Origin of the sequence: Actinomyces israelii DSM 43320, assembly GCF_000711965.1 — a bacterium.
GTDB classification, from domain to species: Bacteria; Actinomycetota; Actinomycetes; order Actinomycetales; family Actinomycetaceae; genus Actinomyces; species Actinomyces israelii.
In genome coordinates this window covers 57,672-114,615 of sequence record NZ_JONS01000010.1, presented here as the reverse complement: position 1 = coordinate 114,615, position 56,944 = coordinate 57,672, and the positions used below count along the sequence as shown (strand labels likewise).

Below are 56,944 nucleotides of genomic sequence, written 5' to 3'. Positions count from 1 at the left end.
ACCAAGGCATACACTCGCCGCGGCCGCGGGCCAGGCGCTGGTCAACGTCGTACCGGCGGCAGTCGCCCTGTGCTTCGGAATCGTGCTGGGCATCGCCCTGCGCGGGTTCGAGCAGCGGCGGGAGGCCGACCGAAGAATCATCAACCGCCTGCAGCACGCCTCCGAGGTTGAGAAGGAGCTCCTCCTGTCGGACGAACGTTCACGCAGCGCCCGCGAGCTGCACGACGGGCTCGGTCACCGGCTGACACTCGTCTCGATGAGTCTTGAGCTGGCCGAACGCGTGCGATCAACCGATGAGGATCAGGCCTGGGAGGAGATCCGCACCGCGAAGAACACGGCAGACGAGGTGCTTGCCGAGATGAGGACCTGGGTCAGGGCCCTGAGCCCCGTCCGAGACGCCGCAGCGCGCGGGCTCGCCGCATTCGAGCTCATCGCGGAATCGTTCCGGGGCACCGGACTGACCGTTGACGTCAGCGGGGATGAGACGGCGGATCACGAGCTCGCCAACGATAATGGAACCGCTCTCCTGATGTATCGCGCTGTCCAGGAAGGGCTGACGAATGCGCTCCGGCACGGCCGGGCGCGAAGCGTCCACATCGAGCTCACCAGCCGCGATCGCCGAATCGATCTGAGTATCACCAACGACTTCGGCCGCGACGCCGGCGCGGACGCGCCCGACGGAGTACCGGACTTCGGTTTCGGGCTCAGAGGACTCTCCGATCGCGCAGCACAGCGCGGAGGACGACTTCGGGCGCACCGAGTAGGAGAGCTCTTCCGGCTCGAGATCAGCGTACCGTTGAGCAACCAGGCAGCGGGCGAGCGGCAGGACATCACATTATGAATGACGCGGAGTCCGTGCGTGTCCTACTGGTTGAGGACCAGCAGCTGATTCGACGAGGGCTGGTCATGCTGTTGTCAACCGTCGACGGCATCGAGGTAACCGCTCAGGCGAAGGACGGGTACGCGGCCCTCGACGCACTTGCCGACACAGAGGTCGACGTCATCCTCGCCGATGCGCGCATGCCGCGCATGGACGGAGTCGAGCTCGCCGCCCACTGCGCGCGCACGTATCCCCAGATCCCGGTCCTCATCCTCACGACCTTTGACGACGATGCGCTCGTGCAGGCGTCACTGTCCGCCGGCGCCTCTGGTTTCCTGCTCAAGAACACGTCTGTGGAGGAAGTCGCCATCGCTCTGCGCGCCGTCGTTCGCGGCGGGATGGTCATCGACCCGCGTGTCGCCCGTGCGGCTCTGCACGCCACTACGCCGACGAACAATGCGCTGGTAATCCTCACCCGCACCGAGCGCGTCGTTGCGGAGCTCGTCGCCAAGGGCCTGACGAACACCGAGATCGCGACCAGGCTCGTGCTGGCCGAGGGCACGGTGAAGAATCACGTCTCAGCGCTCCTCCGCAAGCTCGATGCGCGTGATCGTACTGCGCTCGCACTCACCCTCTACAAGGCGCTCAACGGGTAGACGGCGCACTACTCGCCCCGGGGCCCGGCCTTACCGTCGCAGAACCCGGGATAGCCTGCCCCCATGAGCGATCCGGTCCGGCCGCGCACCCGCGGCGAGCTGAGCGAGGCGTGGGCCCGTCACCTGTCGCTGCAGCGGGGCCTGTCCGGGCACACCGTGCGCGCCTACCTCGGCGACCTCGCGGACCTGCTGACCTTCCTCGGCGTCGGGGAAGGCCCCGAGGAGCCGGTCGCCCCGGCCCTGGCCAGCCTCGACCTGGCCGACCTGCGCGCCTGGCTGGCGCAGATGTCGGCCTCCGGCGGCTCCCGGGCCACGATCGCGCGCCGCTCGGCCGCGGCGAGGACCTTCTCCGCCTGGGCGCACCACGGCGGCCTGCTCGCCGCCGACGTCGCCGCCCGGCTGCGCTCGCCCCGGGCCGACGGCCGGCTGCCGGCGGTCCTGACCGAGGAGCAGGCCCGGGCGCTGCTGGCGGCTGCCGCGCGCCGCGCCGAGGAGGCCGCGCTCCCGGCGGAGGGCGCCTCGAAGGAGGGCGGGCAGGGCGCTGCACGGGCCGTGGCGCTGCGCGACGTCGCCCTCCTGGAGCTCCTCTACGCCACCGGGGTGCGCGTCTCGGAGCTGTGCGGCCTCGACGTCGCCGACCTGGACCGCTCCCGCCGCACCATGCGCGTGCTGGGCAAGGGGGACAAGGAGCGCACCGTGCCCTACGGGGCGCCCGCGTCCAGGGCGCTGGAGGACTGGCTGGCGGTGCGCGGGCGTATCGCCCTCAGGGCGGCAGGCGGGGCGCTCTTCGTCGGGGCGCGCGGACGGCGCCTCGACCCGCGCGCGGTGCGCGACGTCGTTCACCGCGCGGCCGCGCTCGCGGGCGTGCCCGACCTCGGGCCGCACGGGCTGCGGCACAGCGCCGCCACCCACGTCCTGAACGGGGGGGCGGACCTGCGCAGCGTCCAGGAGCTGCTCGGCCACGCCTCCCTGGCCACCACCCAGCGCTACACCCACGTGTCGGCCGAGCGCCTGCGGTCGGTGTACGCCCAGGCCTTTCCGCGGGCCTGAGCCGGCTCTTCCTGACGGCTCTGACCGCCTGCCGACGCCCGGCCCGCCGGCCCGGCCGCGCTCACCGCCCGGCCCGCTGGCCCGGCCGCGCTCACCGCCCGGCCTCCAGCGGCTTGAGGCGGATGACGGCGGGCCGCAGAAGGCGCAGCGGGTTGACGTAGCTCTTCGGTCCGGTGCGCGCCCCCCAGTGGAGCGCGTCCACCCCGTCGGAGCGGTGCCCCGCGACGAGCGTGCCGATGACCTGCCCGCGCGCGACAGCGTCCCCGGCCGCCACCGAGGGCTCGACCGGCTCGTAGGTGGTGCGGATCCCGTCGGCGTGGTCGATGGAGACCACCGGGCGGCCCGCGACCGCGCCCGCGAAGGCCACGGTCCCGGCGCCTGCCGCGAGCACCGGCGACCCGGCCGCGAGGGACAGGTCCACGCCCCTGTGCCCCGAGCCCCAGACCACCGCGGGCGGATCGAAGCCCTGAACCACCTCCGCGGGGGCGCCGGTCGGCCACCCGTAGCGGGGGCGCGGTGCGGGAGCCGGCGCCCGCGCGACGACCGCCGCGGGGAGGCCCGGGCTCTGCGCCGGCGCGGTGCCGGGCGGCGGTCCGGTGGCGGACAGCGGCAGCAGGCCGAGGGCCAGGCCCGCCGCGAGACGGCGAACGCGGCGGCCCGGTGGCGGCCGGCGGCGCCGGGCCGACGACGACGGCGCGGAGGCGTGCGCGGTGCTCATGCCCATCAGGCTGCCCCGGGGGTCCCGGACGGCGCACCCGACGGCGTCGAGCCCCGTGGAGGGCGGTGTGCCCCGGGCGCCTGTGGAGCCCGGTGAGGTGATGGGAACGACATCCCCGCGCTCCCGAGATTCTCCCGGATCGGTGCGGAATCGTCATAAGTGCTGTGGTAGTCTCACCGTCGCAGTCGCCTGTGGTCTGCGCGAACCGGTTCTGGATCGGTTCTGGATCGGCCTGGAGCGGCCCTGAACGGGTTCGGCGCCGACCGGGGGCGGCTGACTTCGCGTGCTCGCGCCCGCGCCCACCGGCTCAGTCCGACTCGGGCGCGGGGATTCCTTTCGGGCGTCGCGGCCGAGGTCCTGAACCGTCTGGATGAGCATCCGGGCGGCGAGGGTGGCAGCGCGTCGCGGGCACCAGGCCCCATCCTCCCGGCCTCCGCCGGGACGGAGCCGCGGCCCGCCGCGCGGGCCCTCCGGTCAACGGGGAGGAACCATTAATACCGGGGCGCCGCCGAGACCGGTGGGCAACCGCCCCACGACCCACAGCGCACCCGGCAACCTCCGGACTGCGCGCGAAAGGACCGACATGGCGATCGTCACCATGCGTCAGCTCCTTGAGAGCGGTGTCCACTTCGGCCACCAGACCCGCCGCTGGAACCCCAAGATGAAGCGCTTCATCCTCACCGAGCGCAACGGCATCTACGTCATCGACCTCCAGCAGACCGTCGAGGGCATCAACACCGCCTATGACTTTGTCAAGGAGACCGTCGCCCGCGGTGGCACCATCCTGTTCGTCGGTACCAAGAAGCAGGCTCAGGCCGCCGTGGCCGAGCAGGCCCAGCGCGTCGGCATGCCGTACGTGAGCCAGCGCTGGCTCGGCGGCATGCTCACCAACTTCTCCACCGTGCGCACCCGCCTGGACCGCATGAAGGAGCTCGAGCAGATCGACTTCGACGACGTGGCCGGCTCCGGCCGCACCAAGAAGGAGCTGCTCATGATGCGCCGTGAGAAGGACAAGCTCGTCAAGACCCTCGGCGGTATCCGCGACATGTCCAGGCTGCCGGCCGCGGTGTGGGTGGTGGACACCAAGAAGGAGCACCTGGCGGTCTCGGAGGCCCGGAAGCTGAACATCCCCATCGTCGCTATTCTCGACACCAACTGCGACCCCGATGAGGTCACCTACGGCGTCCCCGGCAACGACGACGCCATTCGCGCCGTCAGCCTGCTGACCCGCGTCATCGCCGACGCCGCCGCCGAGGGCCTCGTCGCCCGTTCCGCCGGCCGCGCCCGCACGGGTGCCGAGGCCGAGGTCCCTGCGCCCGACGCCGAGCCGCTGCCCGAGTGGGAGGCCGCCCTCCTGGCCGGCGCCGAGGCCGGGCAGCCCGAGCAGGCTGAGCAGGCCGCCGCCCCCGAGCAGCCGGTCGCCGAGCCGAGCGGGCAGGCCTGAGCGCCCCGCCTGCCGGCGAGCACAGCCGGTCACAGACACACTCCAGCACAACCAGGAGAATTTAATGGCGAAGTACACCACTGCTGACATCAAGGCGCTGCGCGAGAAGACCGGCGCCGGCATGCTCGACGTCAAGAAGGCCCTCGAGGAGGCCGACGGTGACGCCGAGAAGGCCATTGAGATCATCCGCGTCAAGGGCCTGAAGGGCATCGCCAAGCGCGAGGGCCGCTCCGCCACCGCGGGCCTCATTGCCGCCAAGGTCGTCGAGGCCACTGATGGCACTGGCGGTCAGGTCGGCGTCCTGGTCGAGGTCAATGCCGAGACCGACTTCGTGGCCAAGAACCAGAAGTTCATCGACTTCGCCGCCAAGGTCCTCGACGCGGCCGTCGACTCCGGCGCCGAGACCGTCGAGGAGCTCGCCGGGGTCGCCACAGGCGGCTCCACCGTCAAGGAGCTGACCGACTCCATGCAGGCCGTCATCGGCGAGAAGATCGTCGTGCGCCGCGTGGGCCGCCTGGCGGCCCCCAGGGTCGAGACTTACCTGCACCGCACCAACCCCGACCTGCCGGCGCAGGTCGCGGTCCTCGTCGGCACCGACGAGGCGGCGGCCGAGGTCGCCCACGACGTCGCGATGCACGTCGCCGCCTACTCCCCGCTCTACCTCACCCGCGAGGACGTCCCCGCCGAGACGATCGCCAAGGAGCGCGCCATCGCCGAGGAGACCACCCGCGCCGAGGGCAAGCCCGAGAAGGCCGTCCCCAGGATCGTCGAGGGCCGCCTGAACGGCTACTTCAAGGAGAACTGCCTGGTGGACCAGCCCTACGCCAAGGACCCCAAGACCACGGTCGGCAAGGTCGTCAAGGCCACCGGCGGCTCTCTCACCGGCTTCGTCCGCTTCCGCGTCGGCGCCTGACCCACCCGGAACCCGGCCGCCACGGGCGCCGGACCGCCGTACGCGCCGGGTGCCGGACCGCCGCGCGCGCCGGGCCCCGACCCCTCACAGGGCCGGGGCCCGGCGCGCGCGACGACGGCCCCGAGCGATAGGCCGGCCCGGCGTTGACGGGTCAGGACAGGAGCGCGGCGCGCAGTGAGGCGCGGTCTGTTCCCCTCACCGCGAGCAGCTCGGACACGCGGTCGTCGTCGACCTCGAGCGCCGCCGCCGCGAGGTGGTGGGCGGATACGTCCCCACCGGACGCCAGCGCCGTCGCCCTGACAAGGACCGTCTTGGTCTCGTCGTCGAACCCCACCGGCCTCTTCAGCAGACGGAACAGCCCCTGGCCCTGACGGTCGGACTGGGCGCCGGCGGCCAGGAGGTCGTGCCAGTCCAGGTGGATGCCGTCGGCGACGGCGGCGACAGACGGCGAGCTGCGGATGGCGGCGATGAGGACGTCGAGAGCCGTCGCCTGCGACGCGCCCCGTTGCCTGGCCGCGCTTCTCGAGTCCTTGAGCACCGTCTTCGCACTCTGGGTGAAGCCGCTCATTGCACATCGTTCCTTTCTTCCCTTTTGGTGCCTGTGTCTGCGACGAGGTCATTCGTGAGCGCCGACAGGGCATCGTCGCTCAGAATCGTGTAGCGTTTATCAGTTCCGGCAGAGATGGCGATGTACAGCAAGGCCCACGAGAGGACGAAGGCCACCGCCGCCTGCACGACGAGTACGAGGACTCCGGATGCCGTGGTGTGCGATACCGGGAGATGGGCCGCCGCCTGCCCGACAGCCAGAAGCACCGGCCCGCCCAAGGAGGCCACTGCGGCTGATCCCCCTGACGCGCGTGTCCGGCTTCTGAAGAGTCGAGTGAGGGCGCCGGCACTGGAGCAGCACGCGGCGAAGGACGCCCAGGTGATGGCGCAACCGACTGCGATGAGCCCGAAGCGCGGACTGATCCCCGCTGTGATGGCACTGAGTGACGTCAAGAGGAGGAGCAGCACCACCCTGCTCGCCGGTAGGACGCACGACCACAGACAGGCAGCGAGCGCGCGCCGTCTGTCGTGCACGCCTGCCATAACGAAGACCGGATATCGAACCTCACTCAGCGCGCCGTCAAGGACCGCTTGCGGGACGACGAAAGAGCCGATGGCGAGGAACGCAAGAAACCACCAGGACGGCAGAAAACGGGCCACGAGCCAGCTCTGCGCGCAGGCGCATACGACCTGCGCGGCCAGTGCCCTGCCGATCTTTCTGCGGTGCGCTTCCATAAGTTGTCGTCCGAGGAAGCCCTTGGGGCCGGCGAGAGAACGTGGAATAGATCTGCTCCTGGCTCGCGAGGACTGCGCCAACGCAAGCGCCGCCGCCGCGTCGGCCTCATGAGCAAGATCGATGATCGTGGCGATCTGCCGACCGGTGGATGCCCATATCGGGACTAGGCGCGGAGCGACTCGGATGACGGCTGAGGAGGAGATCGCGAAAAAGAGGAGGCAAATAACGACGGCACAGCCGACATGATCGTCTACGAGGGCGAACAGTCCGGCGCAGGTCAAGAATGCATCCGTTCCCTGGGACGGGAGGCGTAGGAGTATCAGGGCGATACAGCCGGCGGCGGGGATGATCCACACACCCGCCAGCACGAGCCTCCATCGCGGCCACGCCCATGCCGCGCACCCGGAGGCGAGCCGCAGCGACGTCAGCGCGAGCTGGCCTGCTAGGAGAAAAAGAATAGCCCCAGCGCGTGAACGCGTTGTCGGCCAGACCTCAGGGGTGAGGTTCACGAGCACTGATGTTGCAAGCAGCGACACCAAAGCGGCCATCGGGACACGAGCGAGGAGACCGGCGACCAGGGCGGGCCTGATCAGGGCGTGCGCGTCGAGTACACCGAAGTCGCCGAGCGCGAGGACGAAAGGAGGTCGAACGACTGATCGTGTTCCGTACCCGCAGACGATAAGGAGGGTGGTGCTGGCGTACACGGTCGTCGCGATGTTCGTGTTGCCGGTGCCCGAGGCCGATGCGGGTATGCGGGCCAGGCCATGGATGAGCCGCAGAATGATGATAACGGCAACAAGACCTCCGACCCTGCCCGGCCAATGAGACAGGAGCGCCGCTATTCTGTTCCTCACGCCCCTCCAGCGGGCACTGAGCAGGGCGTGAACGGCCCGTGTCATGTGCTCGTTCCGTCCCACTCCGCCATGGGAGCACGGCCGCCAGCCGTGCTCACGGCCGCGAAAGCCGCCTCGAAGGCCGTTTTGCCCGGTGACGGGAGGCCTGCGCGCGCAAACTGTGCTCCTGTGCCGGAGAACACGACCTCGCCGTCGCTAAGGACGAGAAGAGCGTCAGCGATCCGCTCTGCGATATCCAGCCGATGCGTCGAGACGAGGACGCAGCGTCCGGTGTCCCGCAGGTCAACCAATAGTTTCATCAGCGTGTCCTGGCCTGCTGGGTCGAGGCCGTCGAAGGGCTCGTCCAGGATGATGATCGATGCTCCTTGGCGGACGGCGCACGCCAGCATCAGCCTCTTCTTGAGTCCTCTAGACAATTTGCTTGCAAGGTGGTTCGCATGCCTCTCCAATCCGAATCGCTTGAGAAGATCGTTCTCGTTCGACATGTCGAACCTGGACAGCTGGTATACGGCTTCGATCAGTCGTAAGTGCTCGCGAACGGTGAGCAGCGGATACACCAATGACGCGTCCGGGACGTACCCGATCGCGCACGCATGGTGTGGCGAGGTGCGCTGGACTCTTAGCTCGACACTGCCGTCGGTGAGCGTCTCCTGCCCGATGACGACGTGAATGAGGGTGGTCTTTCCGGCGCCGTTCGGCCCGAGGAGGCAGTTGATCTTCCCGTACTGCATTGTGCAGCTGACGTTATGCAGCGCGGTGATGTCGTCGAATACCTTGCATGCTGCTCGGACCGTGATGGCACTTGTTCGTCTCTCGGTGGGCTCACTGGATCGAGGAAGGCGTGTTGCCAGCTGCCTGCGGTGCGCGTCTGTCTTCGCCGGCTCCGAGCCGGACCCGGTCATTTCGATCTTCTCGAGGCGGTCGATCGGCGCGCGCGTCCAACGGATGAAGCAGATGGAGGCCGGTAGTGCGAGCAGGACCAGTAGGATGACGGTCTCAGGTGGCGATGCAATGCGTGCAAGAGGCAGCGCCTCGGTGATGTAGTCGATCGCGAAGTGCGCGACGATCGCAGTGATGACTCCATAACGCAGGCTCAGGACGGAAAGGATTATCCCTAGGGGGACGAGCTCGATGACGCGCGAAGCCGGTGGGATGATCCTGTAGTTTGCATGGATGAGCGCCCAGAGGACGGCTGTGACCGTGATGGCCAGAGCAAGGCTCCTCGTCCTGGAGGCGATGTATCGTAGGGCGAACCAGCGGAAGAGGATCTCCTCCTGGAACGCTGCGACCAGCGAGGACAGTAATGGGGCTGCAAGAGGAAAGGCGCTTGCAGCGGCGAAGTCGTCCGGTTGGCTCAGACTGACCGAAGTCAGCCCGTTCTCGTTGGTCCACGCATAGACGACGGAGCACACCGCCAGCCAAACCGCCGCGGTGACAAGGCCGAGCCCGACCTGTCGACGGGGGAGGCATGTCACCCGGCCGAGCAGGCATCCTCCCGAGGGCGGAGTGAGGGCCGCACCGGCCTCTCCGCATATTTTCACGGTAAGGAAGAGCAGCGCAGCGGCAAAGCCGTTGGAAAGGAACAGCGCCTGGATGTATATGCTCTCCGACACGCCGGGCGGCGGGACGATGGTGGTGCTCGTGAGGCTGTTGGCTGCGGAGCACATAACGAGGGTCGCGAGAACCAGAGTGATGACTGTGAGCGGACGAGAGGAGACTCTGCCGACAGGAGACCGGAGCGAGGACCCGACGGCGAGGATTAGGAGTATCAGGCACGACACGAAGCCGACCGTCGATGTAGCCTCGCCGATGAAGGATGATCGCTCGATCGCGGACTGCTCGGAGGCCGGCGGGACAAGGGAGTCCCGCATGACGACGGTATCGTTCTCACGTGCGAGTGTGTATTCGACGACCGCTTCGCCGTAAGCCGCATCCGACCATACGAGCGTTCGTCCGGACCCCGAACCATTCAGGATGGAATCCACGTCGCTCTCCTCAACGCCCGCAGTCGTGGTGCGGGCGCCCGCCCAGGAGACCAGCGCCTCCGCCGAGATGCTGGACACTGCGTCGGCCGGGCATCTGAAGCCGCCTACCGACCCGTCGAGGAGCACGTCGATGGAGCAATCGCTTGACTCGTCGTTCACGGTCCAGTAGTAAATGGGCAGACCAGCTGCCTCTGAGGCGGAAAGACCATTGAGGGTGAACCACGTCGCGGCCATCGAGTCTGATGATACAGTGACTCGTGTGTTCCCCAGCGCCCCGATCCCGACGGCCTCGGCGAATGCCGACGCGGAAGCGGTCGCTGACGTGGGGCTCACGCCATCAGGAACGCGCGGGTATGCGCTGATCGAGGCGGTAGAGTAGACGGCGATGCCCATGAGGATGGCGACAGCGCCGAAGAGCATCGGCACTGTCGCCCGTACCCGGCTCGTGAGCGAAGATCTGGCCGACGGCTCCGGCGTCATGGTCAGTGCCTCACGCCCAGGAGGTGACGACCCAGGTCAGTTTCGCGCCACCAGCAGTCGTCGCCATCAGACCAGGCTGCGGCAGCCGCATGACAACGGCCGCACATGCTTGCGAGCTCGCAGCCGGCACAATGCGAGCCTCCGGGAGAAGCGGCATCGTCGAGCAATGGGTAGAGCGGACCCGAGAAGGCATCGTCGAGGGCGCTCGTGACGATGTTTCCCAGGCGAACGCGCAGCATGGGGCAGGGGTTGATGTCGCCGTTGGCGCAGATGTGGGCGATGAGATGTCCTGCGCCGCACGAAGGAATGTCATTGTTCGACACGCTGATCTCCTGGTAGTCCTGCGCCTCCTCGGAGCGATTGAGGGAAAAGGTTGGTGAGGAGTATCTGGAGACAATCCCCTCCCAGTCGCGCTGAAGCGTCTCGACCTCGACGGGGTCCAGCGCTAGTCCTGAGAATGCGGCCCTTCCTACGGGAAAGGTGAGACCGAGGCGGAGGGCGGCCGCCCCGGAGTCTACGCACCGTTCGACGACCTGCTCGACCTCGCGCCAATTTAATCGATTGGCAGTCATGGCTACTGTCACGGTCTTCCCCGCGGCTGCGAGGAGCATTACGTTGTGCATAGTTTTTCGAATGCGTGGTTGCCGCCGCGAATGAGATTGTGGGTGTCAGAGAGACCGTCAATGCTGGTCTGGACGGAAACCTTGTCGTTGTCGGTGATCGCGCGGAGCGACGGTTCCGGTAGCGAATACAGATTCGTTGCCACGCGAACGAGTCGCATCAATTCGGACGCCGTGGACAGGATGTGCGAAAACGCGGGGTGCATCGTGGGCTCGCCGCCGGTGAGGAGAACAGAGTACGTTCCGTTGCTCGCTAAGTATTGCAAGGTCGCGATGGCGTGAGACTCCGCGAGATGCTCTCCGCGGCCCAGGCTCGCGGAGGCGTAGCAGTGGGTGCAGGCGAGATTGCATCCTGATGTCAGCTCTAGTGAGACGATCAAGGGGATCCACATATCGTAAGAGCCGGTGACCGATGCTCGATCCTCAATGGTCTCCTGCTCGTTCTGGATAGTGATTGTCTTACGGGCCGCAGACTCTGCGAGAAAGGGGTAGACGAGCGATCGGACGGTGTCTATGCCTTCATTGTACCGCTTGGACATGATCTGGCAGATGTCTTCGGGGGAGTTGTCTCCGGTGCAGAGGTCGAGAATCTCTTCCCCTGTGCGGTTGACGCGCTCCGTGGACGTTTCGGAATCGGGAATGTAATAGTAGCCCGCGTTGGGCTGGCGGTGAAGAATTGCGTGGGCGTTGAGTACAGGATTCATCGCCGCCCACCTCCTTGTCGACGGTTCAGGTAAATTCAGGCAACGGGAGCGAGGCGGCTCGCTCCCGCCCCGGCGTCACCGTGCTGGGGGTCGGGATGGTGTCAGACGGCGGTGGCGGCGCAGGCCGCGAGGAATGCGACGAATGCGACGGTGCTGCAGACCGGCACCACGCTCATGTATGCGAATGCTGTTCCCTGGTACTCCGGGGCGACCGCGGCTACACCTCCTTTCCGGTGTTGTTGTCCAGATGCCGAAGGTGTGACATAAAGCATACTTCTCAGCGCAGTGAGGGTCAAGTCCTGTGGCGCGGTGTTCTTTTAGGCGGCATCGCCCAGGGCCGGCCGGACCCGTGCATACCGGCATCCCGCCCGGCTGGCGCCTGCAGCGCCCCGGCGCCGTCCCGCCCGGTGCCCCGCCAGGCCGCCGGGGAGGAGCGCCCATGGGCGCGCCCGGGAGGCGCGGGCATACTCAATGCGGAAGTCGGGCCCGATGGCGTTTTCGTTATCGAGCAGACCTCGCGCGAGCGGGAGACGGTCCCGTGACACCGGGTAGGCTCGCCCTCGGTACTCCCGCACGCCCCAGCATGATCATCGGACGCACAACCAGGAGACATCACTTATGACCGTTCAGCCGACGCCCTCCGAGTCCCCGGCCGCGCCGCGCCGCGTCCTGCTGAAGCTCTCCGGAGAGGTGTTCGGCGGGGGCGCGGTGGGCCTGGACCCCGACGTCGTCTCCGACGCCGCCCGCCAGATCGCCGAGGCGGTGCTCACCGGTGTCCAGGTGGCGGTCGTCGTCGGCGGGGGCAACTTCTTCCGCGGCGCCGAGCTCTCCCAGAGCGGCATGGCCCGCGACCGCGCCGACTACATGGGCATGCTCGGCACCGTCATGAACGCCCTGGCGCTGCAGGACTTCATTGAGAAGGCCGGGGTGCCCGCGCGCGTCCAGTCGGCGATCGCCATGACCCAGGTCGCCGAGGCCTACGTCCCGCTGCGCGCCATCCGCCACCTGGAGAAGGGGCGGGTCGTCATCTTCGGCGCCGGAGCGGGCCTGCCCTACTTCTCCACCGACACCGTCTCGGCCCAGCGGGCGCTGGAGACCCGCTGCGACGAGCTCCTGGTGGGCAAGAACGGCGTCGACGGCGTCTACACCGCGGACCCGCGCACGAACCCGGCGGCGCGGTTGCTCAGCCACCTGACCTACGAGCGCGCCCTGGCCGAGGGGCTCAAGGTCGTCGACGCCTCCGCCTTCGCCCTGTGCCGCGACAACGGCCTGACCATGCGCGTCTTCGGCATGGGCGAGGGCGGCAATATCACCCGCGCCCTGCTGGGTGAGCACATCGGTACTCTCGTCACACGGGACTGAGGCCGCACCCGCCCCACGAACCGACCACCACCAGCCCACCACCGAAGGAAGAACCATGATCGACGACGTCATGCTCGAGGCCGAGGACAAGATGGACAAGGCTCTCGAGGCCGCCAAGCACGAGCTCGCCTCCATCCGCACCGGTCGCGCCAACCCCGCCATGTTCACCCCGATCCTGGTCGACTACTATGGGGCCCCCACCCCGCTCCAGCAGCTCGCCTCGATCACCATCCCCGAGGCGCGCACCGTCATCGTCAGCCCCTTCGACCGCTCCGCGATGAAGGCCATCACCACCGCTATCCGCGAGTCCGACCTCGGCGTCAACCCGACCGACGACGGCACGATCATCCGCGTGACCCTGCCCGCCCTGACCGAGGAGCGGCGCAGGGACTACGTCAAGCTCGCCCGCAGCCGCGCCGAGGAGTCCCGCGTCCAGGTGCGCGGCGTCCGCGGCAGGTCCAAGAAGGAGCTCGAGGCCATCAAGAGGGCCGGGGAGGCCGGCGAGGACGATGTCATGCGCGCCGAGTCCGAGCTCGACGCCCTGACCAAGCGCTTCGTCGAGGCCATCGACAGCGCGCTGACCGCTAAGGAGGCCGAGCTTCTCGACGTCTGAGCCGCCGCCCGCACCGACCGCTTTTCGGAGATCGACGAGACCATCTTCTGTGACCTTGCTGAGCACGCTGCTGACCCCGCCGCCGACGCGCAACCGCCCCCCTCTGCCCGCCACCGGGCGGGCAGGGCGCAACCTCCCCGCCGCCATCGGGGTGGCGGCCGTCCTGATCGGCGCCGTTCTGGCCTCTCTGCTCTTCTACAAGGTCGTGTTCACCGGGGTCGTGGTCATCGCCGTCTGCGGCGCCTTGTGGGAGCTCGCCGGCGCCTTCGCCCGCAAGGGCATCCGCCTGCCCCTGGCGCCCCTGTGGCTCGGCTCCCTGGGGATGGTCGTGTGCGCCTGGACCATCGGCGCCGAGGCCGCCCTCGGCGCCTACCTCGCCACCGCGGGCGCCTGCGTGCTGTGGTGCTTCATGGACCAGGCGGAGGCCGAGTCGGGGACCGACCTGGAGGCCCCCGACCAGCTGGTCCCGCGCACCGACGAGCACGACGCCGTGCGGCGCTCCCGCTCGGTGGAGGCCTCCGCCTCCGTGTTCGCCGCGACCTACCTGCCGTTCCTCGCCAGCTTCGCCGTCCTGGTCGCCGCCCAGGACCAGGGCGTCGGCAAGGTCCTCACGCTCATCGCCCTGCCCGTGGCCAACGACACCGGCGGATGGCTGGCGGGCATCACCTTCGGCAGGCACCCCATGGCGCCGAGTGTGTCGCCCAAGAAGTCCTGGGAGGGCTTCGCCGGTTCCATGATCGCCGCCGTGTGCGCCGGTGCGCTCTGCCTGTGGGCCCTGGGCGGACCCTGGTGGACGGGCGCCGTCCTGGGCGCCACGATCGTCGTCGTGTCCACCCTGGGGGACCTGGGTGAGTCCCTGCTCAAGCGGGACCTCGGCCTGAAGGACATGGGCACCCTGCTGCCGGGTCACGGCGGGATCATGGACCGCCTCGACTCGATCCTCGTGGCCGCCCCCGTCGTCTACGTCTTCTCCCTGATCGTCCATTGGCCGGCCCGCTAGAGCCCGTCCGCATGATGTGTTCTGAGCCCATCCTGACCCACCCTGCCCATCCGCACCGTCCGTCCTTGAGAGGAGTCCCCAACCCGTGAGCCCCCTACACGACCGCGGCCGCAGGCCCCGGCCCGCACCCGTGGCGATCGGACGCGGGCCGACAGCCCCCGAGGCGGGGCGGGCTCAGGTGCGGCCCACCGACCAGCCGCCGGAGGGCGCCGCCGGCCCCGACGCGCGCCCCCGCCTGTCCTTCGCGGTGCCCCCGGCGCGGGGCAGGGCCCCACGGCACCTGGCCGACCTCGACCTGACGGGCCGCAGGGACGTCCTGAGGCGGGCGGGCCTGCCCGCCTTCCGCGCCGACCAGCTCTCGCGTCACTACTTCACCCGCTTCACGCGCGAGGCCTCCGACATGACCGACCTGCCCGCCGGGCAGCGCGACCAGCTGGCCGCCGAGCTCCTGCCCGACCTCATCCACAGGGTCCGCGCCCTGCGCGCCGACGGCGGACGCACCATCAAGCACCTGTGGGAGCTGCACGACGGGGTGCGCGTGGAGTCCGTCCTCATGCGGTACAGGGACCGCACCACCCTGTGCGTGTCCTCGCAGGCCGGCTGCGGCATGGCCTGCCCCTTCTGCGCCACCGGCCAGATGGGGCTGACACGCAACCTGTCGGCGGCCGAGATCGTCGAGCAGGTGCGCCACGCCGCGCAGGCCTCGGCGGCCGGGACGCTCACCGGCGGCCCCGCACGCCTGTCCAACGTCGTCTTCATGGGCATGGGCGAGCCGATGATCAACTACAGGAACGTCGTCGCCGCCCTGCACCGGCTCATCGACCCCTCACCCGAGGGGTTCGGGCTGTCCGCCCGCGCGATCACCGTCTCCACGGTCGGCCTGGTGCCCCTGATCCGCAGGCTTGCGACCGAGGGGGTGCCCGTGACGCTGGCGGTGTCCCTGCACGCCCCCGACGACGAGCTGCGCGACGAGCTCATCCCCGTCAACTCCAGGTGGAAGGTCGGCGAGCTGCTCGACGCCGCCCACGGCTACTTCCGGGCGACCGGACGGCGCGTATCCATCGAGTACGCCCTCATCAAGGACATGAACGACCACGCCTGGCGCGCCCGCCTCCTGGCCGACGAGCTGAACGCGCGCGGCCGCGGATGGGCGCACGTCAACCCCATTCCGCTCAACCCGACGCCGGGGTCCATCTGGACCTGCTCGGAGGCGGGCGTGCAGGATCTCTTCGTTGACACGCTGCGGCGCTCCGGTATCACGACGACGGTGCGCGATACTCGTGGCAGTGACATTGACGGCGCCTGCGGCCAGCTGGCCACTGAGGTGCTCCACCAGGAAAGGGCCAGGACATGAGCGACATGTTCCCGAGAGTGGGCTTGTTCCGGCAGGGCTACCGCCGCGAGCAGGTTGAGGGGTACTTCGCCACCGCTCACGAGATCTACGACGCCGGCGAGCTCGACGAGATGGACTCCGAGGGCGTGCGCACCGTCGCCTTCGACATTGTGCGCGGCGGCTACAAGCCGGCCGCCGTCGACGCCGCCCTGGACCGGCTCGAGGCCGCCTTCCTGCAGCGCCGCCGGGCCGACTTCGTGGCCGAGCGGGGCCGTAAGGCCTGGATGGAGGAGGTCGCCCAGCTGGCCACCACCCTCTACCCGCGGCTGCTGCGGCCCCACGGGTCGCGCTTCGCCCCCGCCCACAAGCACGGGTACTCCAAGGTCGAGGTCGATCGGCTCATGGACCGCGTCGCCACCTACTTCGACGCGGCCACCGCCCTGTCCTCCACCGAGGTGCGCACGGCCACCTTCTCCGCGGCCAAGCGGGACGCCGCCTACGACGAGAGGAGCGTGGACCGCTACCTCGCCCGCGTCGTCGAGGTCCTGCTGTCCGTCGAGTGAGGCGCCGGGAGACGGGCCGCGAGCCCGCTACGACGCGACGGCCCGCCGCGTCCAGGAAGGAGCATGCATGAGCCACGAACCCGCCCGGGTCGTCGTGCTGGGGTCCACCGGCTCCATCGGGACCCAGGCCCTGGAGGTCGTCACCCGCCTGGGTGCCGCGGGGCCGGCGCCCCGGGTCGCGGGGCTGGCGGCCGGGGGCGCCCGTCTGGCCGAGCTGGCCGAGCAGGCCGTGACCTTCGCGGTGCCGCGCCTCGCTGTCTCCGCCCGCGAGGCGGGCCTGGGCGCGCGCGTGCGCACGGCCCTGTCCGCGACGGCCGACCGCCTGGGCCGGCCCGACCCGGTCACCGAGATCCTCACCGGCCCCGATGCCCCGGTCGAGCTCGTCGCCCGGGCGGGGCTGGGGCCCCACGACACCGTCCTGAACGGGATCACCGGCTCGGTCGGCCTGCGCCCGACCCTGGCCGCGCTGGAGAGCGGCGCGCGCCTGGCCCTGGCCAACAAGGAGTCCCTCGTCGTGGGCGGCGCCCTGGTCAGGAGTGCCGCGCGCCGGCCCGGGCAGGTCGTCCCGGTGGACTCCGAGCACTCCGCCATCGCCCAGGCCCTGGCCTCCGGCCGCCACGAGAGGGGGCTGACCAGCCCCGTGGTCACCGGGCGCAGCGAGGTCCGCCGCCTGGTGCTCACCGCCTCCGGCGGCCCCTTCCGCGGCCGCCCGCGCGCCGACCTCGCCGGCGTCACCGCCGGGCAGGCCCTGGCGCACCCCACCTGGGCGATGGGGCCCGTCGTCACCGTCAACTCCTCCACCCTGGTCAACAAGGGCCTGGAGCTCATTGAGGCCCACCTCCTGTTCGACGTCGCCCCCGCCGACATCGCCGTCGTCGTCCACCCGCAGTCCGTCGTCCACTCCATGGTCGAGTTCATCGACGGCGCCACCATCGCCCAGGCCTCGCCGCCCGACATGCGCCTGCCCATCGCCCTGGGTCTGACCTGGCCGGCGCGCCCCGACCTGTCCGGGCTGGTGGCCCCCAACCGGTGGGACGAGCCGATCGCCTGGACCTTCGAGCCTCTGGACGCCGGGACCTTCCCCGCCGTCGACCTGGCCCGCAGCGCGGTGGCGGCCTCCGCGACCCACCCGGCCGTCCTCAACGCCGCCAACGAGCAGGCCGTGGACGCCTTCCTGGCCGACCGGCTGAGATGGACCGACATTGTCCGGATCGACGCCGCCGTCGTGGAGGAGCACGACGGCGCCCCCGGCGCCCCCCCGGGCCTGGAGGACGTCCTGGCCGCCGAGACCTGGGCGCGCCGGCGCGCCGACGAGCTCATCGCCCTCCGCTCGGACCGCTGAGGCGCTTGCGCCGAGCCGCCGCCCGACACCCACCGACCTCGCCCGTACCTCACACACCAGGAGCCGCCCGTGAGCCAGACCCTCGCCTACATCCTCGGCATTATCGTCCTCATCGCGGGGGTCGCCGTGTCGGTCGCCCTCCACGAGCTGGGGCACATGATCCCCGCCAAACGATTCGGCGTGAAGGTGCCCGAGTACTTCATCGGCTTCGGGCCGCGCGTGTGGTCCATCCGCCGCGGCGAGACCGAGTACGGCGTCAAGGCGATCTGGCTGGGCGGCTACGTCAGGCTGCTGGGCATGCTGCCCCCGGCCCGCCCCGGCCACCCGGACAGGCCCGGCTCCATGGTGGCCGACGCCCGCCAGGAGTCCCTCGAGGAGCTGGGCCCCGACGAGCAGCACCGGGCCTTCTACCGGCTGAGCGTGCCGCGCAAGCTCGTGGTGATGGCGGGCGGCATCCTGACCAACCTGGCCCTGGGGGTCGTCTGCCTCGTGCTGGCCCTGGGCGCGGTCGGGCAGTACACCTACACCTCCACGGTCTCCTCGGTGGCGCCCTGCGTCCCGGCCAGTATCGACGCCGACGCCTCCGGCGGCCCCGAGTGCGCCACGGACGCCGCCTCGCCCGCGGTGGCCGCGGGCCTGGAGGCGGGCGACGAGATCGTCTCCTGGAACGGCGCCCCCACCCCCGCCTGGGAGGACGTCCAGAGGGCCATCCGCTCCGGCGGCACCGGGCCGGCAGACGTCGTCGTGCGCCGGGACGGGGCCACGGTGACCCTGAGCGTGACCCCCGTCGAGGTCGAGCGCACCGTCACCGCCTCCGACGGGAGCACCTCCACCGAGCTGCGGCCCTACGTCGGCATCGGTCCGGCACTGGGCATGGTGCGGGTGCCGCTCAGCCGGGTCCCCGGGGCGGTCGCCCTCGCGGTGGGGCAGACCCTCAAGGCGATCTTCACCCTGCCGGTCGGCCTCTACCACTCCGTGGCCGCTGGCCTGGGGGCGGAGCAGCGCAGCGCCGACGGCCTGGTCTCCCTGGTGGGCGTGGGCCGGATCGCGGGCGAGGTCTCCAGCGCGGGCGTGGGCACCGGCGAGGTCCCCTTCTCGGCGCGCCTGTCCTCCATGCTGAGCCTGCTGGGCTCGCTGAACCTCGCCCTGTTCGCCTTCAACCTGGTGCCGCTGCTGCCCCTGGACGGCGGGCACGTCGCGGGCGCCTGCTGGGAGGGCCTCAGGCGCGCCTGGGCGCGCCGGCGCGGGCGCCCCGACCCCGGCCCGGTGGACACCGCCCGCATGCTGCCGGTGGGGCAGGTCGTGCTGGTCGCCCTCATCATGATGGCGCTGGTGCTCATCTGGGTCGATATCGTCGCGCCGTTCTGAGTCCCGCCGCCGCGGCCGCAGCCCCCTTCGTCGAGATCGGTTCACTTCCGCGCCGAGATCGGTCGAGTTCCGCGTCGAGATCGGTCCGGGGCGCCCGCCGGCCGCCGTCGCCGCCCGCCTCGGCACAGGATGACGAGGGCGCTGAGGCGGCGCCCACTGCCGCGGGACCCGTGCCACAGGGGCCCTCCACGTGTGGCTGACGGACTGTCATCGGGTCCATACTTGAGCGCGTGACTGACGCCATCGCCCTTGGTATCCCCACCGTCCGCGAGGAGAGACCCGTCCTGGCGCCTCGCAGGCCCACCCGCAAGATCAGGGTGGGGGATCTCCACGTGGGGGGGGACGCCCCCATCACGGTCCAGTCGATGACCACGACCAAGACCCACGACATCGGCGCGACCCTCCAGCAGATCGCCGAGCTGACGGCCTCCGGCTGCGACATCGTGCGCGTGGCCTGCCCCACCGACAAGGACGCCGACGCGCTGCCCGTCATCGCCAAGCAGTCCCGCATCCCCGTGATCGCGGACATCCACTTCAAGCCCAAGTACGTCTTCGCCGCCATCGAGGCTGGCTGCGGCGCCGTGCGCGTCAACCCGGGCAACATCCGCAAGTTCGACGACCAGGTCGCCGAGATCTGCAGGGCCGCCTCCGACCACGGCGTCTCCCTGCGCATCGGCGTCAACGCGGGCTCCCTGGACCGGCGCCTGCTCAAGAAGTACGGCAGGGCCACGCCGGAGGCCCTCGTGGAGTCCGCGACCTGGGAGGCGAGCCTGTTCGAGGAGTGCGGCTTCCACGACTTCAAGATCTCCGTCAAGCACCACGACGTGGTCACCATGGTCCAGGCCTACCAGCTGCTCTCGGAGAAGGGCGACTGGCCCCTGCACCTGGGGGTGACCGAGGCCGGCCCCGCCTTCCAGGGCACCATCAAGTCCTGCGCGGCCTTCGGCACCCTGCTCGCCCAGGGCATCGGCGACACCATACGCGTCTCCCTGTCCGCCCCGCCGGTGGAGGAGGTCAAGGTCGGCACCAAGCTGCTGGAGTTCATGGGGCTGCGCGAGCGCAGGCTCGAGATCGTCTCGTGCCCCTCGTGCGGGCGCGCCCAGGTGGATGTGTGGACGCTCGCCGAGGAGGTCGAGAGCGGGCTCAAGCAGATCACCGCCCCCCTGCGGGTGGCCGTCATGGGCTGCGTGGTCAACGGCCCCGGCGAGGCCCGCGAGGCCGATCTCGGCTGCGCATCCGGCAACGGCAAGGGGCAGATCTTCGTGCGCGGCAAGGTCGTCGAGACCGTCCCGGAGAGCCGGGTCGTCGAGACCCTCCTCGAGCACGCCCAGACAATGGCCGACCAGATGCGCGCCGAGCTCGGCGAGGCCGCCCTGGCGGGGACGTCGCCCAGCGTCGTCACCAGTGCCTGATGCCGCTACTGGGGCCCGCCGGCCCGCTGCGATGCCACCGTGAGCTTCTTCGGCCACCGCCTGAGCGCCATCGGCCCGCACCAGCGTGACGGGCTGCTGCGTCTGTGCGCCCTCGACCCCGTCGGAGCCGTGGCCCTGGCCCACCAGCTGTGCCGGTGGGACCGGTGGGGCAACGGCGACGTCGTGGTCCTGGGGCGCCCGGGCCGGCCTGCGGCCGGGGCGTGGGCGACCGGCTCGCTCATGCCCTTCGGCCTGGCGGCGCGCCCCGGACTCGGGCACGACGGCGTCGGGTCGGCCGGGGCCCGCGCCGTGGCCGACCATGCGCGGCTGCGCCTGGTCCGCCACGGCTCGCTGACGGGGCCGGCCCAGGACGTCGAGGCGGTCTGGGGGCCGCTGGCGGCCGACGGCCTGCACGCCCGCGAGGAGCGGTGGATACAGCCGCTGCTCGTGGCGCCGACGCCCGCCGGCGGCCTGGCCGAGGCGGTCCTCGGGCGCCGTCCCGCCCTGCGGTGGGCGGTCGAGGGCCTGCACGCCGCGAGCTCGACCGAGACGGACCTGGTGCTGCCCGCGTCGGTGGCCATGTTCTCCGGCGAGCTCGGCTACGACCCGACGGCGGCGGGCGGATCCTACGCGCGGCACGTGGCCTGGCTGGTGGCCACCGGACGCAGCTACGTGCTCCTCGACGACGGCGAGGGGCGGCCCGCACGGCCGGGAGGACCGGCGCTGGTGGCCTTCAAGACCGACGTCGGCGCGGTGTGGGACGCCCCCACGGGCACGGTCGTCCAACTGACCGGGGTGTGGACCCGCGATGACCTGCGCGGCCGGGGCATCGCCACAGCGGCGCTGGCCGCCGCCGTCGATGCCGTGCGTCGGGACCACATGCGCGCCGAGGGCGTGGTGAGCCTGTACGTCAACGACTTCAACGCCGCCGCCCTGCGCCTGTACGGTCGGCTGGGCTTCGAGCGGACCGGGACCTTCGCGACCATCCTGCTCTAGCACTGCCGATCGCGGCGCAAGGGGCGGGGGCGGTCCGGGCGCCGCCCCGGGCTCACTGCCCGGCGGCCTCGAGCACGGCCCGCAGCGCACGGGTGTACTCCTCGAAGGCCGCGCGCCCCCTGGAGGTGAGTGCGAGGTAGGTGGCAGGGGTGCGCCCCGCGAAGGCCTTGGACTGGGACACGTACCCGGCCTGCTCCAGCCTGCTCAGGTGGGTGGACAGGTTCCCGGCCGTCATGCCGAGCATCTCGCGCAGTCGGGGGAAGACCATCTCGTCGCCCCGGGGAAGGCCCGCCAGGGTCGCCATAATGCGGAGCCTGGCCTGGGCGTGGATGACCGGGTCGAGCGGGGCGTCGGTGCTCATCGCGCCGCCCTCCCCGCGGCCCGGGTGCGGAGCGCGTCAACGGCCGCCGCGACGAGCGCGCCGCCCCCGCCCGCCAGGGACATGATCGCCCACAGGCCGGTCCCGCCGACGAGGGTGGCCGCGGTGGTGACCGCGAGGAGCCAGCCGCCGACCCACGCCATGACGGGCTCGTCCCAGATGGCGGCGCAGACCACGAAGAGGGTGCCGGTGATGAGGCAGGGCACGGCGTTGCCCAGGATCATGCCCGCCTCCGCCGCCTCCGGCGTCCCCAGGGAGGCGAGGAAGGCCCCGGTCCGGCCCATGACGACCAGGCCGAGGACGAATCCCCCCGCCCAGGCGATGGCGTAGCGGACGCCGGCCCGGTTGGAGGCGCCGCGCACCCCGCGCGCACGGCGGACGATATAGGTGCAGGTGTAGGCGCCGGCTGCGGCGAGGCAGCCGAAGTAGACCACCCACACGGGCGTCGGCATGGTGTAGTCGGGGCGGATGCTGAGCCACCCGGCGCCGTAGCCGATGAGCCAGGCCAGGCCCCAGGCGGCCAGCAGAGGGGAGGAGCGGATGAGGACGCGCCGCCGGAGGGCGGCCTGCTGCTCGCTGATCGTCTCGAGGGCGGCGCGCGGATCGAGGGGGGTGCCGGCGCTCATAGAAGTTCCTCCATAACCAAAGTGGTTTGTGCTACAAACTCGCGGGCTCATTCTATGCCGGCCGGCCCCGTCCGCAAACCCGGGGAGCCCTCCGCCTGCGCAGCCGCCGACCTTGAGGACAAGGCGCGTTGCCCGCAAACCCGGGGAGCCCTCCCCGCCGCCCCGGGCCCTGCCGCAGCCGGCCGCGTGCCAGCATAGGGGCATGGAGTCGCTCGTCATCCGCCACGATCTGCGGAAGATCTGGACGGCGGCCGTCGGCCTGGTCCTGCTTTCCGCCCTTGAGAGCGCGTTCCTCTGGCTCGTCCACGACCTCTCGAACCCGGTCTCGGCGGTGCTCACTCTGGTTCTCGGCATCCTGTGGGCGGCTCTGCTCCTTCTCGCAGCTGCCAACGTTCTTGCGGCGGTGCGCCTGGGTGGCGCTCCCGCCCTGGTGGTGGACGACCGCGGTGTCACCGACCGTACGACTCTCGGCTCCGTGGGCCTCATCCCCTGGGAACAGACCCTCGCCTTCCTCCCGTTGCGGATGAGGGTCAAGAGCTCCGTGCACGACTACGTCTTCATCCTCTTCGCCGACTCCATGCGGCCGTGGGGCCGGTGCCCGACCCCTCGACCGGGCAGCACGCCCTGACGGAGATGGAGAGGGGCGGCGTGCCCGAGGCGCTGGACGGCCTGCACGTGGAGTACCTCCGGAGATCCAGGGAGGCGGGGCTACTGCCCCTCCCGGCGACCAGGCCCCCGCGGGCGCGGACCCGGACGGGGAGTGCTGAGGCGCTCGACGACGTCGCGGCGCGCCGCCACGCCTTCGGGCGTCGGCGGGGCCATGGCGAACAGCATATAGTGCGTGCAAGGGGACTCGCATAGCATCACCGACCGTGCGTGATGTACCCGAAGCCGGCTCCGAGGGCACGGAGCGTCAGAATGTTGAGGTCTGGAATGACCTCGTCTCGCCCAAGGACCTTGTGGTCTGCTTGCTGGTGGCGGTGGCATGCGCCGTCGCAGCGGTCATGATTTCCTCGAGAGTCGGCGGGCAAACACTTTTCTGGGGGCTGGGGGCGTCCGTCGTCGGATTCATTGTGAACTGCTTCCTGGTGGCTCCCAAGCGCGAGGTCGATATCGTCGATGAGGCCGGCAGGAAGGACTGCGCCGCCTCCGGTGAGGGCGGTGCCGAGTGACTCCCGAGCTTATTCTCATGATGCTGACGGCGGTGCTCGGCGCCGTCGTCCTGTACACCTTCATCGGCTTCATCCCGGGCACCGACGAGACGAGCGTGCTCGCTCCCGTCACCCTGGCCCTGGTGCTGGCCGGCGCCCCGCCGCAGGTGGTGCTCGCCTTCTTCGTCTCGGCGGTCGTCACGCTCAACCTCATGAACGGCATACCCACGGCGCTGGTCGGGCTGCCCGGCGGGGTGATGTCGGCCCCGCTGATGGATCACTCCGTGCTCCTGCGCGGAAAGGGCCTGGCCTCGGACACGATCCGCAAGATGGCGGTCGGCTCGACCATCGGCACCGCGATCTCCATCCCCCTGAGCTTCGCCCTGGCGGGGCTGCTCGCACGCTTCGCCGAGCCGATCAAGGCCCATACCCCCGTGATCCTGGCGGCCTGCGCGGTGCTCCTGGCGCTGCTCGGGAAGAACCGGGTCCTCGCACTGGTGTCGATCATCCCGCTGGCTCTCATGTTCGAGGCCCTGCCCGCGCTCTACCGCATGACCCACATCATTACCGATGACAAGAAGGTGAGCATCTCCTTCTTCCTGGGGATCACGGTGGGCCCCATGCTCGTCACTCTCCTGGAGCTGCTCAACCCCGGGCGCCGTGCGGCTCTGCCTCACGGAGGACGCACGAGGACTGCGCTCCTGCGCTCCGGGTTCGAGTCCCACAGGCTGATGCCGGGCCGCCTGATCACCCGGTCCGAGGGATGGTGGAGCGCCGCCATGGCGGCGCTCTCCACGCCCCTGTTCATGCTCAGCCCCGTGGGCCTGACATTCCTGCTGGGGGAGGCCACGGCGTCGCGCCAGAAGGAGGACCGGGTGCGCCGCTCCCAGCGCGCCGTCACCGTCATGAGCGCGCTGACGCACTCGACCTACCTGGCCGGCGTCATCATCCCGCTGGTCGCGCTGGGCTTCCCCGTCTCGGGCGTGTCCGCCGGGCCCGCGATGCCGCTGTTCGAGGCGCCACCCGTTTACGACCTGGATAACCACAACAACCTGCACTACCAGCTGCAGATGCCCGGCTTCATCGCGGCCGTCGCCCTGGGCGCGCTGGTCTCCGTTGCGATCACCTACATCATCGCCGTGCGCTGGTCCTCGCAGATCACCTACTTCGTCGTGCGGCGCATCCCGCACGAGGCGGTGCTGGCGCTCTTCGTGGCCTTCGTCCTGCTGCTGGCCTACATCGACGCCGGCGTCCCGAATATCTTCGGCGTGCTGCTCATCGGCGTGGTGTGCGGGGCGCTCAACCGCCTCGGGGTCAACTACGGCGTGCAGTTCATGACGCTGTACGCCGCACCCGGCATCGTCAAGGCGCTGGCGACGCTGGCCGCCCCGGCCTGAGCCGCAGCCGGATCGGTCCGTGCGCCATCCTCTTGCTACGCTCCTTTTCCCCTTACTACGCTCCTCGTGCTCGTACGGTAAGAGGCAGAACGGCGTAGTAGGCGATATGCAGCTGGTTGTCCGCCTACCGCTCCGAGCGGCGGGAGAGAGCCTCCAGCTCCACGCCGAGCAGGCGCGCCTTCTCCGCCGTGTCTCCTGTGACCAGCACGTCGGTGCGGCGCAGCTGCTCGACGTCGGGTGCGCCCAGCAGGGTCATGAGGGTGCGCACGTGGTCGGTCCACGTCCTCAGCTCGCGCCGCAGCCCGCTCGTGCCGTGGTCGACCAGGGTGCGCAGGAAGTGTCCCGAGATGCCGACGGCGCGGGCCCCCAGGGCGAGCGCTCGCACGACGTCGAGCGGGTGGCGCACGCCCCCGGAGGCCAGTACCGGCAGCCCGACGGGCTCTCGGCCGTCCAGACGGCCGCTCAGTGACTCCAGGAGGCACAGCACCGCCGACTGCCCCCAGCCGGTCAGGTAGGAGTACTCCCGGCCAGCACGCCGCTCGTTCTCGATCGTGATGAAGTCGGTGCCCCCGGCCCCGGCCACGTCGACGGCGGCGACGCCGGTGCGCGCGAGGGTCGCGATCGTGCACCGTGAGAGCCCGAAGCCGACCTCCTTGACGATCACCGGTACGGGCACGGCAGCGGTGATGGAGGCGATGCGCTCGTCCCAGTCCCGGAAGTCCCGGTCGCCCTCGGGCATGACCAGCTCCTGGGCGGCATTCACGTGCACCTGCAGGGCGTTGGCTCCGATCATCTCCACGGCCCGCAGCGCCAGGTCCGGGGACACCGTGGGGCCCACGTTCGCCAGTACGAAGGCGTCCGGCGCCTCGCGGCGGATGACCTTAAAGCCGTCGGCGCGCTCGGGCTCCCGAAGGGCGATGTGCTGGGAGCCGCAGGCGATCGCGACGCCCGCGTCGGCGGCAGCGCGCGCCAGGTCCGTGTTGATCGCCGCAGTGGCGCTCGTGCCCCCGGTCATCGCGTTGATGTAAAAGGGGACCGGCCAGCGTGCGCCGCACACGCTCGTGCTGATGTCGGTCGAGTCGGCGGACGTTCCAGGCAGGCCGTGGTGCATGAAAGAGACGTCGTCGAAGGCGTTGGGCCGGTCCGTGCCATGAAGGCGCACGGCCAGGTCCAGGTGCTCGTCCTTGCGCGAGGCGCGAGCTTGCTCCTCGGCGGGCCCTGCGGCGCTCATGCCCGTGCTGCTCATGAGTCGTCTCCGCTGTGGGAGTGGACGCGCAAGTCCAGAGGCTGGATACCCGCCGACTCCCAGGCCGCGTGCATGGCGGCCACATCGGTCCCGGGCGGGCACAGCGCGATGCCGCAGTCCCCGCCGCCGGCACCCGAGCTCTTGGCCACTGCTCCGTGCTCCTGGGCGATCTCCACCAGGCGGCGCAGCTGCGAGGTCTCGATGGTGATCCCGCTGGTGCGGCTCAGACCCGACAGGAGACGGCGCCCCTCCTGGATCCGGAGCCTGGTCTCCTGGGCGTCGTCCTCTCGGAGCGCCAGGGTCAGGGCGCTCAGGCAGGCCTCGCTCTCCCGGAGGAACGCGGTGTAGGCGGCGTCCTGCGCCCCGCGCGTGTGGGCCTGGACGTCGGCCACCAGCCGCGGGGTGGAGGCGGGGCTGCCGGTCCATCCCACGCTCAGGCGCAGGCCTGGGGCGGGCAGGCGCCGGATGCTGAGCAGCGGCCAGTCCATCCGCACCAGCTCGCTCAGCCCCGCTGACCCCCCTGGGCTATTGCCCATGCCCGGGGCCCCGCTCACCTGGTGCAGCCACGCGCGGTCGGGGGAGGTGTAGGCGACCCATCCGGTGAAGGAACTGGCCGCGATATCGCCCCCGGAGCCGATGGGCTGGACGGCATCCGTGGCCAGCAGCGCCAGCTTGTAGACGGCCATGTCATCCAGGACCAGGCCGTAGAACCTGGCCACGGCGCGCACCGTGGCGACGGTGACCGCCGAGGAGGAGCCCAGGCCGAGCTTGCGCCCGCTGCCGTCGTCGAGCTCGCTGGAGACGTCCAGGTCGAAGTAGCGCAGCGGGCCCCCGGCCTCGCGCACCATCTGCTCCACCATGCGGATCGCGGAGACCACGTAGTCGTCGAACTGCTTGTCGACCATCACCACCCCGTCCTCGGGGCGCCGGTACCAGGTCAGGGACTGCGCCTCGTACAGGGTGGAGCTGATATGACCGGTGGGGTCGGCGGAGCCGCCATCCTCGGCCTCCGCGATCCGCACCGTGATGAAGCGGTCGACGGCCACCAGCACCGCCTGGTGCCCGGGCTCGACGACGGCGTACTCTCCGGCGATATACAGCTTCCCGGGGGCGCTCTGCGAGATCATCGGGAGGCCTCCTCGAATCGCACACCGGCGCCGGGGCGCCTGACCGACACCGCTGCGCCGGGGACGCTCTCGCGCAGCGCGGTCGCGACCTGCTCGGCGCTGCTGCCCCGGGTCAGGACCTTCACGTTCGGGCCGGCATCAATGGTGGCCCAGGCGGGCAGGCCGTCCTGGCGCATCGCGCGGATCGTGTGCAGCACCTCGACCGTCCGCGGCAGCCAGTACATGATCGCGGGGCGCGCGGCCATCATCGAGGCGTGCATGCCCAGGGCGTTGGCCTCGGCCACCTCGCCCAGGCGCGCAAGGTCCCCTGAGCGAACCGCCTCCAGGGCGGCGCGCAGGTCCTCGCGGCTCGCCTCCACCCAGGCGGGGTAGAGCGGCGAGGCGGCCATGGTCCGGCGCATGGCCTGCGTGCTGGAGATCGTCTTGCGTCCGTCGGAGAGCACGACGACGACCATGGCCGGGTCCAGGCCGCTCCCAGCGGTCTCCTCGGCGGCGCCCTCGATGGCGCCCTTGATGGGCTCGGCGTAGGAGGCGGCGTCGTCACCCCCGGCGTTCCACAGCACCAGCCCGCCGAACACGGAGCGCGCCGCCGAGCCAGAGCCGCGTCGGGCGAGCCGGGACAGGGCGCGGCCGTCCAGGTCCATCCCAGCTGCCCGCGAGGCCGCCGCGGCCAGCGCCGCGAAGCCGGCCGCGGAGCTGGCCAGGCCGGCCGCCAACGGCACCGTGCTGGTGGAGTCCACGCTCGCCCGCTGCGCGATGCCGGAGCGCTCGCGCACGAGGTCGAGGAAGCGGGTCACCCGGGCCAGCACCGTCCCGTTGGGGGCGGAGCCGTTGATCCTCACCGCGTCAGCGTCGCCCGAGCCTCCGTCGAAGGAGACCGTGGTGGTGGTCCAGGTGTCATCGAGGGTCAGGGACAGGCTTGAGGTGGTGGGGATCATCAGCGACTCGTCCGCCTTGCCCCAGTACTTGATGAGCGCGATGTTCGTGTTCGCGCTCGCCGTCGCGGTGGATGCTGCGGGCCTCGATGGCATTGCCGGGGATTGCGGGGACGTCACTGACTCACCTCACTGGTGCGCATCTGATAGATCCATGCGGCCGGCGCTCCCGCACTCTCCAAGGCGCCGCGGATGCGGCCTGCCGCCTCCTCGCCGTCGGCGAGCGCGATCACGCACCCGCCGAGCCCGCCGCCGGTGAGCTTGGCGCCGAGGGCCCCGGCGTCGCGGGCGGCTGCCGTGAGCCGGTCCAGGACCGGCAGGCTCAGCTCCAGCTGCGCCAGCACCTCATGGGCACGGTTCATCGCCGATCCCAGGGCCTGCGCGTCGCCGCCGTCCAGCGCCGCGATGCCGACCTGCGCGAGCCTGCCGAGAGCGGCGATGAGCGGGCCGACGCCGTCGGGATCCTCCTCGTAGCGCTCGCGCAGGCCTCCGACGGCCTCGCGGGTGCTGCCGTGGACGCCGGAGTCGGCGATGACGAGGCAAGCGTCCTGGATGCGCTGGGTGAGCGGCTGCATCTGGCCGCCCTGGAAGCGGATGGGGCAGGGGGAGCTGGTGGCCGCGGCATCCAGCCCGGAGGGCCTGCCATGGGCGACCTGCTCGGCCATCTGAGTCAGGGCGAACAGCTCATCCGTGGAGGCCGCACGCCCGCAGGCGTCCAGGACGGCGCGGATGACGGCGCCCGCAGCAGCGGCCGACGACCCCATCCCGCGCTCATGGGGGAAGTCGCTTCTGGTGGTCACCTCAAAGGGCTGCTCCAGGCAGCCCGAGAGCTCGCGGGCCGCCTCGAAGGCGCGCACGACGCAGGCGAAGCCCGGCCCGCTGGCGTCCATGGGACCGGAGTAGTCCAGGCCGCGCAGCATCGAGGGCCCGGTCACCGGTGCGGCGGTTGCCCGCATCTGAAGGTCGTGCAGCGGCATGGCCACGGCGGGGTGCCCGTAGACGACGGAGTGCTCACCCAGGAGGATGGCCTTTGCCCAGGTGCGGCCGTGGCCCTCGTGGGTGGGGGAGTGCCTGTCCATACGCTTCCTTGGTTGCGGCCCAGTGGGCTGTGATGATCCGGGTCAGGTTAAATGGCTCGCTTCCGGCTCTGCAATCAGGCGTCGGTCACCTGTCGCCCGGTGCTGCGGCAGGGATGTACCAGCAGGGCGCGATGAGTCCAATACGAGCCCGACGACGGACGGGACCCGGTTCAGGGGGGGCGTCAGCCGGTCTGCCGCAGCTACTGCGAGCTGCGCCCGGTTCCTGACCTGGAACTTCTCCGGCAGTGTCGAGACATGGGTCTTGACCGTGGCCGCCCCGATCCCCAGGCGGTCCGCGATCTCGCTGTTGACCAGGCCCTGCGCCGCCAGGATCGCCACCTCGCGCTCACGCACGGTCGTGATCCGGGTGCCTGGCGTGATGGCGCCTTCATGGCGGTGGCCGCTATTCACTGCCCAGCAGCAACGGGGTCTGAGATGCGCAGGCACGAGGCGGAAAGATTTCTGTGGGCAAGCCTCGACGAGGCCGCGCCGGCGATGGGTTGTTCCATCATCCGGAATGACTGCTCGCCTGTGCCCTCATCCGGGTAGCGCTGCGACTAGGGGCTGTAGTAGGCTTTCCGCAACGGCGGCGGCTCTCTTCCCCCGGTCCGTTTCTGTGGATTGTGGCAATACAGTACCGCCAGGGCGCTCCTGATGACCGGCATGGAGATACGATATGGGGATCGACGAGGAGCCTGTTCCTGATGGAGGGCATGATGGGGTTCCAGTGCGCTATCCCGGGGGCTATCGCTCGGATCGGTATTATCCGAGCGACGAGAAGAACTACCTCGGGAACTGGGCGCTGGGCCTGGGGGTGGTTAGCCTCCTGTGCTGCGGGATGATCTTCGGGATTATCGCCATCGTCCTGGGGCTTCAGGCCCAGGCGGCTGCTGACCAGGGGCTTGCCAAGAATCGGGGCATGGGTACGGCAGGAATTATCTGCGGGGTGATCGGTTTCGTCGGCGCGCTCATCGTGGTGCTGGCGCAGGTGCAGATGTAAGGGTGTTATTCATGATGGGTTGTTCGTGTCGTTAGCAGGAGCATCGGCCGTCTCGTGAGAGAATTGGATTATCACACTCGATTCTCAGGCTGAGGCAGCCCAGGCGGTGGCCCAGGGCGGCCTGTTGCTGAATAAGCCTCATGGGTTGCTCGCTTCTCGCGTTTCCGCGGGCCGGCACTGGTTGACGCCGGGCCGTTGCCGAGCCCGCGCGGCCCGAATCGGGGGCTCGTCCTGAAGCAGAGGTTCCGTGCCTCAGGCGGGTGGCGGGAGTCCCGCATCGGGCGCACGACCCCTGCGCCCGACCGAAGCTCCTGCATCTGGCCGAAATCCCTGCCCCTCCGGCCTTCGCCGTGAGGCGCCCTGGGTGCGGTCGGCGGCAGGCCATGAATGACCAGCCCTCCCCATCCCTACTTCCCGGGATGTCCCGACCCGATCAGATCGACGACGTCGGGGAACCGGGCTGCCAGGGCCCGGTCGAAGGTGACCAGGCGGCCGCCGTGATGGCGGGCCAGGGAGGCGAGATAGGAATTGGTGACCTGCCGGTGCCCGCGCACCGTGCTCAGGTCGGAGTCCGCATAGGGAAGGTCATCGGGCCAGAACCGCCATCGGGCGATCTCGTGCACCCGGCGCAGCGTGCGCTGCACCTGAGCGGCGGAGTGCCCGATCCGCACCGCGTACCGGGTGAGAGCACCCTCCACCGCCGGATCCGAGGCGATCAGGTCCGCGTCCTCCAGCCCGTCCATCCAGGACTCCGCCGCACTGTGGTGCTGGTGGTCGGGGACGAGCAGAGCGATGAGGACAGTGGCGTCGACGAGATGGATGCTCATTCGCTCTCCGCGAGGAAGTCATTGATCTCCTCGGCGGTGACGGGCCGTCCCGCACGCAGCTGGGGAAGACCGGTGACGGGGCTCGTGCCGATCTCCTCCTCGGCCCCGGACTGCTCGAGTCCTAGGGCGGTCAGCTCGCTGATCATGGCCGACAGCGATACTCCGTGCGCTGCGGCGGCCCGGGAGATCCGGTGGTGGAGCGCCGGAGGAAGATCAACCGTGGTGCGCATGATGCTAGATTAGCGCATCAACATATGATGCACCAGTTTCGCATCGCGTCCGCGCCGGACCATGGCCCAGTGACGGCTGGGGCCACGCGGTGCGGCCCGACCACGGGCCCGGCCGCCGCGCACGCGGCTGTCAGGCGCATGCGCAGCACGTACCATGTGCCCGTGCTGCACCGACTCTCCACCTCCTTCATCCGGACGCTGCGCGAGGACCCGGCCGACGCCGAGGTCGCCGGCCACAGGCTCCTCGTGCGCGCCTGCTACATACGCCGCGCCGCCCCCGGCATCTACACCTGGCTGCCGCTGGGCCTGCGCACCCTGCGCAAGATCGAGGGGATCGTGCGCGAGGAGATGGACGCCATCGGCGCCCAGGAGGTCCACTTCCCCGCGCTGCTGTCCGCCGACCCCTACAAGGCGAGTGGGCGCTGGCAGCAGTACGGCCCCACCCTGTTCACCCTGACCGACCGCAGGGACAACGACTACCTCCTGGCGCCCACCCACGAGGAGATGTTCACCCTCCTGGTCAAGGACATGTACTCCTCCTACAAGGACCTGCCCGCGGTCATCTACCAGATCCAGACCAAGTACCGCGACGAGGCCCGCCCGCGCGCCGGCCTCATCCGCGGCCGCGAGTTCGTCATGAAGGACTCCTACTCCTTCGACATGGACGACGCCGGGCTGGAGGCCTCCTACCGCCTGCACCGCGACGCCTACGAGCGGATCTTCGCCCGCCTGGGCCTGGACTACGTCCCGGTCAACGCCATGGCCGGCGCCATGGGCGGGTCCCACTCCGAGGAGTTCCTCCACCCCTGCGAGATCGGCGAGGACACCTTCGTGCGCTCCGCCGGCGGCTACGCCGCCAACGCCGAGGCCGTCGTCACCCTCGCCCCCGAGCCCGTGGACGCGAGCGCCGAGCCGCCCGCCCGCGTGGTCGACACCCCCGACACCCCCACCATCGAGACCCTCGTGGCGCTGTGCAACGAGCGCTACCCCCGCCCCGACGGCCGGGCGTGGACCGCCGCCGATGCGCTCAAGAACGTCGTGGTCGCCCTGACCCATCCGGACGGCTCCAAGGAGCTGCTCGTCGTGGGCCTGCCCGGGGACCGCGAGGTCGACATGAGGCGGCTCGAGGCCGCCGTCGCCCCCGCCGAGGTCGACATGGCCGCCGAGGAGGACTTCGCCGGCCACCCCGAGCTCGTGCGCGGCTACATCGGCCCCACCGCCATCGGCCCCAACTCGCCCCTTCGGCGCATCGAGACCGATGAGGACGGCGTCGAGCGCCTCACCGGTTCTGTGCGCTACCTGCTCGACCCCCGCGTCGTGGACGGCACCAGCTGGGTCACCGGCGCCAACGAGCCCAGGAAGCACGTCCTCCACCTGGTCAAGGGCCGCGACTTCAGCGCCGACGGCACCATCGAGGCCGCCGAGATCCGCGCCGGCGACCCGGCCCCCGACGGCTCGGGCCCCCTGGAGCTGGCCCGAGGCATTGAGATCGGCCACATCTTCGCCCTGGGCCGGAAGTACTCCGAGGCGCTGGGGCTGAGCGTCCTGGATGAGAACGGCAAGGCGCGCGTGGTCACCATGGGCTCCTACGGCATCGGGGTCAGCCGGGTCATGGCCGCCCTGGCCGAGGCCAACCACGACGAGCGGGGGCTCGCCTGGCCCATACGGGTCGCCCCCTACCACGTCCAGGTCCTGGCCACCGGCAAGGACGACGCCATCTTCGACACCGCCGCCGCCCTGGGGGAGGAGCTCGACGCCGCAGGCATCGAGGTCCTCTACGACGACCGCCGCAGGGTCTCCGCGGGCGTGAAGTTCGCCGACTCCGAGCTGCTGGGCGTGCCCTACACCGTCGTCGTCGGGCGCGACCTGGCCAGGCAGGGCACGGTCGAGGTCCGCGACCGCCGCAGCGGCGAGAGGCGCAGCGTGCCCGCCGCCGAGGCCGCCGGCGAGATCGCCGCCGTCGTGCGCGAGGCCCTCGCCCGCCCCTGAGCCGGAGCCGTGCGGCGGCCCCGCTCCGGTCCCGCCGCCCTGGCATACTGCGGCTGTGCGACTGCTTCTCGCGGCGACGGCCGTCGCCGCCGCCCTCCTCGCGGCGGACCGGCTCTGCCTGTGGATGGAGGGCCGCGGCTGGATCTACTGGCGCCACCGCAGGCCCGACCCCCGCGGCGCCGTCCTGGGCGCCGTCGAGGACGTCTTCAACCCCGCCCACGTGCACACGGTCGCCCAGCGCCAGAGCGAGGAGCTCCTCATCGACGTCGCTCCCGACGCCGGGCCGGCCGAGCCGGGGGCCGAGCGGTACCGCCGCCATGACCGCTGAGCGCCCGCTCACCCCCTGGCGCCTGGACGTCCCGCTGCGCGGCTACCAGGCCGACCTCCTGGCTCGCGTGACCCCCGACGACGGCGCCGCCCTCCACCTGGTCGCCCCGCCCGGCGCCGGCAAGACCGTGCTCGGCCTGGTCCTGGCAGTCCGCAACGGGCGCCGCGCCCTGGTCCTGGCGCCCACCACCGTCATCCGCGCCCAGTGGGCCGAGCAGGCCGCCCGGTTCCTGCGCACCCCCGACGGCGGCGCGCCCGCCGTCGCCGACCGCGCCCCCGAGGCGGGGGAGGAGCCCGCGGACCTGACCGTCCTGACCTACCAGGCCCTGTCGGTGGTCGACGCCGCCGGCCCCTGGGAGGCGGCCGCCCGGGAGCGGTGGCTGGACGACCTCATGCGCGACGGGCGCACTCCGGCCCTGGCCGGCGCCTGGCTCGACGCCCTCGCCGCGGACAACCCCGCCGCCTACGCGCGCGGCCTGCGCTCGCGCGCCGCCGCCGTCCGCGCCCGCGTTGACGAGCTCGACGACGACGCCGTCGCCGCGCTGCTGGCCTCCGGGGCGCGCGAGCGCCTGGACGCGCTCATCGCCGCAGGCGTGGCCACGATCGTCCTGGACGAGTGCCACCACCTGCGCGCCCACTGGGCCGTCGTCGTCCACTACCTGCGTCGCCGTCTCGCAGCCGCGGGCGCCGCGCCCACCCTCATCGGCCTGACGGCCACCGAGCCCAGCAGCGAGGACCGCTCCTGGCGGCGCTACCACGCCCTGCTGGGCGAGGTCGATGCCGAGGTGCCCGTGCCCGCCGTCGTACGATCCGGGCACCTGGCCCCCTACCGGCCCCTGGCCTGGTTCACCCTGCCCACGCCCGAGGAGACCTCCTTCCTGACCACCGCCGGGGCCGAACTGCGCCACCGTACCGCCCAGTACCTCCTCGCGCCCGATGGTATCGACTACCTCCTCGGAGTCGTCGCCCCGGGCCTGGGGGCTGACGCGCTCGCGCCCGATGACCCGGCCGAAGGCGCCGGACGCCCCGGGAGGCCGCTCGCCCCCGACGACCCGCTCTTGATGCGCGCCCTGGCCGCGGGCTTCGAGGCCGACCCGGCGCTCGCCGCGTCGGCCGGGGCCCTCCTGCGCCGCACGCGCGACTACACCCCCACCCCCCTCAGCGTGCTCCTCGCCCCGCTCCTGCCCGAGCTCGACACCCTCGATACCGCCGAGGAGCTGAGGCTGCTGGCCCGCTACGCCCTGGACCGCCTCCTGCCCGATCCCGCCCGCCGCGACGAGTGGGACGACATGCGCCAGACCCTGCGCGGCTTCGGGCTGCACCTGACCGACTCCGGGATCCGCACCGGCCGTTCGCCCCTCGACGTCATCACCGCCGCCTCCCGGGCCAAGGACGCCGCCGTCATCGACATCCTGCGCCACGAGCTGGACGCGCTGGGGGAGCGGCTGCGCGCCGTGGTCGTCACCGACGCCGCCGAGCACTCCGCCCCCCACCGGGCCCTCGACGTCCTGGTGGGCGCCGGCGGTTCCGATGGTGCAGACGGCCCCGGCGCGGCGGGCGGAGCCGTGCGCTGCTTCAGCGCGATCCTGACCGATACGGCTCTGCGCGGCCTGCACCCCGTCCTGCTCACCGCCTCCCACCTGCGCCTGGCCCACGGCGACGAGGAGCTCCTGGAACGCCTGCGCGCCCGCACCGGCCTGGAGCTGCCCGACCACGACGACGGCTGGTCCCTGACCGTGGACGGCAGCGCAGCGCGCAGCGCCGACCTCGTGCTCGCGGTGGGCGGGCTCGTCGCCTCCGGCGCCGTGCGCCTCGTCGTCGGTACCCGCGGCCTGCTGGGGGAGGGGTGGGACTGCCCCGCCGTCAACACCCTGGTGGACCTGACCACCGTCACCACCGCCGCGGCCGTCCAGCAGCTGCGCGGACGCACCATCCGCCTGGATACGGCCTGGCCCGGCAAGGTCGCCCACAACTGGTCCGTCGCCTGCCTGATGCCGGCCGGCTCCCGGCTGCGCTCCACCACCGACCTCGACCGCCTGCGCCGCAAGGCCGACCGCATCTGGGCGGTCGCCCTGCCCGAGCCCCAGCAGGCGGCCGGGGAGCCCGAGCGGGCGGCGCCGGTGATCGAGACCGGCCTGGCCGGCGTCCTGACCCCGTCCCAGCGCCGCGCCCTGGACCGCCTCGCCGCTGGCGCCGCGCCCGACGAGGTCGCCGCCCTCAACACCGCGACCCTGGCCGGGCTCGGCGACCGGCAGGCGGAGCGGCGCCGCTGGGCACTCGGCGCGCCGAGCAGTCCGACACCCGGGACGCCGAGCAGGACGGGGCGCGCCCTGGAGGTCGTCCACATCCGTGCCCGCGCCGGCCTGCTGCGCCGCGGCACCCCCACGGTCTTCTGGACCGGCGCCGCGAGGGCGGTCCTGACCGCTCTGGGCGCGCGCGACGGGGCGCCCGCGGGGGCGGGCGGCTTGCTCGTCCTGACCGGGAACGAGCGGATGGGCGCCGGCAGCGGCCCCGCTGCGAGCACCGCGGACGACGTGGTCCTCGGCCTGGACGGCGTCGACGGCGCGGCGAGCGCCCGCTTCGCCGACGCCCTGGCCGAGCTGCTGGCCCCGCCGCGGCGCCGGCCCCGATTCGTGCTGGAGGCCGCGCCCCTGACGCTCGCCCGGTCCGGACGGCCCGACCGCCTGGGGCCCGTGCGGCGGGCGCTCGGGCGCCTGGCCGCCCGTGGCGCCTGGGGCGCGGGGCGCAGCCTGCACCTTCCCGTGCCCACGGCGCTGGCGGCCTCGCGGGCCGCCATGAGGTTCTTCGCGGAGGCCTGGAGACGTCACGTCAGCCCCTGCCGGGTGCGCCTGGTGCGCGACGGCGGCGATGCCGAGGCGCTCCTGGCCGGCCGCGGCGCAGGCGCGCACCGACGCGTCACCGTGCGACGCGCCCGCCGCTGGATCGAGACCCCCGGCGACCCGGCCGAACCGCCCGGCCCAGCAGGTCCGGCGGGCCCGCCCGGCCGGGGCGGCCGGGCCGGTCAGGACGAGGCGTAGCCGGGCAGGGACTCTTCGACCGTCGTGCCCCACGCCTGCGCCCGGCGGGCCGCGTTGGCAGCCGCGTTGATGGCCCCGGCGGTCGCCTCGCCGCCCTCGGCCTCCACGCCGGCGACCTCCGCCTCCATGACGGTCCTCCAGGCCTGGCGCGCCCAGGTCACGTCGAGCGAGGCGTCGTCGGCCGCCTGCGTCGGGGGCGCGTAGGCGGACAGGCGCGTGTCCTGCCCCCCCAGCATCAGCGAGGCCGAGACGACGCCGCCGGCGTAGGCCGCGTCCGCGGTCGCGTGGGTGCGCTGGTCGTCGGCCGAGCGCGCCGCCACCTCCTGGAGCGCGTAGCGCGCGCCGTCGTAGGCCTGCAGCACCGGTCCCGGCACGGGCGCGCTCGCCGAGGCGGAGCGCCCGGGGGTCTCGACCGCCCCGGAGTCGAGCGAGATCGCCCCCAGCAGCCACGCGACGGCCAAAGAGGCGTACAGGTGCGCGGCGGCGGTCTCGGAGGCCTGGGAGGCGGCTGTCGACGCCTGGGTGGCGCCCTCGGTCAGCATGGTCACCAGCTCTCCCGCGGTGGCGGTGGACGGCGCCGTGGGAACCGGCGAGGCCGTCGGGTAGCCGGAGGGGGCGGCGCTCGCCCACGGCTGCCACACGCCGCCGAGGGCGTCGAGTTGGGTGCGCGCTGCGTCGGCCAGACGCTGGGCGGTGTCGGCGCCGGACGCGCCGGAGCCGGCGACCACGTCGGCAGTCGAGGCGATCAAGGAGGCCCGTCGCGCCAGCGCGTCGCGAGTCGCCTCGGCCGGCGACGGCGTGGGCAGCGAGTCGGGCGCGCCGGAGCCCAGGCGGATCTCGCAGCCGGCGACCAGCGCCAGTGCCGCCGCCGCGGCGCCCGCTCCGCCGCGCAGCACCCACCGCCGGGACAGGGGCCGGCCGGCATCCATGCGGGCCGGCCCGGGGCCTGGGAAGGGCAAGGTCGATCGCATCACGCAGTGATCCTTCCATGGACAGGTAGCATGAGGCTCATTAACCATAGTTCACCGAGAGTCCCGCAGAGGCCCGATCGGCCTCGTGGGAGAAGCACGACCGGGAGGATCCGCCCATGGCCGACGCGCTCGCACGCAGCCTCACCGAGCTGCTCACCCCCGTCGTCGAGGACGCCGGGGCGTTCCTGGAGGGCGTCGAGACGACCCGGGCCGGCAGGTACTCCACCGTACGAGTCCTGGTCGATCTTCCCGACGGCCCCGGGGACCTGGACCTCGACGCGCTGACCACGGTCTCCCGGGCCGTGTCGGCCGCCGTCGATGAGGCGGACCCGGTCAGGGGCCAGTACACCCTGGAGGTCTCGACTCCCGGTGCAGAACGCGAGCTGAGCACCCCACGCCACTTCCGCCGCGCGGTGGGGCGCGACGTCGAGCTGATGGTTAAGGACGACGGCGTGGACGCCGTCCTCACCGGAACCGTCACCGCGGCTGATGAGGACTCCGTCACCCTTCAGGCCGACGGGCGCGAGCGCGTCCTGGCGCTCGACGACGTTCGGCAGGCGCGTATGGTCGTCATCTTCTGACCCACGAACCATCGGCCCGGTCCCGACCGCGGCCACGGGCGCTCCGCCCGACACACCGCACGAGAGAGGACCCGAGGAACCATGGACATCAACATGCCGGAGCTGCGAGGCGCCGCCGACGAGCTCGGCATCGACCTGGACTCCCTTCTGCCCGCCATCGAGGACGCCATCCTGGGCGCCTACGCCAAGGTCCCCGGCGCGATCCGCGGCGCCCATGTCGAGATCGACAGGCGCACCGGCCACATGACCGTCCTGGCTCCCGAGGTCGACGAGGAGGACCAGCCCACCGGCGAGTACTTCGACGACACCCCCGACGACTTCGGGCGCATCGCCCAGGCCACGGCCCGCTCCGTCATCGTCCAGCGCATCCAGGACCGGCGCGACTTCGAGGTGCTGGGCACCTTCAAGGACAAGTCCGGCGAGCTCATCTCCGGGGTGGTCGAGCAGGGGCGCGATCCCCGTGTCGTCTACGTGCGGCTGGACGAGGAGCACGAGGGGATCATGCCTCCCCACGAGCAGGTGCCCGGGGAGAGGTACCGGCACGGCGACCGCATCCGCGCCTACGTCACCGAGGTCTCCCGCGGCTCCAAGGGCGCCCAGATCATTCTCTCGCGCACCCACCCCGGCCTGGTGCGCAAGCTCTTCGAGCGCGAGGTCCCCGAGCTCGCCTCCGGCGACGTCGAGATCGTCTCGGTCGCCCGGGAGGCGGGGCACCGCTCCAAGATGGCGGTGCGCTCGCGGGCGCGCGGCGTGGGCGCCAAGGGCGCCTGCATCGGGCCGATGGGCCAGCGGGTGCGCGCCGTCATGGCCGAGCTGGGCGGGGAGAAGATCGACATCGTGGACTACTCCGAGGACCCGGCGCGCTTCGTCGCCAACGCCCTGTCCCCGGCGCGGGTGGCCTCGGTGACGGTGCTCGACGCCGAGGAGCGCACGGCGCGCGCCGTCGTCCCCGACTTCCAGCTCTCCCTGGCCATCGGCAAGGAGGGGCAGAACGCCCGCCTGGCGGCCCGCCTGACCGGGTGGAAGATCGACATCCACGCCGACGCCGAGTCGGGCGAGGTCACTCCCGGTCACGGCTCGCGCGCGGACGACGTGACTGGTCCCTCAGCGCCGGACGCCCAGGACTGAGGCCGCGGGGCGGCCGACGACGGTACACTCTGGGCGGGTCTGTCCGCGGGCCGCCCGTCTCCCTGCGAGCCGGTGCGCTCCGACGGCGGCACCCGAGCAGAAGACGCGGAAGGACACGGCGAGCCGGTGCCAAGTACGATACACGTGCCCGAGCGCAGTTGTATCGGCTGCAGGGGGAAGGCCCCCCGGGCGCAGCTCCTGCGCCTGGTCGGGGGCGCTGGCGGTCGGCTGCTGGTCGACGCCCGGGCGGTCATGCCCGGACGCGGCGCGTGGATCCACCCCGACTCCGCGTGCCTCGTTCTCGCAGAGCGCAAGCGCGCCTTCGGGCGCGCTCTGCGGACCAGTGGGTCACCCGATGTGGCCCCCGTGCGCGACTGGATCGCCTCCCACGAGGCGGACCGGGCCGTGCACGACGCACCGGTTCCTCGCGGAACCGGCCGGACCGATAGCAAAGGCGGGTAGGAAGCCGATGGGCACCCGATGAGTACCCAGCGATGAGCTGCCTCTAGAAGCGCCCACCCTGATCCGGGGTGGGCAACCGGACAGGAGAAAAGTGGCTAAACCACGCGTTCACGAGCTCGCGAAAGAGCTCGACCCCTCTGGCAAGAAGATCACCTCGAAGATGATTCTGGCCTGGCTCAAGGATCAAGGAGAGTTCGTCAAGGCGGCCTCCTCGGCGGTGGAGCCCCCCGTCGCTCGCAGGGTCCGCGAGCACTTCGCCTCCCATGGCGCTTCGGCCCGGGGAGGCTCGCCCAAGCCCGTGCCGACGGCGCCCAAGCACCGCCCGGGCAGGCCCCAGGCTCCCAAGCCCGGTGGCGCACGGCCGGCCGCACCGCGCCGCGGCGCATCCGGCGGCGCTGTTCCGACCCCGCCGAAGCCGGAGGGCCGGACGCCCCGCCCGGCCGCGCCGACCCCGAAGCCTCCCAAGCCGGCGCCCCGTCCCGGCGCTGGCGGCGCGCCGACCCCGAAACCCCCCAGGCCCAAGCCCAAGTCGGCCGAGCGCAGGGGCTCCGCCCCCACTCCCGGCCCGCGCCGCGGCTCGGCGCCGACTCCCGGCCCGCGTCCCGGTGCGCCGCGTCCGGGCAACAACCCCTACGCCACGTCCCAGGGCATGCCCCGTCCCGGCGGCCGCGGCCGCGGCGGGCAGGGCGGCGGCCGCTCCGGCGGCCCGCGTCCGGGCAACAACCCCTACGCCACGTCCCAGGGCATGCCCCGTCCCGGGGGGTCGGGCGGTCCGCGCCCCCAGGGCGGTCGGCCCAGCCCGGGGCCGCGTCCGGGCGGCGGGCGCTCCCAGGGCGGCGGTCCCCGTCCTCAGGGTCCTCAGGGCGCTCCGCGTCCGGGCGGGCCGCGGCCCAACCCGGGCATGATGCCGGGGCACTCCTCTGTCGGACGTCCGGGCGCCCCCGCGCGCGGCGGGCAGAGCACCCGCGGCGGCCGCCCCGGCGGGGGCGGGCGCGGCGGTGCCGGTGGCGGCGGTCCGCGCGGCGGTGGCGGCTTCGGCGGCCCGCGCGGTGGGCGCGGTGGGCGCGGCTCCACGCAGGGCGCCTTCGGGCGCGGCGGCGGCGCTCCTCGCGGGCGCAAGTCCAGGCGCGCCAAGCGCCAGGAGTTCGAGCAGCAGAGCGCGCCGTCGATCGGCGGCGTGATCGTCCCGCGCGGCGACGGAACGACCCCGATCCGCGTGCGCCAGGGCGCGACACTGACGGATCTGGCGGAGAAGATCGACGCCAACCCCGCGGCCCTGGTCACCGTGCTCTTCCACCTGGGCGAGATGGCCACGGCCACCCAGTCCCTCGACGAGGACACCTTCGCCCTGCTGGGCGCCGAGCTGGGCTACAACGTCCAGATCGTCTCGCCCGAGGACGAGGACCGCGAGCTGCTGGAGTCCTTCGACATCGACCTGGAGGCCGAGGAGGCCGGGGAGGACGACGCCGACCTGCTGCCGCGCCCACCGGTGGTCACCGTCATGGGCCACGTGGACCACGGCAAGACCAAGCTGCTGGACGCCATCCGCTCCACCGACGTGGTCGCGGCCGAGGCCGGCGGCATCACCCAGTCCATCGGCGCCTACCAGGTGCGCGTGCACCTGAACGACGAGATGCGTCCGATCACCTTCATCGACACCCCCGGTCACGAGGCCTTCACGGCCATGCGCGCCCGCGGCGCCGAGGTGACCGACATCGCGATCCTCGTGGTGGCCGCCGACGACGGCGTCATGCCGCAGACCATCGAGGCGCTCAACCACGCCCAGGCCGCGAACGTGCCGATCGTGGTGGCCATCAACAAGATCGACAAGGAGGGCGCCAACCCGGAGAAGGTCCGCGGCCAGCTCACCGAGTACGGTCTGGTGCCCGAGGAGTACGGCGGCGACACCATGTTCGTCGAGATCTCCGCCAAGCAGCGCCTCCACATCGACGAGCTCCTCGAGGCGGTCCTGCTGACCGCGGACGCCGCTCTGGACCTGCGCGCCAACCCGGACACGGACGCCCGCGGTGTCACCATCGAGGCCAAGCTCGACAGGGGCCGCGGCGCCGTCACCACCGTCCTGGTCCAGCGCGGCACGCTGCACGTCGGCGACCCGATCGTCGCCGGGAGCGCCTATGGGCGCGTGCGAGCCATGTTCGACGAGCACGGCGGGAACCTGGACGAGGCGGGCCCGGCGCGCCCGGCCCTCGTCCTGGGCCTGACCAGCGTGCCCAGCGCCGGGGACTCCTTCATCGTGGCCCCCGACGACCGCACCGCCCGCCAGATCGCCGACAAGCGCGAGGCCGCCGAGCGGGCCGCGCTGCTGGCCAAGCGCCGCAAGCGCGTGTCCCTGGAGAACCTCACCGACGTCCTCAAGGAGGGCAAGGTCGACACCCTCAACCTCATCCTCAAGGGCGACAGCTCGGGTGCGGTCGAGGCGCTGGAGGACTCCCTGCTCAAGATTGACGTCGGCGACGAGGTCGCGCTGCGCGTCATCCACCGCGGGGTGGGCGCCATCACGCAGAACGACGTCAACCTCGCCACGGTCGACTCCGCCGTCATCATCGGCTTCAACGTGCGGCCCGCCGAGCGGGTGGCCGACCTGGCCGACCACGAGGGCGTCGACATGAAGTTCTACTCGGTCATCTACAACGCGATCGAGGATGTCGAGTCCGCCATGCGGGGCATGCTCAAGCCCATCTACGAGGAGGTCGGGCTCGGCACCGCGGAGATCCGCCAGATCTTCCGCTCCTCGAAGTTCGGCTCCATCGCCGGCTCGATCGTCCGCTCCGGGACGATCCGGCGCGGCGCGAAGGCGCGGCTCGTGCGCGACGGCGTCGTCGTCGCCGGGGAGCTGTCCATCGAGACGCTGCGCCGCGAGAAGGACGACGTCACCGAGGTCCGCGAGGGCTACGAGTGCGGTATCAACCTGGCCTTCAAGGACATCGCCGAGGGCGATGTCATCGAGACCTGGGAGATGCGCGAGAAGCCGCGCGACTGACCAGCGGCCACGGTGAGAGCGGTGCCCTGCTCGAGCGGGGCACCGCGGGGTCGCCCGCCTACGGCGGGCGACCCCGCGCGCTTTCAGATGCGGGCGTCGACGTCCTGGTGGCCGGAGTCCTCCTGGGCACCGCCCATGCCCGGCACCGAAGCCCAGGCGGAGCGCCGTGCCCAGATGATTGATTCCGAGAGGAGGCCGGTTCTGTCCTGTTCTCGCGGTCGTACCCTCGCTCCCTGAGGTGCGACCGCGCGGAGGATGATACGACCTCACGAACTCGAAGAGTATCTGCCGGGCCCGCGCTCCGCCCCCCGGCGCCCGGAGGGAGGCCCTTACTTATGCGGATACGCGTACGGCCGGCAGGACGCCCCCTCCGGCGCTCGGAGGGACGGCCCCCTGGGGCGCGTAGGGCGGGCCCGCGGGGGCCGTGGCGAGTGTGGTGACGGTAGACGGCCCCCTGGGGCGGGCGGCGGCGTCAGGACCCCGCGCCGCTGTGGAGGCCGGGCGCGGCGTGATGTCCCATCGCGCTCACCCCCGCTCAGGGGCGAGCGTCCGCAGAGCGGTCCCCTGGTGCCCTGGGCCAGCGGGCTTCCTCGGCCCGTCGGCGCCCCCGGCGAGGGCGCCCCGGCCGGGCCCTTGGCCGACAAGACCCTGCTCCTCCCGGACTCGACAGGGCATGGCTGCGCGCCCATCACGTCCGCGCCACCACCCGTTACCCCGCCCCGGCAACCGGGTCAGCAACTGCCGGAGCAAGGGAACCCGCGGCGGAAGGCCACCGGCCTCCGGGCGCCGTCGCCCTCCGCTACCCCGGGCGCCGTCGAACGCGCCCTCAATCACCATTGGGCACCACCGCGGCCCCGCCACGCGCAGCGCCCTGCTCGCCGTCCGACACCGGGTGCTGCTCGACCGCGATCGGCCGCGGTGCGCTGAGGCAGCCCGCGACCGGGTCGCTATGGCCGAAGGGGCTCAGGGGGCGCCTGGTGCTCAGAACCGATCTCAAGCCGGAATACGACCGATCCCGGCGAAAGGGGACAGTGGGCCCTCCTCACCCAGAACTGTGACTACTTCAATTTTACCGAAGACAACAGGGGATTTTAGGAGTATGGTGACGACGTGTCGTGATTAACGGCCAAGCTGCTTCTGGTCGTCAGAAGGGCCGGGTCTCGTTCGTCCCGTGGCTGTCGCGCGATGCGAAACACGAGTGGTTAAGCGACATATGTGCTGATGGGAGTGCGCGTCCGGTCGTCGATGGGTCTTCCGGTGCGGTCGCTGCCCCGCACTCGCGATTGTCTCGCGGCGACTCGGAGGGGAGGCCCCTCCACCCCACTCTGCTTTTGGAGGTTTCCTATGACATCGTCCGGCTCAGACGGCTCCGCCGAAACGGCTGTCGTAAAACGCGGGCGGCTCATTGGCAAGGGTTGGATCCAGGGCGTCGCCCTGGTCATGCTCTTCGGGTTCACCGTGATGGGCCTGCTGGCCTACCGCACCTACACCGACTCCATGCCCCAGCCAGACAGGGTCGTCACCTCCAGCGGCGAGACCCTCTTCACCACCGAGGACATCACCGCGGGGCAGAGGCTCTTCCAGGCCCGCGGTCTCATGGAGTACGGCTCAATCCTCGGTCACGGCGGCTACCTCGGCCAGGACTTCACCGCCGAGTACCTGCGCCTAGAGGCCACCAGCGTCGGGGATCAGCTGGCAGCAGAGGGCGTCGCCGACCCGGCGACCGCCACCAGGGACATGCTCCGGACCAACCGCTACGACCCGTCCACCGGGGTGCTCACCTGGACCGACGAGCAGGTGACCGCCTACAACGAGGCGGTCGCCCACTACACCCGGCTCTTCGGGCCCGAGGCGCACGACCACGGCCTGAAGCCCGATCTCATCACCGATCCCACCGAGGTCAGGCAGGTAACCGCCTTCTTCGGCTGGACCGCCTGGGGCTCAGCCGCCCAGCGCCCGGGCCTGGACTACTCCTACACGAACAACTGGCCCCCGGAGCCCCTGGTGGGCAACGCCCCCACCGGCGACCTCATGATCTGGTCGGTCCTTTCTCTCGTCGTCCTCATCGGCGGTACCGGCGGCATGTTCGCCATCTACGGGCGCTGGAGCCGCAAGATCGGCTGGCGCTCAGAGGAGGCTCCCGGGCTGTCCTTCCGCCAGCCCGGCGAGATCGGCCTGACCCGCTCCCAGCGCGTCATCGCCTGGTTCGTCCTCACCATCGCGGCGCTGTTCGTCGTCCAGACGCTCGTCGGGGCGCTGGCCGAGCACTACCGCGCCGACGTCCTGTCCTTCTTCGGATTCGACCTGGGCAGGATCCTGCCCTACTCGCTGGCGCGCACCTGGCACGTCCAGCTCTCCCTGTTCTGGACCGCGCTGGGCCTGCTGGGAGCCGGCTTGTTCCTCACGCCCTTCATCGCGCGGCGCGAGCCCCGCGGACAGCATGTCCTGGTGTGGATCCTCCTGGTCGCCGCGGCCGCCGTCGTCGTGCTGTCCTGCCTGGCCGAGGCGGCCAGCCAGCACGGCCTGAGCTGGGCCAAGGGGCCCCTGTTCGCCCAGCGGTGGGAGTACCTCGACCTGCCCTTCGTCTTCCAGGTCCTGCTGACCGCCGCCCTGTTCGTATGGGCCTTCATCATCTGGCGGGCCATGCGCGGGCGCCTGCGCAACGAGCACGTCGCCAACATGCCGTGGCTGTTCATGTTCGCGGCCCTGGCCATCCCGGCCTTCTACGCCGTGGGCATGCTGGCGCGCGCCAACACCCACGTCACGGTCGCCGAGTTCTGGCGCTTCTGGGTGGTGCACCTGTGGGTCGAGGACTTCCTCGAGCTGTTCACCACCGTCATGGTGGCCTACGTCTTCGTGCTGCTCGGCGTGGTCAGGGAGAGGATCGCGCTCGGCATTATCTTCATGGACGTCATCCTGTACTCCGCCGGCGGCGTCATCGGCACCATGCACCACCTGTACTTCTCCGGCACCCCGGTGGAGCACATGGCGCTGGGCGCCTTCTTCTCCGCGGCCGAGGTCATCCCGCTGACCTTCCTGACGGTCGAGGCGTGGGCCTTCATGCAGCTGGGCGCCAACCGCCACGGCAGGGAGGCCAAGCCCTTCCCGCACCGGTGGGCGGTGATGCACCTGGTCGCCGTGGGCTTCTGGAACTTCCTGGGCGCGGGCGTCTTCGGCTTCCTGGTCAATCTGCCGATCGTCTCCTACTACGAGATCGGCACCGCGCTGACCGCCAACCACGCCCACGCCTCCATGATGGGCGTCTACGGCTTCATGGCGTTGGGCCTGGGCATGTTCGCGCTGCGCTACCTGGTCCCGGCCGACACGTGGCCCGAGAGGCTCGCCAAGACCTCCTTCTGGAGCCTGAACATCGGCCTGGCGTGGATGTGCTTCGCGACCCTGCTGCCCCTGGGCATCCTCCAGCTGCGCTACTCCGTGGGCACCGGCTACTACGAGGCGCGCGAGCTGACCTATGTGACCAATACCGTCAACACGCTCATCGAGTGGGGGCGCTTGCCCGGCGACCTCATCTTCATTCTCGGCGGCGCGGTGCCCTACCTGTACATCGCCTTCCTGGGGGCCAGGAGCTGGCGGCGTGGCAGGACGGTGGAGACCTTCGGCGAGGACGCGCTCTACGAGGAGATCTCCGCCCCGCCCAGGGCCGCCTGGCGCGGCGAGCGCACGGTGCTGGACGACTGATGCCCGACGACGTCGATGTGTGGCTGGTGGCCGCCTACGCGCTGGTCCTGCTGGGCGCCGCGTGGACCGTGGACGTCCTCGGCTCGCGCAGCGCCCGGCGCTCGATGAGCTGGCGCCACGCCGACTTCGTCTATCACGACGACGTCGACGGCTGGCGTTGCCACGAGGACCAGTGGTTGTGGCCCGCGGCCTTCGACCCGGACAAGCGCGTCATCCGCTACGAGGGGGCTCACGCCGTCTGCGGGCGGTGCCCCTCGAAGAGCACCTGCTCACCCGCGCCCGGGCCCCGGGAGATCACCAGGCCGGTGGATCCCTGGCCCTACTCGGAGACGGGCCGCTTCCACCGCGGCCTGGCCCTGGTGATCGCCTGTGTAGGCGCCTTCCTGTCGATCCTCATGATGATCCTGTTCCACAGTCCCGACGACCTGATGGTCCTGGGCACCACTCTCGCGATCGTCGTCGCCGGCGCCTGTCCGCTGGCCCGTCACTTGTGGACCACTCCCGACAACGCCCCCGATGCGCTGGCGCACCTCGGCTCCGCCGAGCACGCGGCCGCCGACGCCGCCCGGCGCGCCGCCGGTCGGGCCCCGGTGGCGATCGGCACCGGGCAGACCGGCTCCGCCGGCTACCGTTCCGTGCGTGAGGCCGCCGAGGCGATCGCCCGGGCCCGGGCCGCCGCCTCGGCAGGGGCCGGCGCGCCCGCGAGCAGCGGAAGCCCCGCCAGCGCCTCGCCCGACGCTGTCGCCCCCGTGCCCGACGAGCCCCCGCTGCGGCGGGTGGCGGCACTGCGCACGCGCAAGCGCCTCGGGCCCGATGGCCCTGGCCCCTCTCGCGACGATCCGTCCGGCGCCGCGGACGGGCTCCCCGCGCGCGGCGGAGCACGGCGCACCCGGGCGTCGGCCTGGCGCGACGCCACCGCTCCCGATACCCGGACCGCCTCCGCCACCTCCACGAAAGGCAGCCGATGAGCCTGACCGTTCTCGTTTCCGCGACCGCGATCCTTCTGCTGCTCGTGGTCCTGCTCTCCGCCAGGATCGTCAGCCAGTACGAGCGCGGCATCGTCTTCCGCCTGGGGCGCCTGCGGCCCGTCTACGGGCCGGGCCTGCACCTGGTCGTGCCCCTTGTCGAGCGCATGGTCAGGGTGGACACCCGCGTGGTCACCCTGACCATCCCGCCCCAGGAGGTCATCACCGAGGACAATGTCCCGGCCCGTGTCAACGCCGTCGTCCTGTTCAACGTCGTGGACCCGGTCAAGGCCGTCATGGCGGTGGAGAACTATGCGATCGCCACCTCCCAGATCGCCCAGACGACCCTGCGCAGCGTGCTGGGGCGTGTCGATCTCGACACGGTTCTGGCCCACCGCAGCGCCCTGAACGCCGACCTGCGCGACATTATCGAGGACCAGACCAGGCCCTGGGGCGTGGACGTGGGCGTCGTGGAGATCAAGGACGTTGAGATCCCCGAGCAGATGCAGCGCGCCATGGCCCGCGGCGCCGAAGCCGAGCGCGAGCGGCGCGCCAAGGTGATCAATGCCCGCGGCGAGCTTCAGGCCTCCGAGGAGCTTCGCCAGGCCGCGGACACCCTGTCGAGGTCGCCCGCCTCCCTCCAGCTGCGCTACCTCCAAACCCTGCTCGAGCTTGGGGCCGACCAGAACTCCACGGTCGTCTTTCCTCTGCCCATGGATCTCATCGGCCCGCTCATGGACCGGTTCAGCGGGCTGCCGTGCCCTGGATCCTCGGAGTCTCCGGTGCGGGGCGCCGACGAGCACCCCACTGCGCCGGTGGCGGATGACGACGGCGGTGTCGATGAGGACGTCGTTGAGCCGCCGGAGGGCGGTGCGGAAGGCTGAAGACGCGCGGGGTGATCACTGTCCGGGGCACAGCGGTGCCAGGCCGGCGCCCCGAACCGATCTCGAGCCGGAATACGACCGATCTCGGGGAAGGGGACTGTCGGGGCCGTGAGGGGCAGGGGGGGCGGGCGCGCTCCCCGCCCGGCCCGGCATGCGCCCTGCTGCTAGGAGCCGCCAGGAGCCGCCAGGAGCCCCTAGGAGTAGCTGTGACGCAGGTCCGCCGGGAATCCCGTCAGCAGGTCGTCGGCTGAGAGAGCGACCGTCCGGTCCGGCATGATGCTTGGCGGCAGGGCGTTGCCCCAGGCCCTGCTGCACATGGCGATGAGGTGGTCGCCGTCGATGAGCTCGGCACCCACCTGGCCCGCGTAATCGATCGCGTCCTGGGAGAACGCACTCGTCGTGACCACCACCATCCTGTCCGCCATCTCGACCGCGTTGGCGCCCTGAAGCTTCTGTATCACAGGCCTTCCCACGCGGTGGGAGCGGTCATAGCACTTGCACTCCACGATGTAGGTCCACCCCTCCCGGCTCATCCGCAGGTCGACACCGCCGTCGCGCACGGGGGGAGTGGTCTCCACCCGGAAGCCGAAGGACCGGAACAGGTCGGCGCAGAAGCGCTCGAAGTCGGTGGGGCGGGAGGCGAATGCAGAGATCAGACTGTCAATGCTCACGGCGTTGTGCCGCGCCCGGCGGCTGGAGCTCGTGGCCTCCCTCTTGCGCTGCTCATGAGCGGACTCGGCGACGACCACCCCGGCGCCGCGCACGGCGAGCACCAGGTCGTAGAGGGCGAAGACGTCCTGGCAGCTGATTCTCCATCGGCCCACCTCCAGGACGGACCAGTGGTTGATCACCGCATTGTCCGACCGGCGCCGGTCCCGCGTCCCGTCCTTCTTGGCGTATCTCCACGTGGGATATGCCAGCAGGAACGCGCCGATGTCGCGATGCGTCTTCGCGCGCCTCACACGGAAGCCTCTGTGGATCCGCACCCCGAGCTCCTTACCGACGCACCTGCGCAGGAGCGCCCGATAGAGCCACGTGAGGACCTTGACGATCACCCCGACGGCAACGAGGCCGACAACTGAGGCGACTGCTGCCCTCACCGCCGACTCGGAGAACCAGTCTGGAAGGACGGCGTCCATCTCAACTCCTTGATACTCAGATACTCAGATACTTATTCGATCTGGGCGACTCCGGTGTCGCCGAGGAAACCGCCGCACGAGGGCGGCGTCACAGCCGCTTCGTGCCTTTGTGCGGCCGTGCCCGTGTGCTTACGTCTGGGACTCGGCCCGGGCAGGACCCCGGGTGCGAGGGCGGCGGGCCGTCTGGTGCACGGCGTCGGCCACGAAGATGACCACGGCCGCCCACACCAGCGCCATGGCCGCCCAACGGGCCGGCGGGATGGCCTCGCGGAAGACCGCCCACGCCAGGATGAACTGGATGATCGGGGCGATGTACTGGCTCATCCCCACCACGTTCAGCGGCACCCGGCGCGTCCCGGCGGCGAACAGCAGCAGCGGCACCGCCGTGACCGGTCCGGCCGCGAGGAGCAGGGCGCCCAGCAGCGCCCCGGCGTGCGGGCCCTGCCAGGCGGACTGCCCCTGCCAGGCCAGCCGGCCCAGGTAGGCCACCGCCGCGGGGCACACCACGGCGCTCTCCACCGTCAGCCCGGTCAGCGCATCGACCTGCGGCCCGATCCGCTTCTTGACCAGGCCGTACAGGCCGAAGGACAGCGCCAGGGTCAGGGAGACCCACGGCAGGGAGCCCTGGAGCACCACCAGCAGCGCGACGGCGGCCGTCGCCAGGCCGATGGAGAGGCGATGGACGGGGCGCAGTCGCTCGCGCAGCACCAGGGCGGCCAGGGCCACCGTCACCAGCGGGTTGATGAAGTAGCCCAGGGCGGCGTCGGCGGTCCGGCCGGTGTTGATGCCGTAGACGTAGATGAGCCAGTTGACCGACACCAGCAGGCCCGAGACCGTCAGCGCCCCCAGCAGCCGGGCCGAGCGCAGGATGCGGCGCAGGCGCCCCCATTGGCGTCGTACGGTCACGAGCCCCAGGCAGGTGACCAGGGTCCACACGATGCGGTGCCCGATGATCTCCACGCTTCCCGCGTCCGCCAGCAGGCGGAAGTACAGGGGGAAGACGCCCCACAGCGTGTAGCAGCCCAGAACCAGTGCGACCCCGGCACCCGACGGCTGCTGCACCGCTGCGCGCACCGACGCCGGGGCGGGCTCGGGCGCGTCGGGGGAGGGGGCCATGGCGTGATCCGTTCGCGGTCGGGGATGACGGCGGCACCGGTTCTGTCCCGGTCGGCCGCACCGCGTAGCATAGTGAGGCGCGTTGCCGCGCGCTCGGACGGCTTGCGGCGCGAGAGGTCTCTTTCTCATCACCTTCGCCCGCACTGCCGAATTCCGGGAATCTCGACGATTCCGATCGATCTCACGCAGAGGAGCCCGCCATGGCCGACGCCGCCCGCGCCCGCAAGGTCGCCGACCGCATCCACGAGACCGTCGCCCGTCTCCTGCAGGGGCGCATCAAGGACCCGCGCCTGGGATTCGTCACCATTACCGACGTGCGCGTCACCGGCGACCTCCAGCAGGCCACGATCTTCTACACCGTCTACGGCAGCGACAAGGACCGTCGGGACAGCGCCGCCGCCCTGAGCTCGGCCAAGGGGCTGATCCGCTCCGAGGTGGGCAGGGCCCTCGGCATCCGCCTGACGCCCTCGATCGCCTTCCAGCTCGACGCCCTGCCCACGCAGGCCAGGTCCTTCGACGACGCCCTGGCCCGGGCCCGCGCCAGGGACGAGGAGATCGCCCGCGCCCACGCCGGCGCCGCCTACGCCGCCGGCGCCGACCCCTACAGGCGCGGCGCCGAGCCCGACGGCGAGGACCGCAGCGCCGAGGCGCCCGCGGCCGAGCAGGCCGGGCCCGCGGCGCCCGATGAGGCGGGGGCGTGAGGCCGCCGCGTCCCGACGCGCCCCGGGGCGCCGTGACGGCCCGCGACGGCATCCTCCTGGTCGACAAGCCGGCGGGCCCGACCAGCCACGACGTCGTCGCCCTGACCCGGCGCCTGGCCGCCACCCGCAAGGTCGGCCACGCCGGCACCCTCGACCCCATGGCCACGGGGCTGCTCGTCCTGGGGGTCGGCCGCGCCACCAGGTTGCTGACCCACCTCGTCGGCGCCGACAAGACCTATGAGGCGACCGTGCGCCTGGGCCAGGACACCCTCACCGAGGACGCCGAGGGGGAGGTGACCGCCGCCCGCGGGTGCCCGGCCCCCGACTCCTGGCCCGGGGGCCGGGCCGCCTTCGCCCGGAGCCTGGAGGACGCGCTGCGCGCCCTGACGGGGGAGATCATGCAGGTGCCCAGCGCCGTGTCCGCCATCAGGGTGGACGGCGTGCGCTCCTACAGGCGGGTGCGCGGGGGCGAGGACGTCGCCCTGCCCGCCCGCAGCGTCACTATCCGCTCCCTGACGCTCACCGGCGCCCCGGCGGGCGCGTGCGCCGACGACGGCACCAGGGTCGTCGACCTGCCCCTGCGCGTGTCGTGCTCCTCGGGCACCTACGTGCGCGCGCTGGCCAGGGACCTCGGCGCCGTGCTGGGCACCGGGGCCCACCTGACCGCGCTGCGCCGCACGCGCGTGGGCCCGTTCCGCGTCGAGCAGGCCCGCGGTCCCGACGCCCTGGCCGCCGAGGTGACCGCGGACTCCTGCCGCCCGCAGCCCGTGGGCCTGACCACGCTGTCGCTGAGCTCGGTGGCCAGGCGCTGCTTCCCCGCCGTCGAGCTCGACGAGGCCGAGTCCGTCGCGCTCGGCCACGGGCAGACCCTGCCCGCCGGCGTCCTCGATCGCGCCGTACACGCGCCCCGACCGTCGGGAGACGGCGCCGAGCCGCGGGCGGATGCTGCCGGGGGCTCCGGCGGCCACGGCGCCGTGACCGCCGGGTTCGCCCCGGGCGGGGACGTCGTGGCACTGTTGGCCCGCGAGGGCGGACGCGCGCGTCCCGTCCTCGTGCTCGCCCCGGCCCGAGGGCCGCGATGAGGACGGACCGCAACCCCTGCAGGAGACACGAGACGCGATGGACCAGATCACGAGCCGGACCGCGAGCGGATGCGGCTGCGACGGCCACGACGCCGGCGGTCCCCGGGAGCAGAACCCGGCCGCCCGGGGCCGGGAGGGCGGAGCCTCCTCGGGAGTCGTGCCGGGCCGCAGGACCGGCAACCTGCTGGGGCTGAGGGACGTCTCGGCCCCAGCGCCCGGAGGCTGCGGCTGCGGCGGCCACCAGCACTGAAACAGCACTGAAACAGCACTGAGCCGGTACTGAAACAGCACTGGGCCGCACCGCGACGCAGTCCTCACGGGCCCGGGCCGGGGCGCCGTCAGAGGGCGCCGTCAGACCGACCGGCGCTGAAGGGCCTGGGAGACCGTGGCCAGACGTTGGGAGGCCTGTGCCTCCCGGTACCCGCCCAGCGCGAGGTCCTCCACGACGCCGCCGTCGACGAGCAGCAGCACCCGGTCGGCGCGGGCCGCGACCTGGGCGTCGTGGGTGACCACCACCAGGGTCGTGCCCGAGGCGTGGACCTCCCCGAGCAGGTCGAGGATCTGGGCGGCGGTGGCGGAGTTGAGCGCCCCGGTGGGCTCGTCGGCGAAGACGATGCCGGGCTCGTTGATGAGGGCGCGGCAGATCCCGGCCCGCTGGAGCTGACCGCCGGAGACCTCGGTGATATCGCTGCCGGCCAGCTCGGAGATGCCCATTCGCTCCATGAGCCCCCGGCCCCGGGCCTCCACCTCCCGGCGCGGGCGCAGTCCGGCCAGGAAGCCCGGCAGGACGATGTTGTCCAGCAGGCACAGCGTGGCCAGAAGGTGGGCCTGCTGGAAGACGAAACCGAAGCGCGACAGGCGCAGTGCGGCCAGCTCGCGCTCGCTCAGGGCGGCGATGTCGGTGTCTCCCAGGAGCACGGAGCCGCCGGAGGGCCGGTCCATGCCGCTCAGGCAGTGCAGGAGCGTGGACTTGCCCGAGCCGGAGGGCCCCATGATGGCGATGAACTGGCCGTCCTCGATATCGAGGTCGAGGTCCTTCAGGACGGGGGCGTCGTAGCTCTTGGTCAGCCCTCGGGCCCGCAGGGCGGGGCGAGTGCCGGGGCGGGCCGCTGAGGCCGGGGAGGCCGGGGAGGCCGCTGCGGGTGTCGCGGATGCTGCGGCAGCGCTGCTAGAGGTCATGGGGTCTCCTTGATCACCATTGCTCGGTATTGTTCGGTATTGCTCGGTATTGATCACTACTCGGTCCACCCGGTGGTGCCCGGGGTCGTGGCGGGCAGACGGCGCAGGGCCAGGGCGACGGCGCTCATGACGGTGGCGACCAGCGCGGCGGGCAGGACCAGCCCCACCAGCCACGGGCGCGGCAGGAGCACCACGTTCGGCGCTCCGCGCGAGCCCAGGACCGCTCCGATGGCCGTCTCGCCCAGGGTGGACGCCAGCAGGAGGCCCAGGGCGGTCCCCGCCAGGGCGAGGACGCCGAAGCGTGTGAGGTACTGCCCGGCGACGGCGCGCCGTGTGCATCCCAGGGCCTGCAGCACGCCCACCCGGTGCCTCTCCCGGGACAGGACCAGGACCGCGAAGAGGACGGTGATGAGGAAGGCCAGCCCCAGCGCGACGGCGCAGGCCATGGCGGCGATGATGCGGACCTGGGCGGTGGTGGCCCCGAAGAACCGGGAGGTGTAGTCGCTCATGGCAGTGGCCTGGACGCCCGGGAGGTCCCGTTGCAGGTCGTCGGCGACGGCGGTCTCCTGGCTGTCGTCGCGCATGTCGGCGTAGATGATCTGCCACAGGGCGGGGGCGCCGTCGTCGAAGACGGCCTTGGCGGTGCTCCCGTTGTTGGTGATGTCCTGGTAGACGCCCGTGACCGTCAGGTCCCTGTCCCCCTGGGATGTGCTCACGGTGACGGTAGAGCCCACCTCGGCGCTCGTCGCCCTGGCCTGGTTGTAGGACAGGGCGACCTCGTCCTGGCCGGTGGGGGCGCGTCCGGACATGTACTTCATGGGGAAGGCGCCGTGGTCGCCGATGTCGATGAGCACCGGCTCCCAGTCTCCGCTCTGCGCGCGCATCCTGTAGCTGCGGCGCAGCACGGTGGCGTGCTCGGCGACGCGGTCGTCGGCGGTCAGGGCGCTCTCCACGGCGGCCAGGTCCTGGGTGCCGGTGCGCACGTCGATGCGCAGGTCCGCCTCGCCCACGCCCAGGTAGGTGGCGATACGGGGGTCGTCCAGGGTGGTGGCGACGTTGACCGGCAGCACCATGGTGAAGGCGCACAGCGCCAGGATGCCGAGCAGCAGGGCGTTGGAGGGGCGCAGCGCCTCGCGCACCCCGAGCCACTGCTGGACGGGCATGCGCCGGGAGGCGGCCAGGCGCCACCGGTGGCGGCGCCGGCGCAGGGCGCCGCTGGCCCCGGACCGCAGGGCCTCGACGGCGGAGACCGCCTCCAGGCGCCGCAGGGTGACCCAGGTGAGGCCGACAACGGTTCCGGCCAGCCCCACCACCATGACGATGGGCAGGCCCACGCTCCAGACGGTGGTGGGGGGCGTGCCCAGGTAGAGCAGGGCCGGGGCTCCGAGCGCCGAGGCCAGGGGCATTCCCGCCAGGTAGCCGATCGCCGACCCTGCCAGCGTCAGCACCATGTACTTCAGGAGGTAGAGGCGGCGTATGCGGCCCTGCGGGGCGCCGATGGCCTTGAGCACCGCGATCTGGGCCAGGTCCGCCTCGATGGCGGCCAGCACCGTGTAGCGCAGGGCGAGCATGGCCACCACCGCCAGCACGAGCGCCACGACCAAGGCGACCGCCGCGATGAGCATGGTGCTCAGGGCGTTCATGAGCAGAACCATGGAGGAGTCCACGCTGATGCCCGTGCTGGGCAGGCCCGCCTCCTTGTAGGCGTCGATGACAGCGCGCGGACGGGCCGAGTCGGCCAGGGTGAACTCGATGAGGTACTCGGGATCGCTGATGTGCTCCTCCAGGGAGGCGAAGTCCTCCGGGCTGACCACCAGGCGCTTGGAGGGGACCATGGGCGCGTTCATCTGCGAGTCCCGCAGGAAGCCCGCCACCTCCAGATCCATCCGCCAGTCGCCGGCGTCCACGGTGACCGTGTCGCCGACGTCGGCCGCGCCCACCGCCCGGTAGTGGATCGGCAGCACCACCTGGCCCGGGCCCGGGTGGACCGGGTTGCCGTCCTCGTCCAGCAGCAGGTCGATGCGCTGCGGGGCGGTGACGAAGGCGGGCTCCTGGTAGGAGTCGGCCTGGCCGGCGCCGTTGATCCACAGCTCCTGGCGCGGCACCGGCAGGGTCTTGATGACCTCGTGGTCGGTGATCTCGCTGCGGGTGGCAGCCCAGTCGTCGATCTCCCGGGAGCTGACCCGGCCGGTGTGCATCTGGATCAGGTCCGGCGCCTTCGCCCGCTGCGAGAGCCGGTTCGTCGCGGATGTGGTGTCCACGATGAGGGAGGTGCTGGCCGACACCAGCGCGGCGGCCAGGGCGATCAGGGTGGTGAGGGTCGCGGCCACGACGGCGCCGCGCGCCAGGTCCGCCTTCAGGAGCCGGGTCAGCACGGGACCGCCTTCCGGGAGCGGGCCGCCGTCCCCGCGGCGTCGTCCCCGTCCCCCGCCCCGGCGGCGTCGGGCGTCCGCGGGGCCTCCCGCCCGCCGGCGGGAGCGGAGGGAGCCAGGGCCCGGCGCCGGATGTGGATGAGGGCCGCCAGGCATACGGTGGCCAGGCCCGCCAGCGCCACCAGCGCGGCGGCACCGCGCCCCGTCCCGGTGCCGATGACCGCTCCCAGACTGGGGGCCAGGGCCCCGTCGGGCGTCAGAAGGGGCTGGAGGACGCGGTCGGCCAGGGGGCCGGCGCTGAGGTAGGCCAGGAGGTACCCCAGCTGGGAGACCAGGCTGATCGTCCCCCAGACCCGGGCCTGGTGGTCGTCGTCGGTGCTCAGGCGCACAAGGGTCTCCGCCCCGGCGTTGCACAGGGCCAGGCAGGCGAAGACGGCGAAGCCGGTGACCGCCGCCCACCAGGGCCAGGTGCGCAGGGACAGGAGCACCATGGCCGTGCCCGCGCCCGCCGTCCCCAGGCTCAGCAGCGTCGTGGGGCGCAGGCGGGCCAGGGCCGTCACCAGGCCCGCGCCGGCCAGGATCCCGACGGCGGCCGCCGTCTCCAGGCGGCCCATGGCCGCCGCGCCCACGTGCGGCAGCATGATGGGCTTGAGCAGGACCTGCAGCATGCCGATGGTCAGAGTCACGAAGGTCATGAGCGCCACCAGCGCGCGCACGGCGGGCCGGGCCGACAGCGCCCGCCAGCCGCCCAGGAGGTGGGCGATCGGGGCGTCGGCCCCTCGGCCACCGGGGCGACGA

General features: G+C 71.7%; 52 protein-coding genes (2 of these 52 only partly in view). 31 read left to right on the top strand and 21 right to left on the bottom strand.

Annotated elements, in window-relative coordinates:
- The 3 genes from O145_RS05680 to O145_RS05670 all read left to right on the top strand — a co-directional run.
- Positions 1–841, top strand: the 3' portion of a protein-coding gene (locus tag O145_RS05680) for a sensor histidine kinase (protein WP_084682403.1). It extends 401 nt beyond the left edge of the window; 841 of the gene's 1,242 nt are visible here — the last part of the coding sequence; its start codon lies beyond the left edge, outside the window; the stop codon is at positions 839–841.
- Complete coding sequence (locus tag O145_RS05675; RefSeq protein ID WP_043560867.1) at positions 838–1,476, top strand: response regulator transcription factor; 639 nt, start codon at positions 838–840, stop codon at positions 1,474–1,476. Before O145_RS05680 ends, O145_RS05675 begins: the two co-directional genes overlap by 4 nt.
- A 63-nt stretch (positions 1,477–1,539) precedes the next feature.
- A complete protein-coding gene (locus O145_RS05670; protein ID WP_043560864.1) occupies positions 1,540–2,526 on the top strand; it encodes a tyrosine recombinase XerC in 987 nt (328 codons plus the stop codon).
- 91 nt (positions 2,527–2,617) lie between these two features.
- Here the strand turns inward: O145_RS05670 and O145_RS18980 are convergent, their stop codons facing one another.
- On the bottom strand, positions 2,618–3,244 hold the full coding sequence (locus O145_RS18980; RefSeq protein ID WP_084682402.1) for a M23 family metallopeptidase: 627 nt from the start codon (positions 3,242–3,244) through the stop codon (positions 2,618–2,620).
- Positions 3,245–3,827: 583 nt separating this feature from the next.
- Here O145_RS18980 and rpsB point away from each other — a divergent pair.
- Entirely contained in the window at positions 3,828–4,688 is an 861-nt protein-coding gene (rpsB, locus tag O145_RS05660) for a 30S ribosomal protein S2 (RefSeq protein ID WP_043560861.1), read from the top strand.
- Positions 4,689–4,752: 64 nt separating this feature from the next.
- The gene (gene tsf, locus O145_RS05655) at positions 4,753–5,601 is read left to right on the top strand and encodes a translation elongation factor Ts (RefSeq protein WP_043560858.1); all 849 of its coding nucleotides are present in this window, start codon (positions 4,753–4,755) and stop codon (positions 5,599–5,601) included.
- A gap of 151 nt (positions 5,602–5,752) precedes the next feature.
- On the opposite strand, the gene O145_RS05650 is transcribed toward tsf, so the two are convergent.
- Genes O145_RS05650 through O145_RS05635 form a run of 5 tightly spaced genes read right to left on the bottom strand, consistent with a single transcriptional unit; the run spans position 5,753 to position 11,526 of the window.
- The gene (locus tag O145_RS05650) at positions 5,753–6,169 is read right to left on the bottom strand and encodes a hypothetical protein (protein ID WP_043560855.1); all 417 of its coding nucleotides are present in this window, start codon (positions 6,167–6,169) and stop codon (positions 5,753–5,755) included.
- Positions 6,166–7,782 carry a hypothetical protein gene (locus O145_RS05645; RefSeq protein WP_458859321.1) on the bottom strand — a complete coding sequence of 539 codons (1,617 nt, stop codon included), beginning with the start codon at positions 7,780–7,782 and terminating at the stop codon, positions 6,166–6,168. The genes O145_RS05650 and O145_RS05645 overlap by 4 nt, the downstream gene beginning before the upstream one ends.
- Positions 7,779–10,202 carry an ATP-binding cassette domain-containing protein gene (locus tag O145_RS05640; protein WP_084682401.1) on the bottom strand — a complete coding sequence of 808 codons (2,424 nt, stop codon included), beginning with the start codon at positions 10,200–10,202 and terminating at the stop codon, positions 7,779–7,781. The genes O145_RS05645 and O145_RS05640 overlap by 4 nt, the downstream gene beginning before the upstream one ends.
- Before the next feature lie 2 nt (positions 10,203–10,204).
- On the bottom strand, positions 10,205–10,774 hold the full coding sequence (locus O145_RS17125; protein ID WP_458859320.1) for an SPASM domain-containing protein: 570 nt from the start codon (positions 10,772–10,774) through the stop codon (positions 10,205–10,207).
- A gap of 38 nt (positions 10,775–10,812) precedes the next feature.
- Positions 10,813–11,526: a PqqD family peptide modification chaperone gene (locus O145_RS05635; protein WP_043560850.1), complete on the bottom strand. Its 714-nt coding sequence runs from the start codon at positions 11,524–11,526 to the stop codon at positions 10,813–10,815.
- A 618-nt stretch (positions 11,527–12,144) separates the two neighbouring features.
- Between O145_RS05635 and pyrH the strand changes: the two genes are divergently transcribed.
- The 9 genes from pyrH (at position 12,145) to O145_RS05590 (ending at position 21,515) form a co-directional block, all read left to right on the top strand.
- Positions 12,145–12,888 carry a UMP kinase gene (gene pyrH / locus O145_RS05630; RefSeq protein ID WP_043560848.1) on the top strand — a complete coding sequence of 248 codons (744 nt, stop codon included), beginning with the start codon at positions 12,145–12,147 and terminating at the stop codon, positions 12,886–12,888.
- Positions 12,889–12,943: 55 nt separating this feature from the next.
- Positions 12,944–13,501: a ribosome recycling factor gene (gene frr, locus O145_RS05625; RefSeq protein ID WP_043560844.1), complete on the top strand. Its 558-nt coding sequence runs from the start codon at positions 12,944–12,946 to the stop codon at positions 13,499–13,501.
- 58 nt (positions 13,502–13,559) lie between these two features.
- Positions 13,560–14,501 carry a phosphatidate cytidylyltransferase gene (locus O145_RS05620; protein WP_043560912.1) on the top strand — a complete coding sequence of 314 codons (942 nt, stop codon included), beginning with the start codon at positions 13,560–13,562 and terminating at the stop codon, positions 14,499–14,501.
- Positions 14,502–14,586: 85 nt separating this feature from the next.
- Positions 14,587–15,855, top strand: coding sequence for a dual-specificity RNA methyltransferase RlmN (gene rlmN, locus O145_RS05615; protein WP_043560841.1), 1,269 nt, complete (start codon positions 14,587–14,589; stop codon positions 15,853–15,855).
- Positions 15,852–16,397 carry a DivIVA domain-containing protein gene (locus O145_RS05610; RefSeq protein ID WP_043560838.1) on the top strand — a complete coding sequence of 182 codons (546 nt, stop codon included), beginning with the start codon at positions 15,852–15,854 and terminating at the stop codon, positions 16,395–16,397. The genes rlmN and O145_RS05610 overlap by 4 nt, the downstream gene beginning before the upstream one ends.
- 67 nt (positions 16,398–16,464) lie before the next feature.
- Positions 16,465–17,739, top strand: a complete 1,275-nt coding sequence (gene dxr, locus O145_RS05605) for a 1-deoxy-D-xylulose-5-phosphate reductoisomerase (RefSeq protein WP_043560837.1) — start codon at positions 16,465–16,467, stop codon at positions 17,737–17,739.
- A 69-nt stretch (positions 17,740–17,808) separates the two neighbouring features.
- Positions 17,809–19,107 carry a M50 family metallopeptidase gene (locus O145_RS05600; RefSeq protein WP_043560836.1) on the top strand — a complete coding sequence of 433 codons (1,299 nt, stop codon included), beginning with the start codon at positions 17,809–17,811 and terminating at the stop codon, positions 19,105–19,107.
- Between the two features lie 230 nt (positions 19,108–19,337).
- Positions 19,338–20,519 carry a flavodoxin-dependent (E)-4-hydroxy-3-methylbut-2-enyl-diphosphate synthase gene (ispG, locus tag O145_RS05595; RefSeq protein ID WP_043560834.1) on the top strand — a complete coding sequence of 394 codons (1,182 nt, stop codon included), beginning with the start codon at positions 19,338–19,340 and terminating at the stop codon, positions 20,517–20,519.
- Positions 20,520–20,558: 39 nt separating this feature from the next.
- On the top strand, positions 20,559–21,515 hold the full coding sequence (locus O145_RS05590) for a GNAT family N-acetyltransferase (RefSeq protein WP_043560833.1): 957 nt from the start codon (positions 20,559–20,561) through the stop codon (positions 21,513–21,515).
- 52 nt (positions 21,516–21,567) lie between these two features.
- Here O145_RS05590 and O145_RS05585 read toward each other — a convergent pair whose 3' ends face one another.
- Both O145_RS05585 and O145_RS05580 read right to left on the bottom strand, forming a co-directional pair.
- The gene (locus tag O145_RS05585) at positions 21,568–21,876 is read right to left on the bottom strand and encodes a transcriptional regulator (RefSeq protein ID WP_043560831.1); all 309 of its coding nucleotides are present in this window, start codon (positions 21,874–21,876) and stop codon (positions 21,568–21,570) included.
- Positions 21,873–22,520: a hypothetical protein gene (locus O145_RS05580; protein WP_043560829.1), complete on the bottom strand. Its 648-nt coding sequence runs from the start codon at positions 22,518–22,520 to the stop codon at positions 21,873–21,875. The genes O145_RS05585 and O145_RS05580 overlap by 4 nt, the downstream gene beginning before the upstream one ends.
- 202 nt (positions 22,521–22,722) lie before the next feature.
- Here O145_RS05580 and O145_RS05575 point away from each other — a divergent pair, with 202 nt between their 5' ends.
- The 3 genes from O145_RS05575 to O145_RS05560 all read left to right on the top strand — a co-directional run bounded on the left by O145_RS05575 (position 22,723) and on the right by O145_RS05560 (position 25,068).
- Positions 22,723–23,148 (top strand): hypothetical protein, encoded by a 426-nt coding sequence (locus tag O145_RS05575; RefSeq protein ID WP_043560827.1) that lies wholly within the window; start codon positions 22,723–22,725, stop codon positions 23,146–23,148.
- 244 nt (positions 23,149–23,392) lie between these two features.
- Positions 23,393–23,692 (top strand): hypothetical protein, encoded by a 300-nt coding sequence (locus O145_RS05565; RefSeq protein WP_043560817.1) that lies wholly within the window; start codon positions 23,393–23,395, stop codon positions 23,690–23,692.
- Positions 23,689–25,068, top strand: coding sequence for a tripartite tricarboxylate transporter permease (locus tag O145_RS05560; RefSeq protein ID WP_043560816.1), 1,380 nt, complete (start codon positions 23,689–23,691; stop codon positions 25,066–25,068). The genes O145_RS05565 and O145_RS05560 overlap by 4 nt, the downstream gene beginning before the upstream one ends.
- A 124-nt stretch (positions 25,069–25,192) precedes the next feature.
- Here O145_RS05560 and fni read toward each other — a convergent pair whose 3' ends face one another.
- The 5 genes from fni to O145_RS05535 are packed head-to-tail and all read right to left on the bottom strand — an operon-like array spanning position 25,193 to position 29,809.
- Entirely contained in the window at positions 25,193–26,314 is a 1,122-nt protein-coding gene (fni, locus tag O145_RS05555) for a type 2 isopentenyl-diphosphate Delta-isomerase (protein ID WP_229118374.1), read from the bottom strand.
- Positions 26,311–27,441 carry a phosphomevalonate kinase gene (locus O145_RS05550; protein WP_043560814.1) on the bottom strand — a complete coding sequence of 377 codons (1,131 nt, stop codon included), beginning with the start codon at positions 27,439–27,441 and terminating at the stop codon, positions 26,311–26,313. The genes fni and O145_RS05550 overlap by 4 nt, the downstream gene beginning before the upstream one ends.
- A complete protein-coding gene (mvaD, locus tag O145_RS05545) occupies positions 27,438–28,472 on the bottom strand; it encodes a diphosphomevalonate decarboxylase (RefSeq protein WP_043560811.1) in 1,035 nt (344 codons plus the stop codon). The genes O145_RS05550 and mvaD overlap by 4 nt, the downstream gene beginning before the upstream one ends.
- 20 nt (positions 28,473–28,492) lie before the next feature.
- Positions 28,493–29,455, bottom strand: coding sequence for a mevalonate kinase (mvk, locus tag O145_RS05540; RefSeq protein ID WP_043560808.1), 963 nt, complete (start codon positions 29,453–29,455; stop codon positions 28,493–28,495).
- A 42-nt stretch (positions 29,456–29,497) separates the two neighbouring features.
- Positions 29,498–29,809, bottom strand: coding sequence for a response regulator transcription factor (locus tag O145_RS05535; RefSeq protein ID WP_043560805.1), 312 nt, complete (start codon positions 29,807–29,809; stop codon positions 29,498–29,500).
- Positions 29,810–30,131: 322 nt separating this feature from the next.
- On the opposite strand from O145_RS05535, the gene O145_RS05530 reads away from it, so the two are divergent.
- On the top strand, positions 30,132–30,455 hold the full coding sequence (locus tag O145_RS05530; protein WP_043560804.1) for a DUF4190 domain-containing protein: 324 nt from the start codon (positions 30,132–30,134) through the stop codon (positions 30,453–30,455).
- Between the two features lie 407 nt (positions 30,456–30,862).
- Here the strand turns inward: O145_RS05530 and O145_RS05525 are convergent, their stop codons facing one another.
- Entirely contained in the window at positions 30,863–31,282 is a 420-nt protein-coding gene (locus O145_RS05525; protein ID WP_043560801.1) for a PIN domain-containing protein, read from the bottom strand.
- Entirely contained in the window at positions 31,279–31,512 is a 234-nt protein-coding gene (locus O145_RS05520; RefSeq protein ID WP_043560793.1) for a toxin-antitoxin system HicB family antitoxin, read from the bottom strand. Before O145_RS05520 ends, O145_RS05525 begins: the two co-directional genes overlap by 4 nt.
- A 162-nt stretch (positions 31,513–31,674) precedes the next feature.
- Here O145_RS05520 and O145_RS05515 point away from each other — a divergent pair, with 162 nt between their 5' ends.
- Genes O145_RS05515 through O145_RS05505 form a run of 3 tightly spaced genes read left to right on the top strand, consistent with a single transcriptional unit; the run spans position 31,675 to position 36,866 of the window.
- Positions 31,675–33,501, top strand: coding sequence for a proline--tRNA ligase (locus O145_RS05515; RefSeq protein WP_043560909.1), 1,827 nt, complete (start codon positions 31,675–31,677; stop codon positions 33,499–33,501).
- A 55-nt stretch (positions 33,502–33,556) separates the two neighbouring features.
- Positions 33,557–33,829: a hypothetical protein gene (locus O145_RS05510; RefSeq protein WP_043560790.1), complete on the top strand. Its 273-nt coding sequence runs from the start codon at positions 33,557–33,559 to the stop codon at positions 33,827–33,829.
- Positions 33,819–36,866 carry a DEAD/DEAH box helicase family protein gene (locus tag O145_RS05505; protein WP_084682399.1) on the top strand — a complete coding sequence of 1,016 codons (3,048 nt, stop codon included), beginning with the start codon at positions 33,819–33,821 and terminating at the stop codon, positions 36,864–36,866. Before O145_RS05510 ends, O145_RS05505 begins: the two co-directional genes overlap by 11 nt.
- On the opposite strand, the gene O145_RS05500 is transcribed toward O145_RS05505, so the two are convergent.
- Entirely contained in the window at positions 36,851–37,837 is a 987-nt protein-coding gene (locus O145_RS05500; RefSeq protein ID WP_229118383.1) for a hypothetical protein, read from the bottom strand. The two genes, O145_RS05505 and O145_RS05500, sit on opposite strands and share 16 nt — an antisense overlap.
- 116 nt (positions 37,838–37,953) lie before the next feature.
- Between O145_RS05500 and O145_RS05495 the strand changes: the two genes are divergently transcribed.
- The 7 genes from O145_RS05495 (at position 37,954) to O145_RS05465 (ending at position 48,557) form a co-directional block, all read left to right on the top strand.
- Positions 37,954–38,418 carry a ribosome maturation factor RimP gene (locus O145_RS05495; protein ID WP_043560786.1) on the top strand — a complete coding sequence of 155 codons (465 nt, stop codon included), beginning with the start codon at positions 37,954–37,956 and terminating at the stop codon, positions 38,416–38,418.
- Between the two features lie 81 nt (positions 38,419–38,499).
- Positions 38,500–39,546 carry a transcription termination factor NusA gene (nusA, locus tag O145_RS05490; RefSeq protein ID WP_043560778.1) on the top strand — a complete coding sequence of 349 codons (1,047 nt, stop codon included), beginning with the start codon at positions 38,500–38,502 and terminating at the stop codon, positions 39,544–39,546.
- A 126-nt stretch (positions 39,547–39,672) separates the two neighbouring features.
- The gene (locus tag O145_RS05485; protein ID WP_043560771.1) at positions 39,673–40,008 is read left to right on the top strand and encodes a YlxR family protein; all 336 of its coding nucleotides are present in this window, start codon (positions 39,673–39,675) and stop codon (positions 40,006–40,008) included.
- Between the two features lie 91 nt (positions 40,009–40,099).
- On the top strand, positions 40,100–43,009 hold the full coding sequence (gene infB / locus O145_RS05480) for a translation initiation factor IF-2 (RefSeq protein ID WP_043560766.1): 2,910 nt from the start codon (positions 40,100–40,102) through the stop codon (positions 43,007–43,009).
- Between the two features lie 1,344 nt (positions 43,010–44,353).
- Positions 44,354–46,708, top strand: coding sequence for a nitric-oxide reductase large subunit (locus O145_RS05475; protein WP_043560764.1), 2,355 nt, complete (start codon positions 44,354–44,356; stop codon positions 46,706–46,708).
- Entirely contained in the window at positions 46,705–47,676 is a 972-nt protein-coding gene (locus O145_RS05470; protein ID WP_156966615.1) for a hypothetical protein, read from the top strand. The genes O145_RS05475 and O145_RS05470 overlap by 4 nt, the downstream gene beginning before the upstream one ends.
- Positions 47,673–48,557, top strand: coding sequence for a slipin family protein (locus tag O145_RS05465; protein ID WP_084682398.1), 885 nt, complete (start codon positions 47,673–47,675; stop codon positions 48,555–48,557). Before O145_RS05470 ends, O145_RS05465 begins: the two co-directional genes overlap by 4 nt.
- Before the next feature lie 194 nt (positions 48,558–48,751).
- On the opposite strand, the gene O145_RS16390 is transcribed toward O145_RS05465, so the two are convergent.
- Both O145_RS16390 and rarD read right to left on the bottom strand, forming a co-directional pair.
- Positions 48,752–49,696 (bottom strand): restriction endonuclease, encoded by a 945-nt coding sequence (locus tag O145_RS16390; RefSeq protein ID WP_052374718.1) that lies wholly within the window; start codon positions 49,694–49,696, stop codon positions 48,752–48,754.
- 129 nt (positions 49,697–49,825) lie between these two features.
- Positions 49,826–50,812, bottom strand: coding sequence for an EamA family transporter RarD (gene rarD, locus O145_RS05455; RefSeq protein ID WP_156966611.1), 987 nt, complete (start codon positions 50,810–50,812; stop codon positions 49,826–49,828).
- A 200-nt stretch (positions 50,813–51,012) separates the two neighbouring features.
- On the opposite strand from rarD, the gene rbfA reads away from it, so the two are divergent.
- The 3 genes from rbfA to O145_RS05440 are packed head-to-tail and all read left to right on the top strand — an operon-like array spanning position 51,013 to position 52,845.
- Positions 51,013–51,513: a 30S ribosome-binding factor RbfA gene (gene rbfA / locus O145_RS05450; RefSeq protein WP_043560761.1), complete on the top strand. Its 501-nt coding sequence runs from the start codon at positions 51,013–51,015 to the stop codon at positions 51,511–51,513.
- Complete coding sequence (gene truB, locus O145_RS05445; protein ID WP_043560758.1) at positions 51,510–52,595, top strand: tRNA pseudouridine(55) synthase TruB; 1,086 nt, start codon at positions 51,510–51,512, stop codon at positions 52,593–52,595. The genes rbfA and truB overlap by 4 nt, the downstream gene beginning before the upstream one ends.
- Before the next feature lie 37 nt (positions 52,596–52,632).
- Entirely contained in the window at positions 52,633–52,845 is a 213-nt protein-coding gene (locus O145_RS05440) for a hypothetical protein (RefSeq protein ID WP_043560754.1), read from the top strand.
- A gap of 101 nt (positions 52,846–52,946) precedes the next feature.
- On the opposite strand, the gene O145_RS05435 is transcribed toward O145_RS05440, so the two are convergent.
- The 3 genes in view from O145_RS05435 to O145_RS05425 are tightly spaced (at most 56 nt apart) and all read right to left on the bottom strand, a layout consistent with a single transcriptional unit that may run on beyond the window.
- Positions 52,947–53,774 carry an ABC transporter ATP-binding protein gene (locus O145_RS05435; protein ID WP_043560752.1) on the bottom strand — a complete coding sequence of 276 codons (828 nt, stop codon included), beginning with the start codon at positions 53,772–53,774 and terminating at the stop codon, positions 52,947–52,949.
- A 56-nt stretch (positions 53,775–53,830) separates the two neighbouring features.
- Complete coding sequence (locus O145_RS05430; protein WP_043560750.1) at positions 53,831–56,149, bottom strand: ABC transporter permease; 2,319 nt, start codon at positions 56,147–56,149, stop codon at positions 53,831–53,833.
- A protein-coding gene (locus O145_RS05425) for an MFS transporter (protein WP_084682397.1) crosses the window boundary here: on the bottom strand, positions 56,143–56,944 show its 3' portion. It continues 560 nt past the right edge of the window; only the last 802 of its 1,362 coding nucleotides appear in the window; the start codon falls outside the window, past its right edge; the stop codon is at positions 56,143–56,145. Before O145_RS05425 ends, O145_RS05430 begins: the two co-directional genes overlap by 7 nt.

Bases quoted from the DNA above. Each gene is read 5' to 3' on its own strand.
- O145_RS05640 (WP_084682401.1), bottom strand. From the start codon at position 10,202: ATGACGCCGGAGCCGTCGGCCAGATCTTCGCTCACGAGCCGGGTACGG.
- O145_RS05585 (WP_043560831.1), bottom strand. From the start codon at position 21,876: ATGAGCACCGACGCCCCGCTCGACCCGGTCATCCACGCCCAGGCCAGG.
- O145_RS05505 (WP_084682399.1), top strand. From the start codon at position 33,819: ATGACCGCTGAGCGCCCGCTCACCCCCTGGCGCCTGGACGTCCCGCTG.
- rarD (WP_156966611.1), bottom strand. From the start codon at position 50,812: ATGGCCCCCTCCCCCGACGCGCCCGAGCCCGCCCCGGCGTCGGTGCGC.
- O145_RS05475 (WP_043560764.1), top strand. From the start codon at position 44,354: ATGACATCGTCCGGCTCAGACGGCTCCGCCGAAACGGCTGTCGTAAAA.
- O145_RS05525 (WP_043560801.1), bottom strand. From the start codon at position 31,282: ATGAGCATCCATCTCGTCGACGCCACTGTCCTCATCGCTCTGCTCGTC.
- O145_RS05520 (WP_043560793.1), bottom strand. From the start codon at position 31,512: ATGCGCACCACGGTTGATCTTCCTCCGGCGCTCCACCACCGGATCTCC.
- O145_RS05550 (WP_043560814.1), bottom strand. From the start codon at position 27,441: ATGATCTCGCAGAGCGCCCCCGGGAAGCTGTATATCGCCGGAGAGTAC.
- frr (WP_043560844.1), top strand. From the start codon at position 12,944: ATGATCGACGACGTCATGCTCGAGGCCGAGGACAAGATGGACAAGGCT.
- nusA (WP_043560778.1), top strand. From the start codon at position 38,500: ATGGACATCAACATGCCGGAGCTGCGAGGCGCCGCCGACGAGCTCGGC.
- O145_RS05440 (WP_043560754.1), top strand. From the start codon at position 52,633: ATGGACCAGATCACGAGCCGGACCGCGAGCGGATGCGGCTGCGACGGC.
- O145_RS05530 (WP_043560804.1), top strand. From the start codon at position 30,132: ATGGGGATCGACGAGGAGCCTGTTCCTGATGGAGGGCATGATGGGGTT.
- O145_RS05610 (WP_043560838.1), top strand. From the start codon at position 15,852: ATGAGCGACATGTTCCCGAGAGTGGGCTTGTTCCGGCAGGGCTACCGC.
- dxr (WP_043560837.1), top strand. From the start codon at position 16,465: ATGAGCCACGAACCCGCCCGGGTCGTCGTGCTGGGGTCCACCGGCTCC.
- O145_RS05670 (WP_043560864.1), top strand. From the start codon at position 1,540: ATGAGCGATCCGGTCCGGCCGCGCACCCGCGGCGAGCTGAGCGAGGCG.
- O145_RS05465 (WP_084682398.1), top strand. From the start codon at position 47,673: ATGAGCCTGACCGTTCTCGTTTCCGCGACCGCGATCCTTCTGCTGCTC.
- tsf (WP_043560858.1), top strand. From the start codon at position 4,753: ATGGCGAAGTACACCACTGCTGACATCAAGGCGCTGCGCGAGAAGACC.
- O145_RS05580 (WP_043560829.1), bottom strand. From the start codon at position 22,520: ATGAGCGCCGGCACCCCCCTCGATCCGCGCGCCGCCCTCGAGACGATC.
- O145_RS17125 (WP_458859320.1), bottom strand. From the start codon at position 10,774: ATGACTGCCAATCGATTAAATTGGCGCGAGGTCGAGCAGGTCGTCGAA.
- O145_RS05635 (WP_043560850.1), bottom strand. From the start codon at position 11,526: ATGAATCCTGTACTCAACGCCCACGCAATTCTTCACCGCCAGCCCAAC.
- O145_RS05675 (WP_043560867.1), top strand. From the start codon at position 838: ATGAATGACGCGGAGTCCGTGCGTGTCCTACTGGTTGAGGACCAGCAG.
- O145_RS16390 (WP_052374718.1), bottom strand. From the start codon at position 49,696: ATGGACGCCGTCCTTCCAGACTGGTTCTCCGAGTCGGCGGTGAGGGCA.
- mvaD (WP_043560811.1), bottom strand. From the start codon at position 28,472: ATGCCATCGAGGCCCGCAGCATCCACCGCGACGGCGAGCGCGAACACG.
- pyrH (WP_043560848.1), top strand. From the start codon at position 12,145: ATGACCGTTCAGCCGACGCCCTCCGAGTCCCCGGCCGCGCCGCGCCGC.
- O145_RS05500 (WP_229118383.1), bottom strand. From the start codon at position 37,837: ATGCGATCGACCTTGCCCTTCCCAGGCCCCGGGCCGGCCCGCATGGAT.
- mvk (WP_043560808.1), bottom strand. From the start codon at position 29,455: ATGGACAGGCACTCCCCCACCCACGAGGGCCACGGCCGCACCTGGGCA.
- O145_RS05495 (WP_043560786.1), top strand. From the start codon at position 37,954: ATGGCCGACGCGCTCGCACGCAGCCTCACCGAGCTGCTCACCCCCGTC.
- O145_RS05645 (WP_458859321.1), bottom strand. From the start codon at position 7,782: ATGACACGGGCCGTTCACGCCCTGCTCAGTGCCCGCTGGAGGGGCGTG.
- fni (WP_229118374.1), bottom strand. From the start codon at position 26,314: ATGAGCAGCACGGGCATGAGCGCCGCAGGGCCCGCCGAGGAGCAAGCT.
- O145_RS05575 (WP_043560827.1), top strand. From the start codon at position 22,723: ATGGAGTCGCTCGTCATCCGCCACGATCTGCGGAAGATCTGGACGGCG.
- O145_RS05650 (WP_043560855.1), bottom strand. From the start codon at position 6,169: ATGAGCGGCTTCACCCAGAGTGCGAAGACGGTGCTCAAGGACTCGAGA.
- O145_RS18980 (WP_084682402.1), bottom strand. From the start codon at position 3,244: ATGAGCACCGCGCACGCCTCCGCGCCGTCGTCGTCGGCCCGGCGCCGC.
- O145_RS05435 (WP_043560752.1), bottom strand. From the start codon at position 53,774: ATGACCTCTAGCAGCGCTGCCGCAGCATCCGCGACACCCGCAGCGGCC.
- rbfA (WP_043560761.1), top strand. From the start codon at position 51,013: ATGGCCGACGCCGCCCGCGCCCGCAAGGTCGCCGACCGCATCCACGAG.
- rpsB (WP_043560861.1), top strand. From the start codon at position 3,828: ATGGCGATCGTCACCATGCGTCAGCTCCTTGAGAGCGGTGTCCACTTC.